55 protein-coding genes and 1 pseudogene (1 of these 56 running past the window's edge) are annotated in these 57,133 nt (G+C 59.3%); 34 read left to right on the top strand and 22 right to left on the bottom strand.

Annotation, left to right across the window (positions count from 1 at the left end):
- Positions 1-424: the 3' portion of a class I SAM-dependent methyltransferase gene (locus BP737_RS04795; protein WP_292408585.1), read on the top strand. Its footprint begins 413 nt before the window's first position; the window shows 424 of its 837 coding nt (coding positions 414-837); the start codon falls outside the window, past its left edge; its stop codon occupies positions 422-424.
- Positions 425-489: 65 nt separating this feature from the next.
- Complete coding sequence (locus tag BP737_RS04790) at positions 490-1,956, top strand: RNB domain-containing ribonuclease (protein WP_292408588.1); 1,467 nt, start codon at positions 490-492, stop codon at positions 1,954-1,956.
- Positions 1,957-2,032: 76 nt separating this feature from the next.
- Here BP737_RS04790 and BP737_RS04785 read toward each other — a convergent pair whose 3' ends face one another.
- Positions 2,033-2,848: a mechanosensitive ion channel family protein gene (locus BP737_RS04785; RefSeq protein ID WP_292408592.1), complete on the bottom strand. Its 816-nt coding sequence runs from the start codon at positions 2,846-2,848 to the stop codon at positions 2,033-2,035.
- 558 nt (positions 2,849-3,406) lie between these two features.
- On the opposite strand from BP737_RS04785, the gene BP737_RS04780 reads away from it, so the two are divergent.
- Together BP737_RS04780 and BP737_RS04775 are read left to right on the top strand one after the other, a co-directional pair.
- Positions 3,407-3,892 carry a hypothetical protein gene (locus tag BP737_RS04780; RefSeq protein ID WP_292408595.1) on the top strand — a complete coding sequence of 162 codons (486 nt, stop codon included), beginning with the start codon at positions 3,407-3,409 and terminating at the stop codon, positions 3,890-3,892.
- Positions 3,893-3,906: 14 nt separating this feature from the next.
- On the top strand, positions 3,907-5,577 hold the full coding sequence (locus BP737_RS04775) for a M28 family metallopeptidase (protein WP_292408598.1): 1,671 nt from the start codon (positions 3,907-3,909) through the stop codon (positions 5,575-5,577).
- A gap of 409 nt (positions 5,578-5,986) precedes the next feature.
- On the opposite strand, the gene BP737_RS04770 is transcribed toward BP737_RS04775, so the two are convergent.
- Both BP737_RS04770 and BP737_RS04765 read right to left on the bottom strand, forming a co-directional pair.
- Positions 5,987-6,679, bottom strand: coding sequence for a lactate utilization protein (locus BP737_RS04770; RefSeq protein ID WP_292408601.1), 693 nt, complete (start codon positions 6,677-6,679; stop codon positions 5,987-5,989).
- A gap of 110 nt (positions 6,680-6,789) precedes the next feature.
- Entirely contained in the window at positions 6,790-7,362 is a 573-nt protein-coding gene (locus tag BP737_RS04765) for a methylated-DNA--[protein]-cysteine S-methyltransferase (protein WP_292408604.1), read from the bottom strand.
- A 138-nt stretch (positions 7,363-7,500) separates the two neighbouring features.
- On the opposite strand from BP737_RS04765, the gene BP737_RS04760 reads away from it, so the two are divergent.
- Positions 7,501-8,178 carry a VTT domain-containing protein gene (locus BP737_RS04760; RefSeq protein ID WP_342685971.1) on the top strand — a complete coding sequence of 226 codons (678 nt, stop codon included), beginning with the start codon at positions 7,501-7,503 and terminating at the stop codon, positions 8,176-8,178.
- A 145-nt stretch (positions 8,179-8,323) separates the two neighbouring features.
- Here BP737_RS04760 and BP737_RS04755 read toward each other — a convergent pair whose 3' ends face one another.
- Both BP737_RS04755 and BP737_RS04750 read right to left on the bottom strand, forming a co-directional pair.
- Complete coding sequence (locus BP737_RS04755) at positions 8,324-8,638, bottom strand: hypothetical protein (protein ID WP_292408611.1); 315 nt, start codon at positions 8,636-8,638, stop codon at positions 8,324-8,326.
- A 117-nt stretch (positions 8,639-8,755) separates the two neighbouring features.
- Positions 8,756-10,261 (bottom strand): glutamine synthetase family protein, encoded by a 1,506-nt coding sequence (locus BP737_RS04750; RefSeq protein WP_342685970.1) that lies wholly within the window; start codon positions 10,259-10,261, stop codon positions 8,756-8,758.
- A gap of 517 nt (positions 10,262-10,778) precedes the next feature.
- Here BP737_RS04750 and BP737_RS04745 point away from each other — a divergent pair.
- Positions 10,779-11,222 carry a DUF61 family protein gene (locus BP737_RS04745; protein ID WP_292408617.1) on the top strand — a complete coding sequence of 148 codons (444 nt, stop codon included), beginning with the start codon at positions 10,779-10,781 and terminating at the stop codon, positions 11,220-11,222.
- Positions 11,223-11,243: 21 nt separating this feature from the next.
- Here the strand turns inward: BP737_RS04745 and BP737_RS04740 are convergent, their stop codons facing one another.
- Complete coding sequence (locus tag BP737_RS04740; RefSeq protein WP_292408619.1) at positions 11,244-11,837, bottom strand: hypothetical protein; 594 nt, start codon at positions 11,835-11,837, stop codon at positions 11,244-11,246.
- Positions 11,838-11,963: 126 nt separating this feature from the next.
- Between BP737_RS04740 and BP737_RS04735 the strand changes: the two genes are divergently transcribed.
- Positions 11,964-12,647: a M48 family metallopeptidase gene (locus tag BP737_RS04735; RefSeq protein ID WP_292408622.1), complete on the top strand. Its 684-nt coding sequence runs from the start codon at positions 11,964-11,966 to the stop codon at positions 12,645-12,647.
- A gap of 11 nt (positions 12,648-12,658) precedes the next feature.
- Here BP737_RS04735 and BP737_RS04730 read toward each other — a convergent pair whose 3' ends face one another.
- From BP737_RS04730 to BP737_RS04705, 6 genes are all read right to left on the bottom strand, one after another.
- Positions 12,659-14,143: a PAS domain-containing protein gene (locus BP737_RS04730; protein ID WP_292408625.1), complete on the bottom strand. Its 1,485-nt coding sequence runs from the start codon at positions 14,141-14,143 to the stop codon at positions 12,659-12,661.
- A 289-nt stretch (positions 14,144-14,432) separates the two neighbouring features.
- A complete protein-coding gene (locus BP737_RS04725; protein ID WP_342685969.1) occupies positions 14,433-15,113 on the bottom strand; it encodes a small multi-drug export protein in 681 nt (226 codons plus the stop codon).
- A 49-nt stretch (positions 15,114-15,162) separates the two neighbouring features.
- Positions 15,163-15,615, bottom strand: a complete 453-nt coding sequence (locus BP737_RS04720) for an FAD synthase (RefSeq protein ID WP_292408631.1) — start codon at positions 15,613-15,615, stop codon at positions 15,163-15,165.
- Positions 15,612-15,983, bottom strand: a complete 372-nt coding sequence (locus BP737_RS04715) for a Mov34/MPN/PAD-1 family protein (RefSeq protein ID WP_342685968.1) — start codon at positions 15,981-15,983, stop codon at positions 15,612-15,614. The genes BP737_RS04720 and BP737_RS04715 overlap by 4 nt, the downstream gene beginning before the upstream one ends.
- 95 nt (positions 15,984-16,078) lie before the next feature.
- Positions 16,079-16,867 carry a fasciclin domain-containing protein gene (locus BP737_RS04710; protein ID WP_342685967.1) on the bottom strand — a complete coding sequence of 263 codons (789 nt, stop codon included), beginning with the start codon at positions 16,865-16,867 and terminating at the stop codon, positions 16,079-16,081.
- Positions 16,868-17,055: 188 nt separating this feature from the next.
- Positions 17,056-18,480, bottom strand: coding sequence for a dihydropteroate synthase-like protein (locus tag BP737_RS04705; protein ID WP_292408637.1), 1,425 nt, complete (start codon positions 18,478-18,480; stop codon positions 17,056-17,058).
- Positions 18,481-18,523: 43 nt separating this feature from the next.
- Here BP737_RS04705 and BP737_RS04700 point away from each other — a divergent pair, with 43 nt between their 5' ends.
- The 10 genes from BP737_RS04700 to BP737_RS04655 all read left to right on the top strand — a co-directional run bounded on the left by BP737_RS04700 (position 18,524) and on the right by BP737_RS04655 (position 30,669).
- Complete coding sequence (locus BP737_RS04700) at positions 18,524-19,189, top strand: PHP domain-containing protein (RefSeq protein WP_292408640.1); 666 nt, start codon at positions 18,524-18,526, stop codon at positions 19,187-19,189.
- Positions 19,186-19,989 carry a tRNA pseudouridine(38-40) synthase TruA gene (gene truA, locus BP737_RS04695; protein WP_292408643.1) on the top strand — a complete coding sequence of 268 codons (804 nt, stop codon included), beginning with the start codon at positions 19,186-19,188 and terminating at the stop codon, positions 19,987-19,989. The genes BP737_RS04700 and truA overlap by 4 nt, the downstream gene beginning before the upstream one ends.
- 463 nt (positions 19,990-20,452) lie before the next feature.
- Positions 20,453-21,607 (top strand): glycosyltransferase family 2 protein, encoded by a 1,155-nt coding sequence (locus BP737_RS04690; protein ID WP_342685966.1) that lies wholly within the window; start codon positions 20,453-20,455, stop codon positions 21,605-21,607.
- Positions 21,608-21,638: 31 nt separating this feature from the next.
- Positions 21,639-22,718 (top strand): non-hydrolyzing UDP-N-acetylglucosamine 2-epimerase, encoded by a 1,080-nt coding sequence (wecB, locus tag BP737_RS04685; protein ID WP_292408649.1) that lies wholly within the window; start codon positions 21,639-21,641, stop codon positions 22,716-22,718.
- Positions 22,719-22,738: 20 nt separating this feature from the next.
- Entirely contained in the window at positions 22,739-24,115 is a 1,377-nt protein-coding gene (locus tag BP737_RS04680) for a nucleotide sugar dehydrogenase (protein ID WP_292408652.1), read from the top strand.
- 76 nt (positions 24,116-24,191) lie between these two features.
- Positions 24,192-25,400 carry a glycosyltransferase family 4 protein gene (locus BP737_RS04675; protein WP_292408654.1) on the top strand — a complete coding sequence of 403 codons (1,209 nt, stop codon included), beginning with the start codon at positions 24,192-24,194 and terminating at the stop codon, positions 25,398-25,400.
- A complete protein-coding gene (locus tag BP737_RS04670) occupies positions 25,385-26,575 on the top strand; it encodes a prenyltransferase/squalene oxidase repeat-containing protein (protein WP_292408657.1) in 1,191 nt (396 codons plus the stop codon). Before BP737_RS04675 ends, BP737_RS04670 begins: the two co-directional genes overlap by 16 nt.
- Positions 26,572-28,719: a bi-domain-containing oxidoreductase gene (locus BP737_RS04665; RefSeq protein WP_292408661.1), complete on the top strand. Its 2,148-nt coding sequence runs from the start codon at positions 26,572-26,574 to the stop codon at positions 28,717-28,719. Before BP737_RS04670 ends, BP737_RS04665 begins: the two co-directional genes overlap by 4 nt.
- A 407-nt stretch (positions 28,720-29,126) precedes the next feature.
- A complete protein-coding gene (locus tag BP737_RS04660; protein ID WP_292408664.1) occupies positions 29,127-29,897 on the top strand; it encodes a winged helix-turn-helix transcriptional regulator in 771 nt (256 codons plus the stop codon).
- 340 nt (positions 29,898-30,237) lie between these two features.
- Complete coding sequence (locus tag BP737_RS04655; protein ID WP_292408666.1) at positions 30,238-30,669, top strand: hypothetical protein; 432 nt, start codon at positions 30,238-30,240, stop codon at positions 30,667-30,669.
- Positions 30,670-30,843: 174 nt separating this feature from the next.
- On the opposite strand, the gene BP737_RS04650 is transcribed toward BP737_RS04655, so the two are convergent.
- Complete coding sequence (locus BP737_RS04650) at positions 30,844-31,536, bottom strand: hypothetical protein (protein WP_292408669.1); 693 nt, start codon at positions 31,534-31,536, stop codon at positions 30,844-30,846.
- A 466-nt stretch (positions 31,537-32,002) separates the two neighbouring features.
- On the opposite strand from BP737_RS04650, the gene BP737_RS04645 reads away from it, so the two are divergent.
- From BP737_RS04645 to BP737_RS04635, 4 genes are all read left to right on the top strand, one after another.
- Entirely contained in the window at positions 32,003-32,398 is a 396-nt protein-coding gene (locus BP737_RS04645; protein WP_292408672.1) for a hypothetical protein, read from the top strand.
- A gap of 524 nt (positions 32,399-32,922) precedes the next feature.
- The gene (locus BP737_RS14760; protein ID WP_394339343.1) at positions 32,923-33,495 is read left to right on the top strand and encodes a YIP1 family protein; all 573 of its coding nucleotides are present in this window, start codon (positions 32,923-32,925) and stop codon (positions 33,493-33,495) included.
- A 213-nt stretch (positions 33,496-33,708) separates the two neighbouring features.
- Entirely contained in the window at positions 33,709-34,176 is a 468-nt protein-coding gene (locus BP737_RS04640) for a hypothetical protein (RefSeq protein ID WP_342685965.1), read from the top strand.
- A complete protein-coding gene (locus tag BP737_RS04635; RefSeq protein ID WP_292408678.1) occupies positions 34,173-34,724 on the top strand; it encodes a cytochrome c biogenesis CcdA family protein in 552 nt (183 codons plus the stop codon). The genes BP737_RS04640 and BP737_RS04635 overlap by 4 nt, the downstream gene beginning before the upstream one ends.
- 676 nt (positions 34,725-35,400) lie before the next feature.
- On the opposite strand, the gene BP737_RS04630 is transcribed toward BP737_RS04635, so the two are convergent.
- On the bottom strand, positions 35,401-35,643 hold the full coding sequence (locus BP737_RS04630) for a hypothetical protein (protein ID WP_292408681.1): 243 nt from the start codon (positions 35,641-35,643) through the stop codon (positions 35,401-35,403).
- Positions 35,644-36,013: 370 nt separating this feature from the next.
- On the opposite strand from BP737_RS04630, the gene BP737_RS04625 reads away from it, so the two are divergent.
- The 3 genes from BP737_RS04625 to BP737_RS04615 are packed head-to-tail and all read left to right on the top strand — an operon-like array spanning position 36,014 to position 38,934.
- Positions 36,014-37,015: a hypothetical protein gene (locus tag BP737_RS04625; RefSeq protein WP_292408683.1), complete on the top strand. Its 1,002-nt coding sequence runs from the start codon at positions 36,014-36,016 to the stop codon at positions 37,013-37,015.
- 27 nt (positions 37,016-37,042) lie between these two features.
- Positions 37,043-37,726 carry a hypothetical protein gene (locus BP737_RS04620; protein WP_292408687.1) on the top strand — a complete coding sequence of 228 codons (684 nt, stop codon included), beginning with the start codon at positions 37,043-37,045 and terminating at the stop codon, positions 37,724-37,726.
- A gap of 11 nt (positions 37,727-37,737) precedes the next feature.
- Positions 37,738-38,934 carry an META domain-containing protein gene (locus BP737_RS04615; RefSeq protein ID WP_292408690.1) on the top strand — a complete coding sequence of 399 codons (1,197 nt, stop codon included), beginning with the start codon at positions 37,738-37,740 and terminating at the stop codon, positions 38,932-38,934.
- A gap of 198 nt (positions 38,935-39,132) precedes the next feature.
- Here the strand turns inward: BP737_RS04615 and BP737_RS04610 are convergent, their stop codons facing one another.
- Positions 39,133-39,693, bottom strand: a complete 561-nt coding sequence (locus BP737_RS04610; protein ID WP_292408692.1) for a transposase — start codon at positions 39,691-39,693, stop codon at positions 39,133-39,135.
- 494 nt (positions 39,694-40,187) lie between these two features.
- Between BP737_RS04610 and BP737_RS04605 the strand changes: the two genes are divergently transcribed.
- From BP737_RS04605 to dapF, 8 genes are all read left to right on the top strand, one after another.
- Complete coding sequence (locus BP737_RS04605; RefSeq protein WP_292408695.1) at positions 40,188-41,351, top strand: hypothetical protein; 1,164 nt, start codon at positions 40,188-40,190, stop codon at positions 41,349-41,351.
- Positions 41,352-41,385: 34 nt separating this feature from the next.
- Positions 41,386-41,934: a hypothetical protein gene (locus tag BP737_RS04600; protein ID WP_292408697.1), complete on the top strand. Its 549-nt coding sequence runs from the start codon at positions 41,386-41,388 to the stop codon at positions 41,932-41,934.
- On the top strand, positions 41,931-43,091 hold the full coding sequence (locus BP737_RS04595; protein ID WP_292408699.1) for a hypothetical protein: 1,161 nt from the start codon (positions 41,931-41,933) through the stop codon (positions 43,089-43,091). Before BP737_RS04600 ends, BP737_RS04595 begins: the two co-directional genes overlap by 4 nt.
- Positions 43,092-43,267: 176 nt before the next feature.
- On the top strand, positions 43,268-43,675 hold the full coding sequence (locus BP737_RS04590) for a hypothetical protein (protein ID WP_292408702.1): 408 nt from the start codon (positions 43,268-43,270) through the stop codon (positions 43,673-43,675).
- Positions 43,676-43,700: 25 nt separating this feature from the next.
- Positions 43,701-44,123: a hypothetical protein gene (locus BP737_RS04585; protein ID WP_292408705.1), complete on the top strand. Its 423-nt coding sequence runs from the start codon at positions 43,701-43,703 to the stop codon at positions 44,121-44,123.
- 179 nt (positions 44,124-44,302) lie between these two features.
- Positions 44,303-44,992 (top strand): hypothetical protein, encoded by a 690-nt coding sequence (locus BP737_RS04580; RefSeq protein ID WP_342685964.1) that lies wholly within the window; start codon positions 44,303-44,305, stop codon positions 44,990-44,992.
- Entirely contained in the window at positions 44,979-45,404 is a 426-nt protein-coding gene (locus BP737_RS04575) for a carboxypeptidase-like regulatory domain-containing protein (protein WP_292408710.1), read from the top strand. The genes BP737_RS04580 and BP737_RS04575 overlap by 14 nt, the downstream gene beginning before the upstream one ends.
- 280 nt (positions 45,405-45,684) lie before the next feature.
- Positions 45,685-46,503 carry a diaminopimelate epimerase gene (dapF, locus tag BP737_RS04570; RefSeq protein WP_292408712.1) on the top strand — a complete coding sequence of 273 codons (819 nt, stop codon included), beginning with the start codon at positions 45,685-45,687 and terminating at the stop codon, positions 46,501-46,503.
- Here dapF and radB read toward each other — a convergent pair.
- Both radB and larC read right to left on the bottom strand, forming a co-directional pair.
- Positions 46,490-47,167: a DNA repair and recombination protein RadB gene (gene radB, locus BP737_RS04565; protein ID WP_292408714.1), complete on the bottom strand. Its 678-nt coding sequence runs from the start codon at positions 47,165-47,167 to the stop codon at positions 46,490-46,492. The two genes, dapF and radB, sit on opposite strands and share 14 nt — an antisense overlap.
- Positions 47,164-48,357, bottom strand: a complete 1,194-nt coding sequence (gene larC, locus BP737_RS04560; protein WP_342685963.1) for a nickel pincer cofactor biosynthesis protein LarC — start codon at positions 48,355-48,357, stop codon at positions 47,164-47,166. The genes radB and larC overlap by 4 nt, the downstream gene beginning before the upstream one ends.
- Positions 48,358-48,403: 46 nt before the next feature.
- Between larC and BP737_RS04555 the strand changes: the two genes are divergently transcribed.
- The gene (locus BP737_RS04555) at positions 48,404-50,821 is read left to right on the top strand and encodes a CDC48 family AAA ATPase (RefSeq protein ID WP_292408720.1); all 2,418 of its coding nucleotides are present in this window, start codon (positions 48,404-48,406) and stop codon (positions 50,819-50,821) included.
- 435 nt (positions 50,822-51,256) lie between these two features.
- Here the strand turns inward: BP737_RS04555 and BP737_RS04550 are convergent, their stop codons facing one another.
- The 5 genes and pseudogenes from BP737_RS04550 to BP737_RS04535 form a co-directional block, all read right to left on the bottom strand.
- Positions 51,257-51,595, bottom strand: coding sequence for a hypothetical protein (locus BP737_RS04550; RefSeq protein ID WP_292408722.1), 339 nt, complete (start codon positions 51,593-51,595; stop codon positions 51,257-51,259).
- The gene (locus BP737_RS04545; RefSeq protein WP_342685962.1) at positions 51,585-52,601 is read right to left on the bottom strand and encodes a CDP-alcohol phosphatidyltransferase family protein; all 1,017 of its coding nucleotides are present in this window, start codon (positions 52,599-52,601) and stop codon (positions 51,585-51,587) included. The genes BP737_RS04550 and BP737_RS04545 overlap by 11 nt, the downstream gene beginning before the upstream one ends.
- A 46-nt stretch (positions 52,602-52,647) precedes the next feature.
- Positions 52,648-52,917: pseudogene (locus tag BP737_RS14755) on the bottom strand (NTP transferase domain-containing protein); the annotation flags it as partial.
- Complete coding sequence (locus tag BP737_RS04540) at positions 52,914-54,017, bottom strand: inositol-3-phosphate synthase (protein ID WP_292408724.1); 1,104 nt, start codon at positions 54,015-54,017, stop codon at positions 52,914-52,916. The pseudogene BP737_RS14755 and the gene BP737_RS04540, both read right to left, overlap by 4 nt.
- Before the next feature lie 314 nt (positions 54,018-54,331).
- Positions 54,332-55,813: a hypothetical protein gene (locus tag BP737_RS04535; RefSeq protein ID WP_292408726.1), complete on the bottom strand. Its 1,482-nt coding sequence runs from the start codon at positions 55,811-55,813 to the stop codon at positions 54,332-54,334.
- A gap of 529 nt (positions 55,814-56,342) precedes the next feature.
- On the opposite strand from BP737_RS04535, the gene BP737_RS04530 reads away from it, so the two are divergent.
- A complete protein-coding gene (locus BP737_RS04530; protein WP_292408728.1) occupies positions 56,343-56,576 on the top strand; it encodes a hypothetical protein in 234 nt (77 codons plus the stop codon).
- Positions 56,577-57,133: the final 557 nt, after the last annotated feature.

Here is a 57,133-nt window from a genome sequence, read left to right as displayed (position 1 = left end):
GCTCGGATTCTACGATCTCGCCGCCGCCCTGCGGAAACTCGACGCTGCGGCTCTCCGGGGGGTCTACCTCTTCTGGCACGCGGGCGAGTGGCGGAGCCCTGAAGAGATGGCGCTGTACCGGACGGTCTTCGGGGAGGCGGCGGCCCTGCGGAAGGGATATCCGGACTACATCTATCCCGTCAACATCCTTCACGACGCCGGGATCTACCCGAACGTCCGGATCTATCGCGCCGTCTGGGAGGCGGTCTACGACTCCGTTGACGAGGCCGCCCGGACCTGGATGGGGATGCACGATCCCGCTCCGGAAGCCCTCGCTCCCGTCCGGGAGTACTTCGCGCATGTGCTCTCCCGGAACGAATCCGGGAAGTACGTCGAAGCATCCGTAAGGCCGACCGCGGCGATCTGGTGGACGAAAGACCGGTGAGCGTCGGCAGCGGTCGTCCCGCACCCTGGCTCATATATATGCCCTGAAACAAAGGTATCAGTCAGATGCAGAACCAGCAGCCCGTCGACCTCGAGGCCATCGCGTGGTCGGCAATGGAACACTACGGTTTTATCCCGGCGTTCCCGCCTTCCGTCCTCCGGGAAGTCAACTCTCTCGCTGCCGACACCCTTCCGGCGATCTCCAGCGACCGCCGCGACCTCCGGTCGCTCCTCTGGTCGTCTATCGACAACTACGACTCACGGGACCTCGACCAGATAGAGGTCTGCGCGGGAGGTCCCGGCGGGGAGATCCGGGTCCGGGTCGCGATCGCCGATGTCGACGCCTACGTCCCGAAGGGGTCGCGGACGGATCGGCACGCCGCCCACAACGGGACCTCGGTCTATACCGGCGTTACGACCTTCCCGATGCTGCCCGACCGTCTCTCGGCGGGCATCACCTCGCTCCTGCCCGGCCGGGAGCACATGGCGGTCGTCATCGAGTATGCCGTTCTCCCGGACGGAAGCGTGAGGCCCGGCGAGATCTACCGGGCAATCGTCACGAACCGGGCGAAACTCGTCTACGAGGAGGTCGGCGACTGGCTGGAGGGGATCGGGCCCGTTCCCCGGGCGATCCGGGAGACACCGGGCCTCCGGGAGCAGGTCCTCTTCCAGGACGAGGCTGCCGTGCGTATGAAGAAGCGCCGCACGGAGCAGGGGGCGCTCGCCCTCGAGACGATTGAAGCCGAGCCGGTTGTGGCGGACGGTCGGGTCATGGGTCTCGTCGTCCAGCAGCAGAACCGCGCGCGGTGCCTGATCGAGGAGTTCATGATCGCGGCGAACGGCACCGTGACGGCGTTTCTGGGCGATGCCGGGCTCCCCATGATCCACCGGGTCGTCCGCACGCCGAAGAACTGGGAGGGGATCGTGAGGGAGGCGGCGGAGCGTGGTGCGGTCCTGCCCGCCGAACCGAACGCAGAAGCGCTCACGCGCTTCCTCATCCGGCAGAAGGCCGCCGACCCCGATCGCTTCCCCGACCTCTCGCTTACGGTGGTAAAACTCATGGGAGCGGGCGAATACGTGGCGTTCCGGCCGGGCGACATCCCCGTCGGCCACTTCGCCCTCGCCGTCACCGACTACACCCACGGCACCGCCCCGAACCGGCGCTACGTCGATCTCATCATCCAGCGACTGCTGAAATCAGTCATCGCCGGGGACGAATGCCCGTATACCTGCGAGGAACTCGACGACCTCGCCGTCCGGCTGACCGACCGGGACAAAGCGTCCCAGAAGGTCGAACGCTTCGCCCGGAAGGCGGCGGCCGCAGTCATGCTCCGGGACCGGATCGGCGATACGTTCGAGGCGTTCGTCACCGGCGCCTCGGAGAAGGGGACGTATGTCAGGCTGATCGACCCCCCGGCCGAAGGGAAGGTCGTTCTGGGTGACCAGGGGCTCCGGGTCGGACGGCGGGTCCGGGTCCGCCTGCTCGCGACCGACCCGTACAAGGGCTTCATCGACTTTGAGCGTATCGGGTGAGGAAGAGGAGAGTCTCTCCCCTTTCGACCCTTCGTCAAGGAGGGGGCCCTGACCAGACAATCACAGATGATGGAGATCATTCCGTCCCGTTCAGGTGGACGTCCATCTGCGGAAGGGGGATCTCAACGCCGGCCTCCTTGAACATCCCGACGATGTCGCGGGTCAGGTCCCCCTTCACCCGCCCGGCGTCGGGTGTCTTTGTCCACGCCCGGAGGGCGAGGTGTATTGACGATTCTCCCAGTTCCGTGACGACGACCGCGGGTCCCGGGGAGGAGAGCACCGCCTCATGGGCCGCCATCAGGTCGGTGGCGACCCTGATCGCCAGGTTGAGGTCGCTGTCGTAGGCGATCCTGACCTTGACCTCAACGCGGCGGGTGTCCATGCGGCTGGAATTGATCACCGGGCTCCCCCAGACAAGGGAGTTGGGGATGGTGATATAGGTGTTGTCGGCTTTCAGGAGCTCGGTCGCCATGATCCCGACCGCGGTGACCGTTCCGGAGATGCCGTTGACCTCGACGAACTCCCCCTTGTCGATGGGGCGGATGGCCGCCACCCAGACCCCGGCAGCGAGGTTGGTGATGGTATCCTGCAGGCCGAAGCCGAGGATGAGTCCGATCACTGCCGAGAGCCCGAGCACCACGGAAGAGACGTCCATTCCGAGCGTCGCGAGGACGACGAGGACGAGGACCACGTAGAGCAGGATCGCAAAGAAGCGGACGAGAAACTCGAGGACCAGACCGGGCAGGTTTGAGGCCCGGGAGAGTGCTTTCGTAAAGGCGGAAATGAGCACTCGCACCACAATCCACCCGATCACGGCGATGATCGCGGCGAGGACGACTTTTTCAAGCGTGATATCGGAGAGCGGAACGGTCGTGGTATTGAGAATATCCATAATCTCCATATACCAAAAAATGGCACGCACGATTAGATAATACGATACTACAACGTGGGGAAGAAACGTCGCCATCGGTGTGGCCGGATTGGCCGGGGGTCCGGCGGCAGGAGTTTAAGAAGACCGGAGGTCTTCGAGAAAGCGACCGGTCGTAGAGCGGGGGCTTGAGAAACTCGAAGAGTTTCGAGTGGGTGCGACGAAAAGGAGCTTAGGCACCGTCAGGTGCGCGGGGGTCTCTCCCTCCCGGTAAAGACGTTCTGGGGCGTCTTCACTGTTGTTGCCTGATTTTTTCAGTCGCAAGACGGTATGGGTTTATTGTATCGAGAAAGAGGCTCCCATCTCTTCGAGAGCCAAAAGAGGGCCACGATAGATTAATATAGATAAAAGACCATAGCCTGAACTGCGGATGCCTAAACCGGTGTCCGGCTGGGACTGGAGAACTTAACAGGAGTGCCTCCCGCCCCAACAACTTGCCCGAAGGTTATTATAGTAGCATGGGTCGTCAACCTAGATAACTGTTGCGGTGCTGCGCCTTCGGGGAGGAGAAATGTGAGAGAAATGAAAGGAAAAAACAGAAGCGTACTCGCTGTCTTAGCAGGACTTCTCCTTGTCGGGATGTTCCTGGTTCCTGCAGCGAGTGCCGGGAGCGAGCAGACCGACTCTCATGGAGTTAACTCTGAGGACATACGCGATGCGGGAACATTAATCGTTGATGAAACCGGTGGTATGTCCTGTTTCGCGAATGGCGAGTCACCCGATGTCATATATGTCAGTGGTCAAACATACAAGCTCATAGTCAACTGCGAGTATATTGAGACCGGCGATGTGTGGTTGCAGACCGCTAAATTCTTCTTGAAAGATGAAAGTGGGAGAGTACTCGCCAAGAAAGAAATCTATGACGCACCAGGCGGTGACGAGAGTTGGGACGGAACGCTCGAGTATACGTTCAGGCCAAGCGGCCCTGGTGACGTGTTCCACTTTGATATCTCTTGTAGCGGAGGATCCGAGTCAGCAAGCGATGTAATCGACATTAAATTTAAGTGACCGGAGATGCCTGGATGAAACAAAAACTTCCCCCTTTTTTGGGTATCTCTCATGAAAAAACATTAATCACCACAAAAAGGCTCTATTTTGTCTTCGCTCTATTTATCCTCCTCGTCCCCGCGACCTCCGCACTCACCGCGGACGCCGACGAGATCGAGACCGTCACCCGCGACCTCTGCAATCTCTCGCGGTTCACGGGGAGCGAGGAAGAAGCGGCCGGGTATATCGGTGAAAAGATGCGCGAGCGCGGACTTACGGTGACCGTCGAGTCCTTCGAGGTGCCGGTCGCGACGTATAAAGGAGGGGGAGGTTATGAAGTACAATCGGTGCTCATCGGCTCCAACGTGATCGGGGTGAAGGAAGGGAAGAGCAACCAGACCGTGATCATCTCCGCTCACTACGACACCGCCGCCCCTGAACTCCCCGGTGAGGTGTATCCGGGCGCCGACGACAACGCCGCCGGCGTCGCCTCGATGCTGGAAATTGCCCGCCTCCTAAAGGACGAGGATCCGGACCGGACCATCTACTTCATCGCCTTCTCCGGCGAGGATGTGGGGCTGTTCGGGAGTAAACGGTGGCTGGACGCGCACGAAGACCGCCACGACGAGATCATCGCCGCCGTCAACCTCGACTGCGTGGCATACGGCGATTCTCTCAGAGCGCGCGCCCTTCCCCAGCACCGATGGCTCTACGAGTGGCTCCCCGAGAGCGAGAGCATCACATATGAGCGCGACTTCGGCGATATGAGTTCGGTGGGAGACGAGGTCAATTTTCAGGAACGGCACCTCCCGGCGCTCCGGATGGTCGACTGGGGAAACCATGACATAATCTGGGATACACCGGAAGACCGTCCTGAAAGGCTCAACTACACCCTCGCCGCCGAGTGCGCCGGGGCGGTGGCCGGTGCAATCTCTTGGGTGGAAGACACCGGCGACCTGACGCCTCCTGAATATGCGGCCCGGGTGGAGAACGGGACCGTCTATTACGACTCCCCGGAAGACCTCACCTATGAGGTGATCGTCGACGGCCAGAACCTCGGCCCCTGCCCGTCGGGTTCGGTTTCCCTGCCCCAGGGCATCCACACCACAGAGGTGAATGGCTATGACCGCCTTGAAAACCCTCTCTGGGGACCGGTACGGTATGTCCCGGGCGCCCACGAAGTGCAGATCGTCGGCTATGACCCGGCAGGCAACCGGCAGAAGATACATCTCACCGCAGAGGGAAGAGATCTCGACTTCCCGGTTGCGGCAAAGAACAATGTCGGGATCGCAATCTGGGGAAAACGCTCGCAGGAGGATATTGAGACCATGGGCCTGAAAAAAAGGGTTGGCTGCATTCATTCTCTCGTCTACCTGATCGAGAGGCCCGAAGGGGTTGCCGCAGTCGCCGGTTTCGTCGACGGGATCAGGGTCGCAAATCTCTCTTCAGAGAACTCTTTCCACCTCACGCCGGGCAACCACACCTACGGGATCGTGGCATACGGAGAGGACGGCGAAGTCGTCGGGAGCGATGAGACGACTTTTATTATCAGAAGCGTACTGGGAGAATCATTCGAGTTTCCTCCGAATAACAACCCCTTCTATGAACCCGGGCCAAAGGGGATATCGTCGGAGTTATTCGTCGGCGGCGGTGCGCTCGTCCTTGCCCTCGCCCTTATTGTGGTGTACAGGAAGAGACGGGGCTGATATCTTTTTGAAACAATGCCCGGGCCAAGCTTGTCCCCCGGATCGGCCTTTTTCTCGGGCAAGTCTTCATACAGTGGACCGTGGTGACTATCGCCATTGGGGGTGGGGCTGACGGGGAGGGGGGGACCCCCTCCCCTGTCTCAATCTCATAAGACTATCCTGCAACCCCCACCCCGCCCGGCCTCCGGCCTCCTCTCCCGCCCCTTGAAGCGGGGGCAGTCATGGTGAGACCCGGTGGAAAACCGTGCCCCGGAGTAACCCTGATTGTGGCCATCCGAAACAAACAGGTGGGGTTTCAACAAAGCCCGGAAATCAGGAAGAATAGGGAATACGGTTTCCCTCTTCCGAAAAAGGGATAAACCGGGCATACGCCTGCCGCAAAGGCGCCGCCCGCGGGGGGCGGCCGGATTCAATACCCGAGCCGGTCCCGGATCAGGACCAGGGTTGCCCTCCCGTCGGTATCTTCGTGATCGAGGACCACCTGCTTGCCGATGTAACTTCCCATGCCGTAGGCGCGCTGTGCACGCTGCTCTTCGAGGGGCAGGGCGTATTCCCGGCACCGCCGGAGCGCTTCTTCGAACGTCGGCACGATCTTGTTCACCCCGGAGACGAGGATGAGGTGAGCCGCCGCATGGGGCCACGCTCCCGTCCGGCTTCCGGTCTTGTCGCACCCGACGATCTCGCCCGACGCGGCGATAGCCTGCACCCCGGAGAGGAAATAATCGGCGGCTACGCTTTTTCGGCGGAGCGCGTGCCGCTTCTCTTCGTCGTTCTCGGCGGTGATGACCGCGTGATAGTCCCGCCATCCCTTCGGGTTCTCCTTGAGCGCCTGGTCGAACCCGATCTCGATCAGGGTCGTCGAGTAGCCGTTCATGACCTCGGCCCCTTCTGGCAGCAGGTCGACGACGGCCCGGAGGGCATCCTCAGCCGTCTCCGCGACGATCACCCGGATATTCCGCTCCTCGACCGCCGAAATTGTCTTTTTAAGCGTCGCGTCGTCCGGTATCCGGCTCCACCGTCCGGCATCAACTCCAGCATCCTTCAACAGGTTGCCCGCGCTGTACTCCGTATTTTTTGCCGTCTGCCGGGAAACATTTTCCATTCGATCACCTGGTGCGTAGATGGATGCGATCTCACATATACCTATACCTCCGGGGCGGGTCACAGAGGAGAGGTAACCAGCCTCTTATCAGGGACCCGCAGGGGGCAGTTTTAGTACCACATCCGGTCCATGATCGCCCGTCCGTCCCGGAACCTGACCCCCTCCATCTCGAGCAGCCTTTGTTTCATAGCAAGCCCGCCCTGAAACCCGCCAGGCCGCCCGTCCGTTCGCAGGGCGCGGTGGCAGGGGATGACGAGGGGAAACGGGTTCCCGGCAAGCGCGTTGCCGACCGCCCGGGCAGCGCCGGGGTTCCCGAGGTGTCGGGCGATGCGCCCGTAGGTACTGACGTAACCCCGGGGTATGCCGTATTCGGCAAGGAGCACGCGCCGCTGGAAGGGCGGACACCGATCAAGGTCGAGGAGATCGATATCGAACCGCACATCGTTTCCCCTAAGGAAAGACTGTATCCCGGCGATCAACGCCCTGATGCCGTTATCCCGGGGCTCCTTGCCGGAAGGCAGGTCCGCGTTCGGCACCGCATCGGCCCGGGGGTCGCCGGGGAGGAGGATTCTCTGCACTTTCGACCCGGAAAGAGACAGGATGAGGCGGACCGGGCCGAACCGTGTCGCGATCTCAATGACCGCCGGCATCGCATCGGGCCGATCACCAATGGATCGATCCATGATCAGAGTGTACCGCGGTTTCTATCTCACTTGCGGTCGGAAGGTCGATCGGTCCGGGAATGAACCTCTTCTCGATATTGTGGGTGGCCCGGACGATCCTGACTGCTCTGAAATCGCCGCGACCGGAATAGGGTCCCGTTGACACAGCAAATATATGGTACCGGCACAAACAGAGGGTGGATGCTTGAACAGATAGGGAATCTCATCGATATTATCATACACTTCGATACCTTCCTGCCTCTTATTATAGAGGAGTACGGGGTATACGTGTACCTCTTTCTCTTCCTCATAGTATTCTTCGAGACGGGGGTTGTCGTCACCCCCTACCTTCCGGGTGACTCGCTTCTCTTCCTCGTGGGTACAATTGCCGCACAGGGGGACCTCAGCATCCTGCTCTCCCTCGCTCTGCTGATGCTGGCGGCGATTGCAGGAGATACGTTGAATTACTCGATAGGAAGACTGTTCGGCACCCGGGTTCTCTCAAGAGGCATCCCTTTCGTCAAACAACATCATATTGAGAAGACGGAGTTGTTCTTCGAAAAGTATGGAGGAAAAGCCATAATTATCGCCAGATTCGTTCCGTTTGTCCGGACTCTGGCGCCGTTCCTGGCAGGGACAGGAAAGATGCACTACCCCAGGTTTCTTGCGTTTAACGTAGTGGGCGGAGTATTGTGGGTTTTGAGTTTCGTTCTCGCGGGGTTTTTCTTCGGGAATATTCCTATCATCTCCGAAAACATCAACATCGTCATATTCGTCATCATCGGCGTCTCTCTGATCGGGGTGGCCTCCATGATCTTCGATGTCAGAAAACTGTAATACCCGTTTCGGAAGAACTTGTTTTTTTTGCGTCGCGGCCCGCGAAATCCGGGGTTTTAGCGACCGGTGCCGGGGAGGATGCGTCAGTCCTCCCCCCGCCCGCTCAAAAAAAGCCTTTTTCCCTCTTCGCTATCTTACGAAGAGGTCAGGAGGCCGGTGCGGCCTCCGCGACCGTCTCCTCCGCTCCAACCTCCTCGCTGTCCCAGACAAGGGGGCTCTTCATCTCAGTCATGATCACCCGTGAGCCGGAGGGGACCCTGATAGCGTCGCTGATATCCTCGGGGGCCCGCGCCCAGACAATCTGATGCTTGACGTCCCCGTCGGGGAGCAGCACCACGATGCTGTAGGTGTTCATATCCTCCTTTGGGGTATCCTCCCCTTCGCCGGGGGTGATGCGGTAGCACGTAAAGGTTACCGGCCCCGATCCTTCCGCAATCCTTTCTTCTGCTTCGCCTTTCATATGGATTCCTCCTCCCGGGAGCCAACTCTTCTGGGTCTTCTCCTAATAATAACTTGCCCCCCGGCTGATATGCCGTCAAAAAAAAGAGAATTTTCAAAGAGCCGATTGCCCCGGCCCTCACGCCACGTGAATATACCGCCCGACCAGTTCCCGGATCGCTTCGTTGTCGCCGTAGAGTTTCTCGCTCAACCCCCGGTCATTGAAGGCCTTCAGAGAGGCGATCCGGCTGTCGATCATGCCTGCCGGGAAAACCCCGTTTTCCTCGAAGATCGTCCGTTTTGCCTCAAGCGCTTCGGCGGACTCAACACAGGAAGCGGGGAGCTGCCGGAACTCAGCGAGACGCTCCTTAAACTCGGGCCGGAAGATGTTCCCGCTGACGTAGAGCCGCTCAGCCATCTCAAGCGCGCCAGGCATCTCGATACCGCGGAGAGCCGCCGCGATGAGGCCGGCAACGAGCAGGTAGGGATCGGCCGAACCGTCGCCGACCCGGTACTCAACCGTCTGCTTCGACGGCCGTTCCTCGCGGCGTCCGGTCTCGCCGGGGTTGGCGTCGCGGGCCATATCGTCCGCGCCGATCCATCCGAGGGGCACGCGGACCACGACCGAGCGGTTGCGGTCGCCCCAGCAGATCGTCGTCGGCGCCTCCTGGTGGGGGACAAGGCGGAGGTAGGACGTCGGGATGGTGTTCCCGAACGCCGTCAGGGCGTCGGCGGCATCAAGGATGCCGGCGATCATCTTCCGGGCGAACGGGCTTAACCTGCCGTCCTCGACCATCAGGTTTTGGCCGTCCTTCTCGACGAGCATGTGGAAATGCATGCCGCTCCCGGCCTTACCTACGGTGATCTTCGGGGCGAAGCTGATCTCGACGCCGTACTGGTTGCCGAGCATCCGCAAAATCCACTTGGCGAGGATCAACTGCTCGACCGCCTGCTCCGCCGGCATCGGCGAGAATTCGATCTCATGCTGTTCGTAGTAGGTGTCCTCGTTGTAGAAGCATCCGACCTCCGAGTGGCCGTACTTGATCTTGCCGCCGGCACGGGCGACGAGACGCATCGCCTCGTCCCGCAGGCCCGAGAACTTGACAAAGGGCTCCGCCGAGTGGTAACCCTTCTGGTCGCGGCCGGGATACAGGTCGTCCCGCGAACAGATGACGTAATACTCAAGTTCTCCGAGGGTCTTGAAGGTGCACCCGGTGCGGCGGGTAAACTCCTCGTCGGCCTTGCGGAGCACGTACTCGGGCGCACTCTTCAGGGGCTTTCCGTCGCTGTCGTAGAACGAGCAGAGGAACTCAAGTGTCGGCGCTTCTGCAAAGGGGTTCACAAAAGCCGTGCGGTAGCGGGGGATCACGTAGAGGTCACTGCTCCCGGCCTCAATAAATGAAAAGAGGTTGCTGCCGTCGACCCGTTCCCCGTCGGAGAGGATGGCGTCAAGGTGCTCCTTAGAGGAGATGACGAAGTTGAGGGTCTTGAGCTTGCCATCCTCGGCGACGTAGCGGAAGTTGACCATCTTTATTCCGTTTTCCTCGCAGAACCGGAGGATATCCTCTTTGGTAAACTCTACCGGGTCTTTCTTGAGAAAACGGATCAGATCGCGTGGGTTCATCTGGAGTTCAGAATCTCTCATATTTTCATAACGTTGGCTCCGCCCGTATAAATGCGTGTTCTCCTTTCCGCATCCGGCTCAACGGGTGAACTCTTGTTCCAGACGACAAAGGGAGGTTCATTCAGCATTCTCCCGAAATTCTGCCACGTCAGCCCGCACCGGGAGCCCAGGTTGAGCGTTCCTCTGTGGCATACCCAAACCCCGGGCGACACCGTCGACCGGGTATGAGCCGGACCGTGCTCCTCGCAGTCGGACAACTCCTGACCCCGGGGCACATGGTCCGACTCACAGGTGTGGTTGTCCGCGGTCAGGGTGAAATTTGTGGGTAGGTATTTGGATGAAAGTGTTCCGTTCAGGGTGTATCGAAGGTTCGGAGATCTTTTTGGGACGACCTCATGCTTTGCAGGTCGGATGTTGTCTGCCGGAGCCCGGTATCATTGACTTCTGCGAGCAGTCGACAACCCACCCCTGAAGGGGGGCAGATATATATTGTATCGCATAGACCGGTCTATTGTACCCGAACCCCGGGACGATCACCATGGGAGCAGACATGCCGAACCGACCCTCAGCAAGCGACGAATCGACCCTTCTCAAATGGATGCGGCTGGAGATCGGCAGGATCAACGACGGTGTCGTTGCGGAACGAAAACGCCTCTCCCGGCTCCTGCAGGAGGAACACCCCGCGTCCGTCACGAAAGGGGGGACCCGGTACGACTTTGACCGTGAGGTCTTGCTCCGGCTGGAGCAGGGCCTTCCGGGGGACTTGCAGAGGCGATTACGGCTTCCGATCATCTTTTACTTCGACTCCACGGTCCCGGATAGTTTCTTCCTCGCGGACGAAGTTGCGGTGCAGGTCTTGCAGTGTCTCCAGGAGATCAGCCCCCTCCGGAGGATGCAGGGCGGAAGGCTCTGGATGGCGAAACCGCTCGTATACGCCGTCATGAACCGGTATCCGACGGCCGTGCAGATCATGATGCGTTAGACGACGGGCGGGGCCGGACGTTCAGCGGCCGGCCGGCTCTCCCGGATGACTCTTTCTCCCGAGGGTCCGCCGGACCCGTTCAAGCGCGGGGCGGGAGACCTCATCCATCTGTCGGTCGAAGTAGTCCACCCATTCTGCGACGACCGCGAGTTCTTTCTGCTGCCGGTCGAGCCGTTCCTGCAGACGGCCGGCGACCTCCCGAAATCGGTCGTTCTCCTCCTTCCGGAGGTCACGTTCCCGTTCGAGGTCTTCAGTCAGGCGCAGGATCCGACGTTCCTGCCGGGCCAGCGTATCCCGCATCACCCTGAGATCGATCACCACCTCGGGCGAAAGAGAGGTACCGGTTCGGTCGACCTCGCCCGCGGGCTCCTCCGGTGCGGCCGGCTTCCCGCCGGAGCGGATCTCCTCTGCGACTTCATCGCGAGTGAGGCCAGATCCGGAGAGTTCCACGAGATCCCGGACAGTTTTGACCGCTTTCTGCGGGAAGAGTTTGACCGGGCCGATGGTCCGATAGGTAAAGAGACTGTCGTAGGTCTGGACGAGTGTCCGGGCATCCTGCTCGGAGACCCCGGCGAGGCGCGCAATATCGCCGATCTTGAGTTCTTTCTCGCTCATGATTGTCACCCTTGCACCCGATCGAGCGCTCGAACGGGAGCCCTGCAATAACTCTTTGTCGCTATCAAGTAAAGATGCGCTTCGGATCGCGTGGGTTTTTCTCACTGCCGTCCCAGTACTGATCCCATGAATCGGGGAGAGAGGGGAAGCGCCCCGGCCGTCGCAACCATCGTCCGGAAGGCCGTGCGGGCCGCACGGCTCCAGGTGCGGCCCGACGGGACCCTGCGGGTGGTCGCACCGCCGTCATTCGACGTCACGGAATTCCTGCAGAAGAACGCGGCCTGGATCGAAGAACGACGCAAAGAACTTGACAGTCTCGCCGCCGAAGGGCACGGAAAGGAGGACCTGCTCCTCCTGCGCGGACGGTTCTACCGCCCGGTCCCGGGCGCCCGGTTCGCGGTCGACGATGCTTCCGGCAGCGTCACCTGCCCGCCGGCCCCCGGCCTCCGGAGATGCCTTGCCCGGATGCTGCGGGAGGATGTCGGGGACCGCCTGAAGGCCTACCCGGACCTTACCGGGCAGGGGCCGGGGCGTATTGCGATAAAGGCCCAAAAGACCCGGTGGGGGAGTTGCTCGTCGCTCGGGAACCTCAACGTCAACCTCCGGGCCATAGCCCTTCCCGACCCCTTGCGGGAATACATCATCGTCCACGAGGCGGCCCACCTCCGCGAGCGGAACCACTCGAAGCGGTTCTGGCTTCTCGTCGGCGACCATTACCCCGACTATCGGGCGGCGGAGGCCGAACTGCGGCGCTACTGGGTCATCCTCGAACGAAACAGAGTCTGGAATTCGCTCGGGAACAGGAATTGAGCGGGACGGCATCAGGAATATTTTCGCCAGAACAGGGAGAGTTTTCTCGACTCCGCCCACCGATCATCGAGCTGGTCGATGATCCCGTTGATCCGCTGTATCTGCTGCCGGATCTTCTCCGTCGCGTCGGCATCGTTGATCAACTCGGCATGCCCCATGATCGCCTGGAGCGGGTTCCGGATATGATCGGCAAGCAGGGCGAACTGCTCCATGTTCCGCTCGACCTGACTGTAGGCCTTCGCCTTCAGGTCTTCAACCTCCCTCTGGGCGGTGATGTCCCGGGAGACGGTTATGACCTTCGCGACCTCCCCGCCCTCGAAGATCGGGATTCGCATCTCCCGGAGGAACACGGTTCGGTCACCGAGTTTGAGAGAGCGCTCCGATGTCAGCGGCCGCCCGGTCCGCACGACCCGCTCGTACTGCTGCCGCGCAGAGGGAGGAAGGAACGGCAGGACCATGAAGAGGTTCTTTCCGACGACGTCCGTTGCGAGGCCGAGTTCCTCGCACCAGGCGATGAAAGCGTCGTTTGCGAGAAGGAGGGTGAGCCCGGTATCGACGACGATGACGGTATCGGTGATGGCGTCAAGGACGATCTGGTAAAGGTCCTCCGACTCCCGAAAAAGGTACTCGGATTGCTTCCGATCGAGCGCGCTTGCGATGATATTGACTCCCGCAGCGAGGAGCACGACATCCTCGTCTGCGAACCGGGCGTTGTCGGTGTTCCGATCAAATCCGACGAAGCCGACGACCGCCCCGCTCATGCGGAGGGGAAGCATCAGCGTCGCGGTAGCGCCGTGCCGCTTCAGGAAATCGCGCTCCTCCCTGCGCAGCCGCCCATCTCCGGACGTTCCATCCACATAGACCGTCCGGTCCTCAAGGATCTGCGCGATCCACCAGGGTAGGTCACGCGTAAGGAACTTCTGAAACTCCCCCCGATGGGGTTTTTGCTCCGGCATGCACCATTCATGCGTCGTACCAATGAGTGTCCGGGAGTCGTTGAAAAGCGAGAGGTAGCCCCGCGAAGCACCGCACGCACGCCCGAGGCTCTCAAGCGAGGCGTCAATAGCCGGATCGATCTCGGTCGGGTCCATAAAGCGTGCAGGCATCGCCGCGACGGCTCCTTCAAGGTTGTGGCGATGTCCGGATGCATCCTCCACCTTCCCCTGCACGGAACCTTCAACACAGGAGACGAGAAACCAGAGATCGGCGGTCTCGGGGTCACAGACCGTGCTGACCGCCATCCGGGCATAAAAGATCGTTGAATCCCTCCGCCGGGCAGCGACCGTCCCGTTCCAACGCCCGGTGGAGAGAACACAGCCGATACAGTCCAGCCCCCCGTCCCGGGAGAGCCAGAGGAGGCCCACGGGTTGTCCGACGATCTCCCGCAGATCGTACCTCCACATCGCAAGCAACGAAGCGTTGGCGAAGATTATACGCCCTTCACGGTCGGCAATGCAGATCCCGGAGAGCGAGGTCTCGATGACCTGCCTCAGCATCGCAGCAGTTACACCCGGGGTGGCGGGCTGAACCCCCCCGACGAACGAATCGTCTCCTCTCCGACAGTCCTGAACGCCATTACGTTGCATAAGCTCGTCGAAAGACGAACGATCCGAGGTATGCGGAGCCATTTTCTGATCGTCCCGGGGCAGCAAAACAGAGCTATCCCTGCAGTTCCGGAGAAACCCGAACCGGTTAGGTTGATCAATCCCCGGTGTCAGATATATAATTTTTGTTTTCACTCGCGTCGACGAGAAGACTGCAGAGGGTCATCTATCCCGTGCGATATCAGGTGTCAACCTCTCGTCCCCGGGAATAACTCCGGTACATCAGGAGGAGCGCGATGCCGATCGAAAGGAAGATAGCGAGAGATATCCAGAGCCCGGCTCTTGTCGGAAAGAGATTGAGAACACAGTCGATACCGAGAGCGATGGTAAAACTGCCGATGAGGCCGCCGACGGTGATGCAGGAGAGAACCTCCGTCTTCGTCATGCCGAGCATCCTCCCGACGATGGAGCCGACGATGCTCCCCGACCCGTCGAAGGGGAGGCTCACAAAAGCAATGAGGCCGACGAAATAGAGCCGCTCAAGCCATGGCCGCCGGTCAAGGAACGTCCGACCTGCCTCCATAAACCGCCGGACCCAGGGGCCGAAGTAGGGGAGGCGCAGGATCAGGGGAAAGTTCCAGGCCATGAAGAGCCCGCCGGCGAAGTCCAGAAACGCCAGGGAAAATGCGGCAAGCCACCAGGGGACCCCGAAAAGGATGCAGGCCGGGATGATCGTCTCCCGGCCGAGCGGCGGAACGACATAGGCGACCAGCATCCCGACGAGGAAAAGCCACTGCTCCGCCGGCAGGAAAAACCACACTACGGCAAGAAATGCCCCGCAGAGCAGAAAAGGGACCGAGACCTTCAGCCAGCTCGGCCGGGCATCGATCTCGTCATCGCCCCATGCATCAATCCGCCGCATGAACCGCCGTCACCTGCGGGAGAGTCCCCGCGTTTCCGATGACCCGGGATCACTCCCCCTCGCGAGCAGGGTCGGCGGGAGGGAAGGGGGCCCGGGTCCTGAAGATATGCTCGACGATCTTCGATGAACTGGCAAGCGAACCGGGGTACCCGGATATCCGGACAACCTCCGCGTCAAGCTCACGGTCCCGGAGCCTCTTTTGGAGGTCCTCCTCGTCGAAGTGCTGATTAAACCCGAGCGTGATGATGTCGGGCCGGATCTCGGCGATAGGCCTGAACATGTCATGCAGGTCCCCGAGGAGCGCATGGTCGACCGGTTTTAATGCCCGGACCATCCGGACCCGTTGATCTTCCGGGAGGATCGGCCGTGGCTTATGCTTCACGTTCGCGTCCCGCGCCACGATCACGAAGAGTTCATCGCCGAGCCTCCGTGATTCTTCGAGGTAATAGAGGTGTCCGGGATGCAGGATATCGAACGTCCCCGTTGCAACCACGCGGATCATTCGACCACCTCGAGGGTTGTCACGCTGCCGTCCGCCCGATAACACCGCCAGTCTCTTTTGCCGTAGGGATACCCGACGATGATATGATACCGGCCCACCGTGGGAAAGAACCTGAGATCTGCGGGCGACGGCGAGAGGACGCCGTTCGGATGACTATGGGCGCTGCCGGCCTGGTGGACGTCCAGCGGGAGCATATCGACGAAGAATGAGGCGCTCTCTTCCCCGACGGTAGTACCCGGCACCAGGTCAAGGTCCCGGATAATGCCGTCCCGCTCCCGCAACACGGCAATGAACTCGTTCGGATGATGTTCCCGCCCGAGTTCGAAGAGTATCCCAAGTAGATCCCTGCTGATCCCGTGTATAGCCATTCTCCAGAATAGTTGGGGAGAAGGGAACATAAGCCCTCGCGTCGGCATAGAATTCTCTGCACCGACGCGTCGGGACCCGGGAAAACAGGGGATCGTTAAGGAGTGACCGGTTCCTCCGGCGTGGCTGCCGGGGTCGCATTTTCCGGCGGCACGAGAACCGTATCGATAATGTGGACGATGCCGTTCGCTGCCGTGATGTTGGACGCGACAACGGTGGCATTCCCTAGCGTGAGGGTGCCGCCAGCCGTCCCGACGGTGAGATTGTCGCCGGAGAGCGTCTCAAGAACGGTCTCGTTTCCGACGGCGGAGGCGAACGCAGTCAGATCTTCTGTGGTGTGGTTTCCTCTCACAATGTGGTGCAGGATCAGCGCGTCCAGCACCTCGGTGTCGTTAGAGAGCACGGTCTTCGCAAGTCTGGCTTTTTCGACGGAGCCTGCAAAGGCGGTCAGGTTCCCTTCCCCGGCAACCAGATCGGTCAGCGTCGTGTTCGCCGGCTCCTCCCCCGGGGTTACGTTCCCACCTGGATCGACCATCATCCCCTCAGGAACGACGATGACGACGCCCTGCATGGGCGTCCGCTGCGTCGAAGCGTTGAACGTACAGCCGTACGGATAGGTCCCTGTATCGGCGAACGTGTGGTTGAACGTCGCATTCTGCTCGATCGGCCCGGAGTCAAAGAGCCCTCCCGCGCTGGTGACGCTATGGCTTACGATGTCATGGTTCGTCCAGGTTATTTTCGCGTTGCCTTCGACCGTGAGCGAGGGAGGATAATACAATCCTCCCGGGATATCAACGTCGGCGTCTGCCGCCGCCAGGACCGGCAGGGCGGCGATGCCGACGATCAGCGCCGTTGCGAACCCGAATAGAACAAGAGTTCGTCTCATATTGTCTCACCCACGTTTACGAACCCTGGCCGGGGGTCCTGATGACACCCGCCTCGAACAGTTCGGCACTGCTCACCGCTGCCGCGGGCAGATTGAATGGACTCTTGAATATATAAATATTATTATATAATGCGGTTCGGAACTCCGGACTGGAGCCGGCACCCGCTGCTATGAATATGCGCGGCCGCTCAGAACGGCCCGTCCTGTTCGAAACTTCTCCCGAACCGGATGGCAAGCTCCGCCTTGAAGAGTTCTTTTCCGAGGTAGGCGGCGTGGTCGAGCCGGGAGATACTTCCGTTCTGGAGGAGCGTATGGAAGACGTCTTCCCAGCACCTGCCCCGCACGGCGCGACCCCGGTGTACCGCAACGATACAGTCTCCCTCGATGCCGATGCGGATGCACCCGAGCGGGTCGTAGACGATCTCGTCCGGGGCGGGGCGGGCATCCGTGATGTTGTCGTACTCCAGCGGAGGTTCCCGCCGCCGGCGCTTCTCTTTCAGGACCAGGAGGTCGAGCCCCAGGTCTTTGGGATACGGGCGGCCGGTCATGAGGGACATCATCTCCGTCGCCCGCCGCATCTCCGCCACCGATCCCCTGGTTTTATCGCTGTGCTCGCTTGTGAAGACGATAGCGGCGCCGACCTCGTACGCCATCCCCGCGAGCAGGGCGTTCGCCCCGGGGGAATCGGCGTCCAGCAGTTCCACGACGTTTCCCGCCCCGAAAAAGAGCGGACGCGGGGCCTCCGGGAACCGGGAGAGGGAGTCGACGAGCCCGGACCCCGCCGGCTGGAGAAGGGGGTCGGCGATCAGCCGGGAGATCCCGGCTTTTGCTGCGGCCGCCAGGTTCTCTAAAAGCGTCCGTTCGCGCGGCACCACGACCGCGGCCGCCCCGGCATCCGCGACCGCCGCCGCGACAAGGGGGATGTTCCCCTCGTGCAGGGAGAGCACCAGGTCCGCCCGGAAGAGCGACGCTGCGATGAGGAGCGGGTCCTGCGTATCGACCGCAAGGGGACCTTCTACCCCCGTAAGGGCCGAAAAACAGCGCGCAACGTCGTCGGGGGTGGCGTCGAACCCGAACCCGAGGTCCACGATATCGGCGCCGTCGGCGAAGAATTGCCGGACGTCAGCGAGGATATCATCCCGCTTGTGCGCGTCCATGATCTCCGCAAGCACCTTCATCCGCGAACCGCCGCCAATCTTCAGGCCCCGGATGATGAAATCGGCGTCCGCCTCCGCCTCCCGGAGCGCAACCCGTCGGCAGGCCTCCTCACGGCGCGTTTCCGTAAGGAAGTCATCGGCCGGGACGGTCTTCGAGAGCCGGACGCTGTCGAGCACTGAAAGAACCAGCGGGAGATCGGCCGCGTGCCGCGGGCCCCGGTAGATGGGGACGCCGGTCTCGCGTTCGACCTCGGCAAAGGATGCGGTGCACATCCCCGGGACGATTGCCATATCGTAGGTGCCGCCGGTAAGCAGCCTCCTGAGGTCGCCCGGCGCGAGGAACGACGCGATATGACCGATGACCGCCACATCAATCTCGTAGCGGTCGCTGAATCGCTCGGCCGCCGCCTTCACGATTGCGATCGTTTCCGATCCGGTCGGGAGAAGAATGCGCATACACTTCACTTATTATTCAGCGGATGACAAATATTCTGATCTTATGTTGCGTTGTGATCTGCATGTCCACACCAGGTTCTCCAAAGACGGAGAGAGCAGTGTGGAGGAGATCCTCCGGCGGGCGGAGGCGGTCGGTCTCGACGCCATTGCGATCACCGATCATGATACCGTGGAGGGGGCCCGCCATGCCCTGCAGTGCAAGACCTCCGTGACCGTGATCCCGGGCATCGAGATCTCGACGAAACAGGGCCATCTCCTCGCCCTCGGGGTCGCGGAACCCCTGCCGCCAGGGCTCGACTTCTTCGAGACCGTCGCCCTGGCCCGGGACCGGGGCGCTCTCCTGATCCTCCCGCATCCCTACCACCGCTGGCGCCACGGCGTCGGGAGGAGGCTTGCGGCCAGTATCGGAGCGGTTGACGCGGTAGAGGTCTTCAACAGCCGCTATATAACGGGATCGGCGAACCGGAAGGCCGCAGTCGCTGCACGGAAGTTCGGGAAGCCCGGCGTTGCCGGGAGCGACGCCCACAATGCCCGGTACGTCGGGTTCGGGGTCACGTACGTCACGGCCGAGCCGGATGTGGCCTCCATCCTCTCTGCGATCCGGGAAGGGCGGACGATGGCGGGAGGGAGGATGACCCCGCTCCGCACCTACACCCGTCAGTCCATCAAGGGCGCTCTTCGCAGGATACGACGAACGGTACATCGATGAACCTGGCGTTTCGCTACTCCTACTTCGGGGATTGCTTTTTCGGCTCGCAGATGCAGCCGGGGCTCCGTACCGTGGAGGGCGAGTTCGTTGCGGCATGCAGGCGCCTCGAACTCTTCGACGACTGGCGGGAGGCACACTTCGTCACCGCCGGCCGCACCGATCGCGGGGTGCACGCCCGGAGTCAGGTCTGCTCCTTCACGACCGATAAACCGGATCGGGCGGTCGCGGTACTGAACCGGGTGCTCCCGGAGGACATCTGGTGCACGGGATGGACCGGGGTGCCGGACGGGTTCCACCCGCGATACAGCGCCGTAGCAAGAACCTACCGCTACTACTTCTTCCCCGCTCCGGGCGACACCGCGGCCATGCATGAAGCGGCCCGGGAGTTCGTCGGCCGACGCAACTTTTCGTCGTTTGCACGCGTCGGCGACCGGAATCCGGAGCGAACGATCGTCACGGCAGAGGTCTATGAGGACGGGCCCTTCGTCGTCTTCGAGGTGACAGGAGAGAGTTTCCTCTGGAATATGGTTCGGTGTATGGCGACGGCGCTGGAACGGGTGGGGAAGGGCGAAGCGAATGCCGGAGAGATTGCCCGGCTCCTCGAGGAACCGGCGGGACGGGGGCTCCCTGCAGCTCCACCCGGGGGATTAGTCCTCTGGGAGGTCGACTGCGGAGTCTCCTTTACACCGCTCCCGGTTGATGAAAAGAGTCGCCGATATCTCGCCGACCGTTATCGTCGCGCCATGATCATGGCGGAGGTGTCCGCACGCCTTACACCCGAAGAGAGACTGCCGGAATGACCGCTGTCTGCCGGCCTTTCGAGCTGCGGTGTATCCGACGCCCGAACATTCCCGATACGGTGCGGCGATGCGGGGATGATCGGGGAAGCGACCGTGCTCGATGTCGGCGTTTTGAAAGAATCCGACAGCAGGCAACGGATCTTCCAAAGACGGTGCGGCAGGAGAATTCATGTTCCCTCCCCGTTATTCGAGACAGCCGCAATTAAACGTTCCGGATGGCAATACCGGGATAACCGGAACCCGGCTTGAATCGCACCGGGGAGACGGCCCGCCCACGACGGTTACGGGAAATCCCTCTCTCTCGCCTGGACAGGAAGACTTAATTAGTCGGCACGGTTTTAGTGGCACTGTTGTAAATGACATATCATTTATTTTAATAAATTGTTAATGATTACTATTTAATAATAACCTATTAATATATGCCAGAACAGTCCCGTTCCAGTACGTCAAGAGGGGAAAGTGGATGTACGACAAGGATCCGGTTCTGGCGAGGCCACCCGTTCATTCGGAGGGGTGGTTTGCCGAAGAGACAACTGTGCCGTTGCCACAGTACATAGATGCAGAGACGGGCGGATGGATCGAACAACGGGCTCCCCGGATCGTCGGACAGGAGAGCCCGATAGATATTCCTGCGTTTCGCTGTGAGATCCAGGAGCAGGTCAATCCTCTGCGGACACCGACAGCCCCGGGGCACCGACGGATAGTGAGCGAATCCGCGGATGCGACAACGGCCGCATCCCGCCGGTCGGACAGGATGAAGATTCTCGCGGCGATCCCCTGCTTCAACGAGGAGGTTGCTATCGGTTCGATTGTCCTGATGGCCCGCCGATATGCCGACGAGGTTCTCGTAGTAGACGATGGATGCACGGACAACACCGTGAAGGTTGCCCGGGATGCCGGAGCGACCGTCGTTTCGCACGGCGCCCGGAAGGGGAAAGGACGGGGAATTAAGAGTTCTCTGCAGTATGCGGTCGAGCACGACTATGACTGCCTGGTCTTCATGGACGGAGACGGTCAGCACAACCCCGGGGAGATACCGCTCCTGACCGGGCCGATCCTCGCCGATACCGCCGATCTCGTCATAGGGTTTCGGACCTTCGATCAGATGCCCTTCTACCGGCGATTCGGGCGGGCCGTGCTTGATATCGCCACCACTACCGGTAGTTCGATTACCGACTCGCAGTGCGGTTTTCGGGCCCTGAACAGAAAGACCATGGAGTCGATGCTCGGTATGCTGCGGAAGGATGATTTCTCAACCGAATCGGAGATGCTTCGGATTGCACAGGAAAAGCACCTGCGTCTCGGAGAGACGCCGATCAACTGCAAATATGGCGATTTTGACACGTCCACAAAAAATCCCGTATCTCATGGAGTAGAGGTGCTCGGATCGTTATTCTGGCTCATCGTGGAGAAAAAACCTCTTTTGAATATCGGCCTCCCCGGACTTGTTGCGGTGATCGCAGGCGTATTTCTCCTGTTTCAGTTCTTCCAGGGTTTCAATGAGACCGGCCTTATCCCGATCGGCCAGGGCATGCTCGCATCGCTTCTCCTGATTCCGGGAACCGTCGCACTTGTGCTTGGCCTAGCACTCTCCCTTATCGCACGGATGCGGGAGTGAGGGGGATGGATACCATGCAGAGGAGAAACGCATGATCGGTATAATACTCGGTACACGGCCGGAGATCATCAAGATGTCCCCCGTCATCAGGGAATGCGAGCGCAGAAATCTGGATTACTTTATCCTTCATTCGGGACAGCATTACTCCTACGAGATGGACCGGGTTTTTTTTGAGGAACTCGACCTGCCGGACCCGGAATACAGCCTCGATGTGGGTTCAGGGACCCATGCCGGTCAGACGGCGAAGATCATGACCGGTGTCGAAGACGTTCTGATGAAGGAGTCTCCCGACATCGTCCTCGTCCAGGGGGACACGAACACCGTCATGGCCGGGGCACTCACGGCATCGAAACTGCATGTGCAGGTGGGCCACATCGAGGCGGGCCTCCGCAGCTTCAACCGATGGATGCCGGAAGAGATCAACCGGGTGCTCACCGATCATATCTCGGACCACCTCTTTGCTCCGACGGAAACCGCCCGGAAAAACCTTCTCGCAGAAGGCATTGAAGACCCGAAGATCTGTATGACCGGCAACACCGTCGTCGATGCGGTGTACCAGAACCTCGACATATCGAAGAGGAAGGTCAACGTCTTAAAAGACCTCGACCTCGAGCCCCGGGAGTACTTCCTCGTCACCGCCCATCGGCAGGAGAACGTAGACAACCGGGCACGGCTCAAGGGAATCCTGAAAGGGCTTGAGGGGGTGCAGAAGGAGTTTGCCCTGCCCGTCGTCTTTCCGGTCCACCCGAGGACCGAAAAACGGATCCAGGAACTGGGCATCGGCGTCGACGGATTAAATCTTACCAAGCCCTTTGGCTTCCTGGAATTCCTGCAGTTGGAATCGCAGGCGAAACTCGTGCTGACCGATTCCGGCGGGGTCCAGGAAGAGACCTGCATTCTCGGCGTTCCGTGTGCTACGATGCGATACGACACGGAGCGGCCCGAAACGCTGGCCGTCGGATCGAACATTCTGGTCGGTACCGAATCGAGGAGGATCCTCGAAGGGGTCCGCTCCGCAACAACCTGGAAATCCGGCTGGAAAAACCCTTACGGCGATGGAATCGCCGGAAAAATGATCGTGATGGTCTGCGCTGCCGCACGGTCCCGATAACACCTATGAGGAGAATACGCATGAGGATCTGTATACTGGGATTAGGATACATTGGACTACCGACCGCGTTGCTGTTTGCCGCTCACGGAGCGGACGTTGTCGGCGTCGATGTCAAACAGAACTTGGTCGATTGTCTGAACCAGGGGACCCTCCCGTTCAGTGAACCGGGAATCGAGGACCTCTACCGCGATGCCCGTGAGCGATTTGTTGCAAAGACAGAACCCGAAGCCGCGGACGTCTTTCTGATAGCCGTGCCGACGCCTCTGGACGCGGCAACGAAGGTTTCCAACCTCTCGTATGTCAAGAACGCGGCCGATATGATCGCCCCCCGTCTCGCCGGGGGGAACCTGGTCATTCTCGAATCGACCGTCCCGCCCGGAACGAGTGAACGGGTCGTCATCCCCAGGCTTGAGAAGAGCGGTGTCGTTGTCGGGGATTTTCAGTACGCCCATTGCCCCGAGCGGGCAATCCCCGGACGGACCCTGCAGGAGATGACGACCAACACGCGCATCATCGGCGGGTACGACCGGGACTCCGCCGAAAGGGCGGCTTCGATCTACCGGACATTCGTCACCGGGCAGATTTACCGGACCGACACGCGAACGGCGGAGTTTGTCAAATTGATGGAGAACACCAGCCGCGACGTGAGCATTGCGCTCGCAAACGAATTTGCCCAGCTCGCCGAGGAGTGCGGGATCAATGTCTGGAAGGCTATCACTCTCGCAAACAAGCATCCCCGGGTTTCTATCCTCAATCCCGGACCGGGCGTTGGGGGACACTGTATCGCCATCGACCCCTGGTTCCTGACCGAGAACTCCACACGGTGCAAGATGGTCTCCACGGCGCGGGAGATCAACGATTCCATGCCGAATTACGTACTCCACGCCGTTCGTAGCCTGCTTGCCGGAGTCAGAAACCCGACGATCAGCATCTTCGGCGTTGCCTACAAGGGCAATATCGGCGATACGCGGGAGAGCCCGGCACTCAAGCTGATCCAGCTCGCTGAGAACGAAGGGTATGCCGTCAGGTGCCACGACCCCCACGTCGGGGAGTTTCCGTACCCCCTCATGAACGCAAAGGATGCAACGGTCGGGAGCGACTGTCTCGTCGTCCTCGCCGATCACAACTGTTTCTGCACGGTTGAACCGGCCGATCTCCAGATGAGAACGAAGTTCGTCGTAGATACCCGAAACATCCTCGACCATGAGAAGTGGACCAAACAGGGCTTTATCGTCAGGGTTCTGGGTGACGGGTCGCCGGTACAGCCGGTGCCGTCGGACGGGATTGCGCCCCCGGCGGGTCTGTATCCTGCAGGAGTGGTGCAGCAGCCGATTGTGTCCCCATCACCGCCGTCAATCACCGTATTCTCCCCGGACGGGCGGGAGGGCTACCCCTAACCCCCCGTACATGGTTTTGTGAAGTCGGGATCTACAAGCAATCTTCGACGACCGTATGGAGACAACGAGGAGTTTCATGAAACAGGTATGCATCGTATCGCAGCACTTTCCACCGGAAAAATCAGGAAACGCATCACGCATCTACGACACCGCCACACATCTTGCGAAGCTGGGGATCGGCGTGACGGTGCTTGCACCCCATCCCACGTTTCCCACCGGTTCATTTCCCCGAAGATGGAGACGATCCGACGTGCGGGAGGTCGAGGGCGTCCGCGTTGTACGGCTCTGGACCTGGCAGCCGGCATCCGGGGACCCGGGGTTTACCAGCAGGATGGCCTATTACCTTCTCTTTCCGCTTCACGCCGCACTCTGGCTTCTATTCACCGGAAACCGGTTCGACGCGATCATCACGTCGGCACCGCCTCTTTTCACCGGAATCCCGGGATACGTCCTGAAGCGGACCTCACGGGCCGCGTGGATCCTCGATATCCGCGACCTCTGGATCGATGCATCGATAAGCCTCGGCTTCCTCCGGGAGGGGAGCCTTTACGAGAGGATGAGCAGGAGGTTCGAGCAGATGTGTCTTTTGCAGGCGGATCTCGTCGGGGTCACGACCGAAGAGCTCGGGCGGAGGATCGCATCGCGCTACCGGGTCACGGCTCCGATGGAGTTGATGCCGAACGGCGTCAATACCGACTTCTTCCGCCCCATGGACGGCGGAAAGAAGAGGCAGATCATCTACGCCGGCAACGTCGGGCACGCCCAGGACCTCGATAAGGTGGCCCTCGCCGTCAAGTCGATGAACGGCACCTATAACCTGAAGTTCCTCATCGTCGGCGACGGCGACACGCGGGGGAGTCTTGAACGGCTGGTGAAGGCCGAGGGCCTGACCGACTCGGTCGTCTTTACGGGCACCCTCCCGCGCGAGAAGATCCCGCAACTCCTCTCCGAGTCGCTCGTGGGGGTGGCACCCCTAAAGAGGCTCGATAACCTCGAGTATGCCGTTCCCACCAAGGCCTACGAGTATATGGCATGCGGCATACCCTTCGTCGGCTGCGGGAACGGCGAGATCGCCCGTCTCGCGAAGGCGTCGGGCGCCGGGGTCATCGCCGACAATACGCCGGAGGCGATTGCCGCTGCCCTCTCCTCGCTCCTCTCGGACCCGGCGAAGATGGAAGAGATGGGCCGTCGGGGCCGGGAGTACGTCGCAGAGCACTGCGACCGGAGATCGGTCGCTCTGAAACTGAAGAAGCATATCGAGAGGATGATATGGACGGGCGCCTGACGCCGCTTCTCTCCCGGGTTACCGGGAGGGTCCGGGAACTTGCGGTCGTCCGCGACGAGACCGCATACATCCGTGACCCGGTCTTCGGCATCGTCCGCAACCGGGTCCACGCCGAGGTCGCAAAGGCGATGCTCCGTTCGGGAGGCGACCCGTTCGTGGCCCCGCTCCTGAATTACGTCACGGCCTGCCAGAACCCGGACGGGTCCTGGAACGAAGTTCACGTCAATTACAACGAACCTTCGGCCCTGATCACCGCGTTCATCGGCGACGCGCTCCTGGAGGCGGCGGACCGGTGTCCGCACGAAGAAGCGGTCGTTAAGGCCCGGGACTATGTCCTCGCCGCCGAGAGGCGCCCCGGGTACTTCTTGAAATCTTCGGGCTACACCGCCGACCACCTGAACGTCGACGCTTCGTGCGGGGCGTTTCTTGCCCGATACGCCGAGCGGTACGGTGATGAAGAAGCCCGCGCGGCGGCACTGCGGGCGGCGGAAAACGTGCTCCGCCACCAGCATAGCGACGGCGTCTACCCCTATGCGGTCGATAAGGGAACCTACCCCTACGTCTTCGACCTTCCCTGCGTGCACTACCAGGGCGTGACCATCTATTATCTCGCAAAGATAAACGACGGCCTCCCGGACGACCGGATCGGCGAGAGCATCGAGAAAGGGGCCCGGTGGCTCGCGAGCGTCCAGCGTTCCGACGGGCGGTTCGACTGGTCGAAGAGCGGGCTTTCGTTTGCATACTACCTCTCCGGAGCGTACGCGTTCGCCCATGCCTCGTTCGTCTACGCATCCCGGGCGGACGGCCGCTACCGGGATAACGCGAGCCTCTGCCTCGACCGGCTCGAGGCGGATGTGCAGGGGCTCGCTCCCCGGTGGGAACCGGGCGCCTGGTCCGATCTCCTGCCTTCCGTCGTCACGGCGGCCAGGACGGCGTCGCTCGGAGGCTACCCGCTACGGCACCGGGCGTTCCGGTTCGGCTACGGGGTCTACCGGCAGGTTGCCCGCAGGCGGTATGCCGGAACCGCTGAGACGCGGTCGTTTGAGGCGCTCTGCCGATTGCTCGGTATCCGGACGTCGACCGTGGAACCGTCGAAGAACTTTCCCGACCTCTTCATGACGTCGGAGATGCTTGATTGCCTCACTCAATCGGAAAAATGGAGTAACCATTCATGAAACAGGTAGCACTCGACCTGCAGTCAGGGTCTATCGAAGTGGAGAACGTTCCCGTTCCCACCGCAACGCGGGGGGTCATCGTTCGAAACGCCTACTCCCTCATCAGCGCCGGCACCGAATCGTCGCTGATCAACCTCGCACAGCAGTCGCTCGTCGGCAAGGCGAAAGCGCGTCCCGAGGACGTGAAGAAAGTCATCCAGAAGATCGGTACGGACGGCCCCCTCTCGGCCTACCAGCAGGCGATGGGCCGCCTTGCAAAGCCGGAGCCGCTCGGCTACAGTTGTGCCGGGACGGTGGTGACAACCGGGTCCGACGATTTCGAGGTGGGCGACCGGGTCGCCTGCGCCGGCGCCGGGTACGCGGTGCACGCCGAGTACGTCGCGGTCCCGAAAAACCTCTGCGTCAGGGTCCCTGACGGCGTCGGTTTTCGGGAAGCGGCGTTCACGACCGTCGGGTCGATCGCAATGCACGGCGTCCGGAACGCCCGGGTCACGGTGGGGGAGAACGTCGCGGTGATCGGTTTAGGGCTGATCGGTCTGCTTGCCGTCCAGATCCTCAAAGCCGCGGGGTGCCGGGTGATCGGGATCGATATCGACCGGGAGAAACTCTCTCTTGCCGCGGACCTCGGTGCCGACGTCGTCTCGAATTACGACGGCCTCGCCGAGCGGATGAAGGCATTCTCGCCGTTCGGAGCGGATGCGGTCATCATCACCGCGGCAACCCGGTCGAGCGCCCCCATCGAGACGGCCGGCCGCCTGGTCAGGGACAAAGGCAGGGTCGTGGTCGTCGGGAACGTGGGGATGAACGTGCCGCGCGATATCTTCTACGAGAAAGAGGCGGAGGTCGTCGTCTCCCGGTCCTACGGTCCGGGCCGCTACGACCGGAACTATGAGGAGAGAGGCGTGGATTATCCAATCTACGTCCGTTGGACGGAGCGGAGGAACATGGAGGCGTTTTTAGAACTGGTGCGGCAGAAGCGGATCGACCTCGACCGCCTGATCACCCACACTTTCAGTCTCGACGACGCACCGGAAGCCTACAGCCTCATCAACTCCGGAAAGGAGCGGTTCATCGGGGTCCTCCTGCAGTACAGCCCGAACGGTACGGGCATCTCCGGGACCGTCACGCCCCTCCCGAAGTCCGATCTCCGGAGGCGGAAGGTGCCGGCCGGGGCAAAGACGCTCGGGTGTATCGGCGCCGGGGTCCACGCCCAGAGCGCCCTCTATCCCCACCTGCCGGGACTCCCGGTCCATCTCGCGGGGCTTGCGACCGCGACGGGCCTCTCGGCGCACTCGGTGGCGAAGAAGTACGGGTTTTCCTACTGCACCACCGACTACCGGAAGATCCTCGACGACCCTGCAATCGATGCTGTGCTGATCGCAACCCGGAACGACCTGCACGCCCCCATGGCAATCGATGCACTGCGTGCCGGAAAAGACGTCTTCGTCGAGAAACCGCTCGCCGCCGATATCGACGGGCTCCGGGGGGTCGTCGAGGCCTGGAGAAGGTCCGAACAACGACTGACGGTCGGATTCAATCGGCGTCATTCCCCACTTGCGCGGCGGATGAAGGAGTTCTTCGGGAACCGGGCCTCCCCCATGGTCCTGCACTACCGCGTCAACGCCGGGCAGATCCCGCCCGGGCACTGGGTGCACGACGACGAGCAGGGGGGCGGTATGCTGATCTCGGAGTGCTGCCACTTCATCGATTTCATGCAGTATATGACGGGGGCACGGCCGGTCCAGGTCTATGCCCGGGCAATCGAGCCGACCGGGACCCTCCAGAAGTACGACAACTTCCAGGCGACTCTCGCGTTTGCGGACGGGTCGCTCGGCACCGTCACCTACACGACGCTCGGGGACCGCTCCTACCCGAAGGAGACGGTCGAGGTCTTCTGCGACAACGCCGTAGGGAGGATCACCGATTTTCGCGACCTCGAACTCCGGCGGGACGGGAAGGCGTCGCGGGAGAGGCGGTGGCTTGCCCAGGAGAAGGGGTTCGCCGAGGAACTCCTGGCGTTTGTGAGGGGCGAAGAGCCGGATTTCGTCGGCAGCGTCGCGACAACGCTTGCGACGTTTCTCGCGTGGGAGTCGATCGATTCCGGGAAGCCGCAGGAGATCGACCTCGGCCCGGTCGGGATCTGACCCGGGCGGGAAGGCGATCTTCTTTTTGCTCAAATTCCTGCCCTCCGGCCGTCGATGCATCCAGCCTCGGTGTGCCCGGGATGGTTGCGCCCAACGGGACTGTCCACTCGTCCGTGGCGACCGGCCGGAGGCGGGGAGGTCCTCGATCCTGTCGCCGGTGAGTCCTCTCCGGTCAGGAAGTCTGTTTGCACTCCTGGGGCGTGGTGATGCGTCCGGTTGAAGGGATCGGAGGGGGCCGACCATCTCAGCCCGAAGCATTGGTGGCACCCGTCATCTCGAGACCGGCAACCCCGCGTCCGGAACTCCATCGAATCTGGCGAGGACAGTGTCGGAATTTAATTCCAGACGATAAACACGGTTTAACGAAGAGAACAACGTTTTTATTGTCAGAGAACAGATGGGGTGTCATGCCACCATGGCCGTCGACCGTCAGGATTGCGCTGGCCGTCTTCTGCCTGGTGCTGCTGCCGTCCGCCGGAAGCGCCGTCTCCGTCCAGCCCGGGATGTATCCTGAACAGTTCCTCTCGGACCCGACTCCCCTGTATATCTGGAACGTTCCCCTAAAGGTTATTATTCTCGGCATCGTCTCTGGAGTCGACACGACGGCGTTTTTTATGCTGATGCAGGCCATATTGTCGCTGCCCCTATGGCTGCGTCTCGGGCACAAGAAAATTTTAAAAGCGAATGTCCTGGAGAATGAAGCCCGCCGGAAGATCTATGTCTGTATCCGGGAAAACTCCGGGGTCCATCTCCATACTCTCTCCAGCAGACTGGAACTGAATATCGGAACTCTCAGGTACCATCTAGGGGTGCTATGTGAGATGAAGATGGTCATCCCCGAGCATGGCTGCGGGTTTACGCGCTACCGTGTCAACAAAAATGTTCCCGGACAAGCGTACCCGGACCTCGAAAAAAAGGTGAACGGTTACCTGTGCGGCCCCGCGAAAAAACGATTGCTAACTCTCATCTTGCAGAACCCGGGGATAAACAGAAAAGAAATTGCTTCCCGGCTCGAGTTGTCGGGCTCGGGTGTAGCCTGGCACATGAAAACGTTGATCCTGGAAGGCATCGTCAGATGTGATAGAAGAGGAAAACATGTAGAGTACTCTCTTTCTTCGGATGCAAAGGAATATCTGCGGACATCCGACTTATCCGGGGATACTTCGGCGGGTCCGTAGCATCCGGGCGCGTGCCCCGGCCCGAAGACTTCTTCCCTCGGGAGCCTCAAGGCCGGAGCCGTCCCGCGGTCGGGATGCTGCCGGAGACCCCTCTCCGGCGGTCACAACGAATCGTCGGGTGTATTTCTCTCTGGATCTCACGGCTACGCCCTGAATGGGGCGCGCGAAACGCTTCTCTGCCAGCCCCCGGAGTCGCGCGGGCCCGGACCGTAATACAGAGGGATATCCCCATCCTCCCAATTCAACGTTTCGCGGCAATCGTTCTCGCGCCAAACAACGTGTCCGGAAATGTGACAGAAAATTTAAGGGGATATCCCGCGTAGGGCTCCGTGATGCGAGTATGGTGAACTTCGGTCGTATCATTGGGCTTTTGGCTGTCCTGGTCTTCATCGTACCGGTGGCCTCGGCCGCCGGTCTCGAAAGCGAAAACAAGGAACCGCTGTCGGAATTCGTCCAGACAGATGGGTCTGCCCCCCGTGCATTCTTTACGATCACACAGGGCGAGACGGACTATCATGGGTATTCCATTCCGTCCGGTGCATCCTCGTTTTCCGTCGACCTGAACTGGTTTTCAGATGAGTATTCCCTGGAATTGGGGGTCTTCAGGCCGGACGGGAGCCAGTACGGTTATTACTGCGACAGCGACGGCGACGATAACCTGAAGGTGCGGATCTGTCTTACCATAAGCGATCCTGCACCCGGGCCCTGGACATTCACCGTACATGGTAAGAGCGTTGAGGGAGCCCAGGTGTACGCGTTTAACGCAGAATAACCGGGAGCGAGCATCCTGTTGCCCGCGATAGGGTGGTGTCAGCGGCGCCGCGTATGCCGCTTTCCTTCAATTCTACCGCCCGTAAAGGTCCTGTTTTGTCGCTATCTGGAGAAGAACTTCCTCACGGGGAGATTCCCGGAAATAAACCCGATGCAGGGTGCGACAGCGCCAGCATTACGCGTAGACGACGCTGTCGGCCAGGGCAATATCCCGTTCGGTGAAGGCGATGAGACGATCGGGTATTTCTCTCGCGGTCGTATTTTCTTCCGGCTGCACGGCCCCGGGGACGATCTCGATCGCGTACCGGCGGGCGCCGTCGGGGAACGTCGCTTCCTTAAGGGGGCGGAACGAGCCGTTCGAGAGGACGCGGAGGCCGCCCTGAGTTTCGTCATATCTCCTTTCCCCCTCGTTCCTGAACGTTTGAAGCGCTATAGTGCATTTCTCCCGGGTGAGGTCGGCATAGTCAATCCCGGTCACTTCGCGGCAGATGGCGAGGGGATGCGCCCCTTCCAGGGGAAGATCGAGTTTCTGGTCTTTGTAGAGCACGTCGCCGCTCGGGTAGGCGTATGCTTCGTAAACGTGCTGCTCTCCGTCCACGCTCCCGGCATAGTAAAGCTGGGTGCACCGCACCGTCCCATCCTTGTCGACGAACTGGTTCAACTGAAGAAGTACCGCCGATTCGTTGGAGAACACCTGTTCGTGTACCAGTGTGTCCCAGAGGTTTGTCAGGTCGGGCCGGCTCCCGGGGGGATAGGAGGCGGTGCTGATCTTTCCTTTGACGACCTCGGGCGTTTCGGGCGTGTAGAAGTAGTGCACGAGGACGAGGCAGATGAGGAGCGCCCAGACGGCAATTGTAATTTTTTTCATTGCATCTCCGCGGACCGGGACGGCATCGTTTCAACCGGTTTTCGTATCGATTGAGGGTACGGTCGTTATGGATGATAGGTTTTGCGTCGTTCGTCGGCGGGTCCGTTCAACCGCTTCCGACCGGTAGATCCCCACAAATGCCCCGTCCCGGTCCTGAGATACGCCGTTATGAACCTGGTTCTCTCCTCTGCTCCCATCCCCGGGGAAGTGATCTCTCCGGTCATTTTCGAGGATACCGCGAGTATGTGTCCGGAAATGTGACAGAAAAAATAAATAAACCGGCGCCCATGTCTTTGTGTGGGCGCCTCGATGATGCGTCTGCAAAAGTTCGTGGGGTCCCTCCATCCCCGGTTGCCGCCCCGGATGAAGAACCCCGCAAGCCCGGAGGCTGATGAGATGTACGCATTCCAGGTACTTAACATGTGTGCCTCTCCTGCCTCCGGTAAACCAGAAGGGGTTGAAACACATGAAAAGAAAAACTGGAATGCAGGCATTCTCCCTGCTCCTGGCACTGCTGCTGGTGAGCGTGGTGCTGGTGCCAGCGGTGGCAAGTGAAGAAGAACAAATCAAGACTAATCTCTTGTTTCAAAATCAGGAAGCCGAGAAGAACATTTATACTATGTTGGGAGTAGAGCACCCTTCTAGAGATGATGGGCCTCAATGGCAAAAATATAATGAAGCAAGGGCTCAAGTGGATGAGTTGCTTATCAGATCAGAATCAAAAGAGAGCGTCGGAGAAATAATTGGGTATCTTGAAGGAAAAAAGAAAGAGTTGTTCTCTATTATGGAACGGATGGGGGCATTTACGGTATCCTCGACAATCAAGATGGGGTATCCAAAAGCAGGATGGATCCGATTGTAGTTGGTTCACAGACAGAATACTTTGAGACTAGTTGCAAAGCCTGCTCAGTAGGCAATCAAAGTGGTAATTATTCTATTAACTATGAATTAAGTAAGATTCCTCTCTCAGATCTGAAGTCAGAGGAATTTGCTATACGAGCCATCTACGAAGCCCAAATTACGAGGACAGATGATTGGATTTGGAGGGGTAACCCATTACTCCCGACCAAAGCAACTCTTTACACCCAAGGAACATTCACTTATGACTATGGTAACGGCATTCTGGGCATATCAGATAATACGTACACTTCCCAAGACCCGGGATTTGACCGTTGCGAATTCGGACATTCAACACGAGATAACGGGTATACAGGGTACATCGATTCGCACGCCATCTGGAGTGTATTCGCGTTGAGTCCGCCTAAACATTCGGTTGATGCCTGGATCAGTTGTAATAAATATGGATCAACCGATGGAGATTCTAATACCTCAGACTGGGTATCTGTAGGATTTGCCTGTGGATCACTTCCATAATCAGGGAAGACCATGTCGACAAGAATACTACTAAGAACTGCTTCTACCAGTCCCCCAGGGTTTTTCCAGCGACTTAACGAAAAGTCACTGCGGGACGATCTTCAATTCTTTTTTGCGTTAGTTGTCGTCACATCGATCATATATATATTATTACCCCTCATTATGGGGTTTTACCCTGAAAATGAATTCAAGATTGGATTGCACCAGATTTGGGTTCTAGCGCTAGGCATCTTTATCTGTTTAATACAGGGCATAATATGCGGGACAGTCGCACTCTTGGGAATTAGCCTCGTTGAGCATTTTTTCCTGCTTTTTGTCGATGTACACCTGGGATTTGAAAAAACGATGAAATCGGTGATTTATGCCCTGTCACCCTGCATCCTGTTTTCCTGGGTGATCTTGATTTTAAGGGTCCCGTTTGTAAGTTTATTGCTTCTCTTCTGTTTCAGTCTAGTAACCTATTTCGGCGTATTGATATTTCATGGAATATCTAAGGATCGAGCCTTATTCGTCACTCTTATGACAAGTGCGATTCTCGCAATTCTTTTCCATAGGTGGATCTTCGATCTCAGGTTGTTACTATGATCTTTCATTTTAGCAGGGCCGCTTCGGAGCGAAGTGTTCGAAATGTAGGAGGTAATTGGTTGGCATTCTTTCTGAGTCTTGCAATGAGATCCATGAATATCTCTTCTAAAACCGGGATACAATAAAACTATTGGCTCTGCCCGCTGAGTTGGGTATTCCTTGGGAGAATATACCTTGAAAGATCGATGTGGAAGAGGGGGCGTCCGTGTTGGCGTGGTAGCAGCATGCATCGTTCTGCTCTTAACCGGATTAATTTCCTGTACGTGCGCGGCTCCTGTTGTCATTGAGTATTACTACTTGGAAGGTTTTCCCGACTGTGACCATTTTAAGCCTTTGGTGTCGGAGTTTGAGCATGATCTCGGTGATTCCATCTCACTTACGTACACTGATGTCGGTACACCCGAGGGCCTAGACCGCTTGCAGCAACATGGATTTCACGAAGTCCCTGCTGTGGTTGTGGATGGCACCATTAAGATTCCTAAAGAGGAGATCACTGAAGAGAATCTCAGGGCGGCGATAGAGCAGTCCCTTGCCGGTGCTGAGGTGCAGGAGGGCCTACCGCCAATTAACTGGAATATACCACTTGCCTATTCTCTGGGTCTCTTTTCCGGCTTTTCACCCTGCCTGATGGCGATACTCGGGTTCATACTGGTGTATGTCACCGGGTCCGGAAGGGTTTGAGAAGCAGTCTCCTGAATGCGCTGATATTCGGCCTGGGGCTGGTTGCCGCTTACATCGTCATGGGATGCTGTGTCCTGCTGGCGGGTTTCTCGCTTGGCAGGTTTAGCCCATATCTTACCGCCGTAGCGGGGTTGATCACGATTGTTGCCGGGGTGAACCTGCTTGGGCTGATAAGGCTCCCGATCTCTGCAGACAACTACGTTCGGGTATCTGTAAGGAAGTATTCGAGCACTTTGATCGGATTGTTTATTTTGGGCATGCTATTCTCAATCGTCAAGGCGCCGTGTGCCGCCCCGATGGTCCTCATTCTGCTGAGCAGAATCCTGATCGACGGCGCCGTGCAGGATCTCTGGCTCCTGCTGGTCTTCGGGGCCGGAGTGCTCACGCCGTTTCTCGGCGTCACCCAGAAGAGCAACCAGACTCCAAATCCGATTAGAATAAGCCCACTAACGGTTCGAATTGCGTTCCGGTGTTACCGTATCCTGCTCGACGAACCGTATCCCCCGAGGAGCCCGACGGGAGGAATAGGGATAAATAGGGTGGGTTAACTCCCCGGAGATCGTTGAAAGGGAAATCCCGTCTTTTGCTTACCGGATGCCGTCGGTATATAATATGTGTAAAGAAATGAGACAGAATATTTTATCGAAAACTTCCTCTAGGTCTTATCGGACTCCTGGCCGTCTTTGCTCTCCTCATACCGGTGGTTTCAGCAGGCAGTATCGGAAGTGGAAACAATGGGATCGCGTTAGATCTCCCGCAGGCAGGTGAGTCTGCAATCCGTGCATTCTACACGATAACGCAAGGAGAGACCGATTCTCACAGTTACAGCGTAGCAGCCGATCCATCCGCACTGCAGGTCTATCCGAACCGGTTTACTCCCGACTCCTCTTTGAAAACTGAATATCTCCAGGCCCGATGGGAACCTGTACGGTTCTTACCATGAACGGTTCTTATCTGGATGAGCAGATTCGTTTTGAGGTACCCGACCCCGCATTTGAATCCTGGAACCTTAAGGTGTATGGGGGGAGTGTAACAGGAACTCGACTGTACATATAAAATTTCTTCTAAAACCAAACCTTTTTATTGTAACTGTTTTCATGCAATTCCATGGTTCCAGGGTCACGGATTGTCAGGATCGCTCTGGTTGCCTTCTGCCTCCTGCTGCTGCCGTCTGTCGGATGTGCCACGGCCATTCAGCCTGTACAAGGGCCATATCCGGAGCAGCTACCTTCCGATCCGACTCCGTTGTACATCTGGAACGTGCCCCTGAAGATCCTCCTCCTCGAATACGTATGCGTATCCGCCCCGGTGCTCTTCAACCTGGTACAGCTGCTTTTTTCGCTGCCCGTGTGGCTTCATCTCGGCCATAAAAGAATTTTGATCCGGAATGTCCTGGATAACTTTGTGCATCCCGCCGAATGCCGGATCGATTCCGGTATTGCTGTCTCCGGGGTAGCGGACGTGCATCAACTCCGGACGTCCGATTCTCTCCTTAGCGCATTCCGGAGCATACTTTCCGGGATCGAAAGCAGTGTTTTTTCTGTGAGAAATGGGTTATCTCCGGTGCCTTTCTTCCCCACGGGGAGATCAGTCTCTTCATTTTCGGGAATATCCGCCGGACGTGTAAAGAAAACGGACAGAATTTATATATAAATCGGCGTCCATGTCATGGTGTGGGCGCGAGGATGCGTCCGCAAAAGTTCGCGGGGCCCCCCATCCCGGCTTGACGACTGGATGATAGAGCCCCGCAAGCCCGAAGGCTAATGAGATGTACGCATTCCAGGTACTTAACATGTGTGCCTCTCCTGCCTCCGGGAAGGAATCGGGGAGAACAATCATGAATGAGTTACGCAGGATTGAAAGAATATCGATCCTTCTGGGAGTACTGCTTTGTGTAGCACTCATATCGACAGCGAGCGCAGAAGAGATGACTCTTGAGCGTTCGTTCATGCAGGATGAGGCGGCGCTTGAACATTATGCACATTTATCGCCTGCTCATCAGGCGATAGTGCTCAAAGCGTTGGAGGAGACATACTCTGAGAGCGAATTTGAGGAGACCGCCGCAGAACTGAAGAAGATCTGGGGTGGAACGTCAGCGCTGGAAGAGAGAGAAAAGCAGGAACTGCTGGCATCGGTAATCGCCAGTGTGTTTACCTACTACTGTCTGGATGCCCCTAATGGGATAAGCCCCATGTGGACCGGTTATTATCCCGGTTATCATGAGAATGGTGTTCATAATGCCTTGGCTGAGATTGCAGGGCAGAAAAGAGGTTGGGACAGTACGAAGACAAGGTTATTGAATATGCACTCAGCGGACCCTGATACTTGGGGTGTTCCGCAGACAGTCGAACATTATCTAGACGGGGCCCCGTTCTTCAGCAACGCACCGGATAAATGCAAGTACTATGCGAATGAGGCAAGAAGCCAACTGAGGTCAAACATCAACAGTGAATCCGGTTGGCGGTGCCTGTCCTGGTCGATGCATTATATGAGTGATATGTCCATGCCGTGGCATACCCAGGGTGCAGTCGATCCAGTACAGCTGGCGACGCATGCGCTTTATGAGGGATACGTGCAGGATAAGTTCACCGATCCTGAGTATGGGTTTAAAGCGGCTCTTGTATCGGCTCCCAATACCGGAGGTGTAATTTCCGATCCCGCTTCGAGTGCACGAGGCCTGGCACTTTACTCTTCATTGATGTATCCTGCCCTCCAAGCGTCGATAGCTACTAATCCCTTGGGATGGGGCGAAGAACCATTTGTCAAGTCAGCAACTCAAGATCTCTTGAAAATGGGTCTTATTTATAACATGGATCTTGTCGATTATGCGACTAATTAACTAAAAAATCTTTTTTTTGGTGAGAAGATGGATGTAAACCAGAAGCAAAACTGGAGAACTATACTTATCCTGCTCGTAGTAATCTGCCTCTTCGTCGTGGTGATCTTCCTGCTCCTGCTCCTTCCCGCGTTCGTCGAAACCCTCCTGCCGAACAACTCCTACGTGATCGAGATCACCGGTCTCTCCGGTCTTGCCGTGAACGGCACCGCCACGGTCATGATCCCGGTTCCGGCGAACGCGGAGGGCGAGCCGGCGCTGTCTGAGGGAGTGCTCGCCGGCGAACGCCAGCCTGTCGGGTGGCAGGCGGCGATCCGGGAAACGCCGTATGGAAAGATGCTCGTGTTCACGACGGTGGATGGTTACGCGTCGGATATCTCTATACCGTTCGGCGAAGCCGAGACGGAAAAAGAGCCGCGGCTGCTCGTGCCGGTCCTCTCAACCCCGGGGAACGCGAGTGTCGCCGAGTTCACCCGGGCTTCGAGCGGAACCTACACCACGGTCGTCTTTCTCGACGGCTTCGTCCCGTCGCCGGAGGATGCGGCCCCGATCTCGTTCAGCCTCGAGTACCAGGGCGGCGGGGGCATGAAACATCTGATCAAGGGGGATATCTGGACGACGACGGTGGATACGACCGTTCCGAGCACAACGTCGGGATTTGTTCCGGTGCCGGCCGACTACTATGTCACTGCCGGGGGTATCATGCTATTATGATGGCCGATCTCATGCGGAGAATCCCACGGCGGATCGTGAGCGTCGCCCTCACGGGACTGCTCGTATTCGTCATCTGTCTGGGGATTCTCGTTTCCATGCATTCTGCAGGGGCCCGGGACGATACTCAATTGCCGTTGAATGACGACCGATCCCCGCTGTTTGGACGCTGGTATCTTACATCCTATTGGACGGAGGAAGGAGGGGCTCCCGTTATCGAGGGAACAGATGTTATCATCGCGTTCGCCGGTGACGGGTGGGTCAGTGGTTCCTCCGGGTGCAACCTCTTCATCGGAGAGCACGACCTTGCCGACGACGTGCTCACGATCCGCAAGATCGAATCGACAAATATGACCTCGACTCCAGAGGTGCTCAATCAGGAGAAAGCGTTCTTGGCACTGCTCCTGAAAACGGAGGCCTACGAGATAGACGGAGACCGTCTCCGGTTGTTCGACGCATCGGGAATGGAGCTCCTCTCTTTCGCAAGCCAGCCGCAATCGCTCTCGGGAAGAGCGTGGTCTCTCTGGTATTCATGGAACGATACGGAAGAATCCGTTCGAAACCATGGTTCCGACCTGATCACCCTACAGATCTCCTTACAGTTTCCGGACGAGGCTCAGTTCCGGGGAACCATCGCGGACAGCGATTACTGCGGAACGTATGAATCCGACGAGGATCGTATCCAGTTCGAGTCGGTGGAGAAATGCTCCAAGGCACCGGGCGAGAAAACCGACCTGTACGAATGGTATTACTCGCTCCTGAACCGGGCGCGCGGGTATCGGATAACCGAGACTCAACTTGATATCATGGACGAGAAAGGTCACTCGTTCCTCTCGTTTACTCGGATGCCGCTTTCGCTGATCTCAGCCGACTGGTACCCGCAACAGTACCGGGCGGCGGACGGGTCCGCCCTCCTGTCGCCAGAGGAGACGTTCGAAATGGTATACTTTACTCCGGATGGCAACGTCTTTGGAACCATCCGCGGAATCCAGTTCGCCGCGCAGTATGACACAGACAACTCATCGATATCGTTCGGTCCCGTATCCCTGCTTATCTCGGAAAGCGACGATCCCGGAGAGGCGAGAGAATCCCGGGAGACAATCGAGTCGATCTTCAGAGAAACGAGAACATATCGGGTCCAGAACGGCACGTTGGAATTCTCTTCCGGCGATGGAGAAGTTCTGATGGTAATGGCAGAGGGGTCCATATAGATGTGAATACCGTTGCCGATATTGTGCAGATCTCAGATGAAGAATTTGTGGTGCTCGGTATGTCTGTGAAGACCTGAAGCCTACGTATACAAGAGATGGTATACGAAGGGCACGAAATACAATCGGGGCCTTATGGATTACATTACGAGGTGAATTTCTGGAAGCGAATGGAAGGTAGTTCCTCAGATGATCCCTTTTTTAGGCAGGATGAGAAAAGGTCACCGGAACCAGCGAGGAATACTCGATCACCAATGTCAGTTTGCACCCGAGGTAATAGCCGTTGGTTGTGGAGTAGCCCCATTTGTAGTCTTTGTCTTCGAGGTCTTTCTTCCGGACCCTCTTTTTGAAGATGTTCAGGTCAAGCGTGATGGCCGAACCGTCGATGATGAACGTTCTGGCGGTTCGGCGATTCGGTTTTCTGCACAGAATGCGGAGCAGTGCATTGACCCGGGCAACAAACCGCGCTTCGTCGATTCGGCTGAGGAACCGATACACCTCGTCGGCTGAGGGGACTCGATCGATGCGCGCAAATCGTCGGAGGGCAGCACGGTTCCGGAGTTCCTCGACCACATAGGTGACCTCCACAGAGAAGAAGATCGCAATGAGCAGGAGCCGGAGGATCGAGCCGGTATTCGCGACCGGAGTGATACCCTGTTCGGCCATCTCCTGCCTGGCCCGACGGGAGGTTGTTACGGCAAGAACCGAATCGAGGAGCAACCATTTTGAGTCATCAGGATCAACGATGAGTGGGGACTTCATGTTTTCGCCAACAATGAATTCCCCTTCGAGTACGATCACTTTTACGGTTTGAATCCCACCAAATCAGAAAACGAGTCATAAACGGAATGTACTTCTGTTAGGGGAGAGTTTTTCAACAAGCAAATCGGGAATTCAGCGCCATACGAGGAAGAGCGCGCGCTAGGTTTTGGAGGGGGCTAAAGCAGTGTTCTTTCTGTGGGAAATGGGTTATCTCCGGTGCCTTTCTTCCCCACGGGGAGATCGGTCTCTTCATTTTCGGGAATATCCCCCGGACATGTAAAGAAAATGGACAGAATTTATATATAAATCGGCGTCCATGTCATGGTGTAGGCGCGAGGATGCGTCTGCAAAAGTTCGTGGGGTCCCTCCATCCCTGCTTGACGGCTGGATGATAGAACCCCGCATGCCCCGAAGGCTAATGAGATGTATGCATTCCAGGTACTTAACATGTGTGCCTCTCCTGCCTCCGGGGACTGAAAACGGAGTTGAAACACATGAAAAGAAAAACTGGAATGCAGACATTCTCCCTGCTCCTGGCACTGCTGCTGGTGAGCGTGGGGATTGTGCCGGCAGTAGCAGCAACCTCTGAGGTTCCGGTTGAGCAACCGATCCCTATAGTTGCGGCAAACGGGCAGACATCATCCGGTCTACATTTTGTGATCAATGAAGATGTGAAAGAAACAACGTCTCATTGGGCACTGTTTGCCGCCGATGAGCAGGGACAGAGAAATGCTCTGAATGATTTAGAGATGACTCAAATCTCCGATGAGAAAAAACAGATACTATCCGAAGGGCTCAGGAAGATCTGGGCAAAGTATCCTGTGGCTACGATTCAACGTGACGGTCGAACGGAGGTGGCTTTTGTCTCTCCTGGTGAACATACTTTGACCGAAGAGGAAAAGTCCATCCTTGCTCAGGCCGATGAAGCGCTCGCCGAGTACCTGAACGATAAGTTTTCAGCCGAAAATGGCATCCAGTGGTGGGCGGCTCCCTGTCATCAGGATGTCATAGAGACCTCCTGCCTGAAGTGGGGTGTTTCATCCACGTATGCCACATATGCTCACGATGCGGCAGATGATCCTGACTCCTGGCCTTCGGTCTTGCCCCCGACCGGGTTTGAATGGTTGGATACCTTCATTCAGATGGTGTGTCACTCTTATGATCATTACTACGACCCTGTGCTTGGAACGGGTTACGCTCCAGAACAATGCGAGAACTATGCAAACACTGCCAGAAATTACTACGATCAATCGTCGATGTACAATGCATACACAAACCTGGGATATTCAAGTCATTTCCTGACTGATGTAGGAAATCCGCTCCATACCGGTATGGAGATTGAACAGGCTCTGAATCCATGGGTCCACGCTGAGTATGAAGACTATGTTGGAGAGAACTGGGATCAAGGCAGTGGAGAGGGGTACAACTTCTGGTCGGTCATCCAGGACAACTGGTATTATTACACCATAACTGATCCATCAAGTTCGACGCAGTCACTTGCTGAGTATGCGAAGAACCACGATGATGAACTCTACTATCTGGTGTATAATCACCGGGGCACGTTCAGAACTGACCCGGATGTCAGATCGATTACCGAGGATTGTCTCCTCGATACGGCGAAGTATACGCTCGGCCTGGTGAAATACGTGAGAGATTGAAGAGGCCCACCCTCCTCTTTTATAGGATTTAACCATGGAACCACTGGCATCGTCTGTTATCGTCTTTGTCCTGCTCATCGTGCTTCTCCCGGCTGTCTTCGCCGGTCTCCTCTCCCTCACGTTCTACTACATTCTCGCGAAGACGCAGCCGGTTGTCGGCAAATTCGCTCCGATTTTGAGCGGGTTGCTTCTGGCCGTTCTGGTGCCGGTTCTCTCTTTCGTACCGCCGATTCGGCCGATTTTACCGGTGTTGGACCTGGTGATCATACTGATGGGTGTCTTGACGCCGTTCATGCTCCTCCAAAATCGCCTTCCCGATCGGCACCGTTTCGTAATCCTTTTCTCCGGGTCCGCGATCACGGCGGCCATGCTTCTGGTCTACGGGTTTGCAACGGCGTTCGGGGATGGGGCCCCCTCACCGGTCTCCCGATTCCTGATGTCTCTGCCCCTGCCCGAGATTGGCCTTCCCATCATGAGCCTGATTACGGTCTACCTGGAGGCCGTGCTCATATCCTCAGTCATATTCGGTGCCGTGCTCGCAGTCGTAACCGCATTCCGGGAGCGGGAGGTGCAGAGCGGATGACCGGTTCCGGGTCCTGGCGCAGGCATGAAATCCATCGCCTGCAGAGGCCGGGTGTCCTGGCGGCCGGGCTCTGCCTTCTGCTGGTTTTTACAGCAGGGTGCCTTGTGCCGGAGTACGGGGTGGGCCGCGACATCTTGGTCTTCAAGGTCGACGCCGGGGGGACGGAGCAGTGGCAGACGGTCATCGATACCGGGGGCGACGATAGCGCAACGAGCATCGTCCAGACCGCCGACGGCGGGTATATCGTCGGCGGAGAGGTCCTGCCCTGGCGCGGGGACCAATCCTATGGCATCTTCAAACTCGACGGCGACGGCTCGGTCGTCTGGAACGCCACCGGTAGGGGGTCCCCGGTCTCCTCCGTCGCCAAGACGACCGGGGGCACCATCGTAGCGGCGGGCGAGTCCGGGGTCCGGCTCCTCGATCCGGCGGGGAAGGTCCTGGAGAGCGATGTCGGGGCTGACAGCACCCTGCAATCGGTTGTCGGGACCGCGGACGGTGGATTTGTCGCCGCCGGGACCGACGGCGAAGACCTCCTTGTGCTTAAACGGGATCGAAACCTGACGGAGGAGTGGCGCAAGACCTACGGGACCGATCGGGACGTCGTAAAAACCATCATCCAGACATCCGACGGCGGGTACCTGGTGGGCGGCATGACCTCCCTCCCGAACCGGAACGGCTCCTACGTGTGGCTGCTCCGGCTGAATTCCTCAGGCGATCTGATCCGGAATGCGACGCTCGGGAGCCTGCCGCAGTACAACACCGTCGCCTTCATGGGCGAAGTGCCGGGGGGCGGGTACACCGTCATCTACACCAACGTGACGCTGGAGGAGGTCGTCTTCGACCGGGAGGGGAACGTGCTTGAGGAGCGGACGCTCAACGCATCGGCACCGATCCTTAAAACGGCCGATGGAGGGTATGTATCCGGCACGGTTACGTATCGTTCCTCATCCCGATTCCTGATCCTCCCCGACCAGGTCGGTGTTCCTCACATCATGAAACTCAATGCCGATGGACTTCCGGAATGGGATACCGAACTGAATACCACATTCGAACTGACGGCTAGTGCCGTCTCGGTCATCCAGACCGCCGATGGGGGATATGCTCTCCTGGTGAACCGGCATGACTACCCGGAGGTGCCGCGGACGGAGCCTGCATGAGCGTAACATGGTTATTGGCTACCGCAACTGAGCATATCGGGTGGTGCAGTTGAAGATCGATCGGAGAAGGATGAGCCGGAAGTGGTAGTGGTCGGGGAGGGTTGATCTGCACCATCGGTATGAAAATGGGTTGATCCCCATTCAGACGGAATTGGTGAAAACGTAAAGGAAATCACATGGAATCGAAAATCAACAGACGTTTGCTCGTTGTCGGGGTTCTGGCGTTCATCGGCGTCGTCCTCCTCGTCACGACGGTTGTAGTTGCGTATACCGCCCTTGTTGCCCTGATCACGGGGATCGACGGTCCCCCGCAGGCGCTTGTCGTCCAGAAGGTTCCGGAGCCTCTGGAGAATGTGTCTGTCATCCACCTGACCGATCGGGATCTAAAGCAGCACCCGGTGCTTGACTCCGCGATTCGGGACGCCAACAGGAACCCCGACGTGTGGATATCCGGTGTAGCCCCGATGACGGGGATCGAATATCTCGTCCTTATTGAGTCATTTGGTATCGATGCAAGGGAGGAGGACCGGCCATACCTCGAGTACGACGGTGCGTATTATCTCACTCGCGTTCTGCTCCACTAAGACCGGGCCGGGAGGTGTAACCGAAATGGAAGAAGATGCTAAAATGAAATTCGGGGACCGGCTCAAAACGGCGGGGATCATCGTCGCCTGCGGTCTCGCGGGCATCGTCGCCGTTGTGCTCGGCTTCATGCTCGCCGACGCCTTCATCCTTCACGCAATGGAGAATTCGGGCGGGCAGCCGATGCTCTACGTCATGGAGAGGGCGGAGCCGGGGGAGAGCGTGGCCGTCTCTCTGACCGAGCAGGACTTCGAACGGCATCCCGCGCTCGACGCAGTGATCCGGGGAGAAGAACGGAACCCTTCGGCATGGGAGTGGGGCGATCGGAACCAGCGCGTCATCGGGGGTGCAAAGGTCTCGTACGCGGAGAGCAGGGCTCTTCACGACACCTACGACTTTCTCATGGAGTACGAAGGCGCCTACTACGTGGTGCTGACGACGTGGCCGTGAAAGATGTTTCCCCACCCACGATTGCAGATTACCGGCTGGATGGGCGACGTGGAGATGACCGTGGCGGAAATCATTTATGGAAGGAGGGAGACATCCCCCTACGGGCGCCGAAACCGGCGGATACGACGTTCCGCCTTCCCCGGACGGCCCACCGCAGGAAAGAACCTGAGGATAACAGAATGAACGGGAACATCGGGGCATGGGGAGTTCTCCTGCTCCTCTCGATGCTGCTCGCAGTCGTCCCGGCGGCAGGTACAGCGGTCGATCACATCGTCGTCCCCGACCTGAAGGTGAACCAATCGATCGAGACGATTGCCGTCTCCGGGGGACTGACACTCCAGCCGGAGCTGGAGGCCACCGCGGAGGGAACCTTCGGGATACCGTTCGGTTCGGTCGTCGTCCACGCGGCCGACGGGAAGACGCTGGTCTTCGATAGAAACGGCAACCACCTGCTCTCCATCGACGACGAACTTTCCGCAAAAGTTCCCACCCCCGGCGGCGTTGAAAAACCCTGCACCTGGGTGCACGAGCTCCCGAACGATTCCCTGGCTCATTACCGCGACAACACGATCTTCGTCCTCGATACTGCCGGGAACCTCATCCTCACCATCATCAACGAAAATCCGGCGCCTGAGACCGACCCGATCACCGTCGACATCACCGCCCCGAAGGATGGCGATGAGGTCTGGATCGATGTCGTACCGCCTCACGTCACCGTCGCCGGGGAGGTCCACGCTCCTGCCGGTGTGCGAAACGTGTTCGTCCTGAGCGGAAAAAAGGAGGTCTGGTCCGGGAACCGGTCGACGTTCTCCTGCTCCGTACCGGTCTCCGCCGGGGGGGAACACGATCACCGTCGTGGCATGGGATAACCTCAGGAATCGGGCAGAAAAGACCGTGAACGTGACCGTCAGTATCGGCATCCCGCCGCCGCCGTCGATCATCGTATCGGGCGAGGTGACGGACCCCGACGGCAACCCGATTCCCGGCGCGTCGGTGCGGTTCGAGTCGGTGCTTACACTCGACGACGAACCCCTTGCGGTGACGGCCACCACGGGAGCGGACGGCGGCTACCGGGCGGAAGGCGCACCCGGGTACCGGCAGACCGTCACGGTCGAGAAGGAGGGGTATTCCCCCCTCCGGCGCGACGTCGTCTTCGAGAACCTGACGAACGAACTCGACCTGGAAATGAAGCCGTTGCCGCGGACCGTTCCGGGATGCGGTCTCCCGGCCGCCGTCCTTGCTCTCTTGGGGGCGCTCCTCCTCGGCCGGAAGCGGCGGTGAGAGGGTTCGGGACGGCTCGCCTCTGATCAAGAAATCTCCTGCCGGAAGCGCCCATGCTGAAAAATACCTCCTGTGAACCTGGACGATCGGCCTGCTCGTCGCCGTTCACCTTCTTGCCTTTGACCTCACCTGTTGCCTCCGGTCCATGGAATGCACAGCACGATCCTGTACTCGGCCGGGTTCTGCCGTCCATCGCCCATATCACGCCATACCGGATGGTCCCGGCACCACGGTTTATCACCCGCCGCTCCCAATACCTACAATAGAGAGGCTACTATCCATGGAGATCGCATTCACCAAACTGCAGGGAAACGGCAACGACTTCATCCTGATCGACGAGCACGAGACCGAGGTCATCCCCGAAGAGATGAAGGGGTCGTTTGCGGCGCTCTACTGCGACCGCAGGTTCGGCATCGGCGCCGACGGCGTCCTCTTCCTCCAGGCGTCCGATAAAGCCGATATCCGGATGCGGCTCTTCCAGCCCGACGAGAGCGAGGCTTCTATGTGCGGGAACGGCATCCGATGCCTCGCGAAATACGCCTGCGACGCCGGCTATGTGAAAGAGTCCTGCTCGGTCGAGACCGGGGCGGGGATTGTCCCGGTGACGATGAGGTTCGCGGACGATGAGTTCACCGCGACGATCACCATGCCGACGCCCGCGTTCGAACGGAGCGCCGTCCCCGCCGTCGGCGACGGTGAATTCCGGGAAGAGATCCTGGGCTTCACCGTCTATGCCGTGAACACCGGCGTCCCGCACGCCGTCGTCTTCGTGAAAGAGGTCGCCGCCGTCGATGTCGCCGCCGTCGGCCAGGCCATCAGGAACCATCCCACCTTCCCGGAAGGTGCGAACGTTAACTTCGTCGAGGATGCCGGCAACGGTATGCTCAGAATCCGGACGTTCGAGCGCGGCGTCGAGGGCGAGACCGCGAGCTGCGGCACCGGCGCCACCGCGTCGGCGGCGGTCGCCCGCCATCTCGGCAAAACCGGGGAGACGGTCCGGGTGGAGACAAAAGGCGGTCCGCTCGTCATCCGCTTCGGGGAGACCGTCACGATGGAAGGCCCCGCCGAGACGGTCTTTACGGGCGTTATACCTTTCTGATCCCGTCCCCGGTGATCACGAAATCGAACGAGAGCCCTTCCGGTCGGGACCGGTGCTTCCGGAGCACGGCCCGCCGGACACTGTCCCTCTTTTCGAGCCGGATTATGGCCTTCGAGAGGTGTTCGAGCGCCGTCCCCCCGAGGCCGGAGATCCGGTCCCGTTCCACGTCCATGAAGATCTGATTGGTGATCAGGACCGGGATGTCGTACTTCTTCGCAAGCCCGAGGAGTTTTATCATGTGGTGCGAGAGTTTCCGGAGCGCCTCCCGGCCGAGGTCGAGTTCGGTCCGGTAGAGGGCGGTGGCCGAGTCCATCACGATGAGGTCGACGGGGGCGCCGGCCCTCTTTTTAAGCAGCCCTTCCGCATCGGCGATCATCGCCCCCTGCTGAGCGAAGTCCAGCGGTTCGAAGAGGTAGAGCCGGTCCGCGTACGCCCCGGCGCTCTCCCCGGCTATCTGCGTAAACCGTTCCACCGAGAACCCTTCGGTATCGATGTAGACGACCGAGTTTCCGGCCCGGAGCGAGGCCACCGCCGCCATCAGGCAGAAGGTGCTCTTGCCGCTCGCAGGCTCCCCGTAGACCTGGGTGACCGTCCGCCGCTCGAGCCCGCCCCCGAGCAGGTCGTCAAGGGCCCCGTTCCCCGTGCCGACCCGGTCCGGCTTCATGGTTCGAGCACGCCTCGCTCGCTGAAGAGGCGGCGCGCAGTCGCCTCGACGGTGCCGGCGACCTCCCGGAACGGGACTCCGAGGTCCCGTGCGCACGCCGCCGCCTGTTCGTACTCCGCCTTTAAGGAGGTGATCTTTCCCCCCGACCAGCCGCACTTCACGTCAATCGTCCATTCCCGGCCGCGGAGGGTCACCGTGACGGGTTCGACCGTCCGTTCGGCGACGGCCCGGTGGACCATCGGCAGGCACCGTATTCCGAGCGTCCCGAGCTCCGCGGCCATCACCCCCACAAGGCGGTTGGTCGCGTCCGGGTGGCAGACGACGCGGACGAGGTGGCCGCTCCGTCCCTTCTTCATCATCGCGGGGACGGCGCTTGCGTCCCGTGCCCCCTCCTCCATCAGACGGCCGAGGGTATAGGCAAGGGCTTCCCCGGTGACGTCGTCTACGTTCGTCTCGAGGATATCGACCCGGTCGCCGGTGCCGGGCTCACCCGTCGAAACGAGCATCGAGCGGAGGACATTGGGTCTTCCCGGCGGGTTCCTGCTCCCGGCCCCGTAGCCGACCGCACGGATGCCCACCGGACCGAGGTCCTCCGGTCGAACCGTCGAGAACTCGGCGAGGAGGGCGGCGCCCGTCGGGGTGCAGAGTTCCCGCTCCTCCTCGCCGGAAACGGTCGATAGATCCGATCCGGCAAAGACCGCCACGGTTGCCGGGGCGGGGATGGGGAAGGTTCCGTGTGAACCGACCGCAAACCCCCGGCCGAGGGCGACCGGGAGAACGGCGACGTTGTCGACGCCGAGGGAGTGCAGGGCGGTGCAGGCCCCCACCACGTCGGCGATGGCGTCGTCCGCACCCACCTCGTGGAAGTGCGCTCCCTCTCCGTGAATGCTCTCCTCGGCCCGGTGTATCCGGAGAAAGACCCGCCGGGCCATATCCCGTGCCGGGGCGGGAGCGTCGCTCCCGGCAACCCGGTCGAGCACCTCGTCAAGAGTGCGATGATCGACCGGTGCATGCGCTCTCACCAGGACCGCACGGATCCCTGAACGGTCTACCCGCTCTATTGTCGGTTCACCGACGACGGAGCGCATGGCTGCCCGAACAAGCCCTTCATCGGCTCCCAGATCGAGGAGAGAGCCGATGATCATGTCGCCCGCGGCTCCGTTGAACGGGTCGAAGAGAAGTGTGTTCATGCATCTCCAGTACTTATAAATCCCCGAAATATAAGAACTAGAGGTAATGCCAGAGATATACTTGAAAGTAGATAGCGCTTATCCGGAGGATCAGGGGGCGGGCAAGGCACGGCTTGACCCTGATACCATGCTGCAGCTTCGGCTCAGTCCCGGAGACCTCGTCGCCATCGAGGGGAAGCGTCGCACCGTGGCCAAGGTCTGGCGTGCCATGGTGAACGACTGGCACCAGGGTAAGGTGCGAATCGATAATTTCACCCGGCTCAACACCGGGGCCAGCATCGGGGACCGGGTGAAGATAAAGACGCTGGACGAGGAGGTCGAGGCGAAACGGGTGGTGCTCGCGCCTCCCGAAGACCTCCCCAAGCAACTCCCCATCAACTACAGCAGTGTCGTCAACAAACTGATCGATTTTCCCATCGTGAAGAACGATTCCGTGCCGATCCAGGCGGGGCTCCCGTTCATGCAGCCCCAGCTCGTTGCATTCAAGGCAGTGGTGGTCGAGCCGGAGAATGCCGTGATCATCACCAAGAACACGAAGATCGAGTTCTCCGAGAAACCGGCCGCCGGGTTCGAGGGCGTCAAAAGGATCAGTTACGAGGACATCGGCGGCCTGAAGGGCGAACTGCAGCGTGTCCGCGAGACGATCGAACTGCCCATGCGGCATCCCGAGATCTTCCGGAAACTCGGTATCGAGCCCCCGAAGGGGGTTCTCCTCTACGGCCCGCCGGGAACGGGTAAGACCCTCATTGCAAAGGCGGTCGCGAGCGAGAGCGGAGCACACTTCATATCGATCGCGGGACCGGAGGTAATCTCGAAGTATTACGGCGAGAGCGAGCAGCGGCTCCGGGAGGTCTTCGAGGACGCCCGGCAGCATGCACCCGCCATCATCTTCATCGACGAACTCGACTCCATCGCCCCCCGGCGCGAGGAGGTGACCGGAGAGGTCGAGCGGCGCGTGGTGGCCCAGCTCCTCACGATGATGGACGGGCTCGAGGAGCGGGGGCAGGTCGTGGTGATCGGGGCCACGAACCGGCTCGACGCCATCGACCCCGCCCTCCGTCGTCCCGGACGGTTCGATCGGGAGATCGAGATCGGGGTCCCGTCGGAGGACGACCGGGTCCAGGTTCTCCACATTCACACCCGCGGCATGCCGCTTGCGGATAACGTCGACATCAACCTCATCGCCCAGCAGACCCACGGGTTTGTCGGAGCGGATCTCGCCGCCCTCGCCCGGGAGGCGGCGATCAAGGCGCTGCGGCGCTATCTCCCCGAGATCGACCTGGAGGCCGAGGAGATCCCGCCGGAGATCCTCGAGAAGATGGAGGTCCAGGGCAAGGACTTCCGCGACGCCCTCCGCGACGTAGGCCCGAGCGCCATGCGGGAGATCCTCCTTGAGGTGCCCCACACCACCTGGGAAGACATAGGCGGCCTTGATGAGGCAAAACAGGACATCCGCGAGGCGGTGGAGTATCCGCTCACCCGTCGGGAGCGGTTCGAGGACCTGGGTATCGAGCCCCCGAAAGGAGTTCTCCTCTACGGCCCTCCGGGAACCGGAAAGACGCTCATTGCAAAGGCGGTCGCAAGCGAGAGCGGAGCGAACTTTGTGCCGGTCAAGGGCCCTCAGCTCCTCTCGAAGTGGGTCGGGGAGAGCGAGCGGGCGGTCCGTGAGGTCTTCAAGAAGGCCCGGCAGGTGGCGCCGTCCATCATCTTCTTCGACGAACTGGACGCTCTTGCCACCGCCCGCGGCGGCGGCACCGAGTCGCACGTGATCGAGAGTGTCTTAAACCAGATCCTCACCGAGATCGACGGCCTTGAAGAACTCCGGGGCGTGGTGGTGATGGGCGCGACGAACCGGCCGGACATGGTCGATCCGGCGCTGCTGCGGGCCGGGAGGTTCGACCGGCTCGTCTACATCGGCGAGCCCGGCCGGGAAGACCGGGAGAAGATCCTCGCGATCCACACCCGTTACATGCCGATCGAGGGCTCGGCAATCGAAAACCTGGTGGAGATGACGGAGGGGCTTTCGGAGAACGGGATCGAAGACCTGATTCTCGCCATCGGGGCCAACCGCCGGGTGGGCGTCGAGGACGTGAGGGCCAAACGCACCGCGATGGAGGCGAGCGAGGGTGAGGAACTCCGGCGCTCCCTCCGGCGGAGAAAGATCGTCGACCTCCTCGCCCAGCAGGGCGTGACCCTCGACGATCCCGTACGAGACCGGCTTATCCGGCAGATAGCGGTCGATACCGAGGGGTTCGTCGGCTCGGACCTCGAAGCGCTCGCCCGGGAGGCGGCCATGCTTGCCATGCGGGAAGACGCCGCCCTCGTGAACCAGTCGCACTTCGAGAAGGCACGGGAGAAGGTACACGCGACGATGAACGAGCGGCTGCGGCAGTACTACGGGAAGGTGCAGCAGCATTTCAAGGGCGGGCTGCCGAAGGAGATCCAGCCGCTGGAATACCAGTAAGCGGAATACCGGGGCTATTCTCCGAAGACCTCTTTTTTACAGTTATTCGCCCCACCCGGGGTGCCCCTGCCGGCCCCTGTATGTTGAGGGGATCTGCACGAAGAACAGCGCTCGCGCCGTCGGCTGCTGCAAACGCCTGGGCGGGTGAGACAGCCCGTGATTGAACGTGCTGCCAGTGTGCAGGAGTCACCGGGGATTCTTATGACTTCCTCAACCGAAGGCAACCTATCCGCTGTCGCCCTCTCCGATACGCTCCCGCACCCGCGCATCGAGCGCCGCATCCTCGAACGTGAGATCGGCAACGATCCGCTGCATCTTACCCGAAAGCCTCCACATGTAGCGCCGTCTCGTCTCCTCACGGGTGTTCCGGGAAGAGGAGCAGGAAGATCCGTGGAGAAGAAAGAGATAGAATCCGCCCCCGGGTCGCCCCCCGACTCATGACGGGTGATTGAGCGATGAGACATCCGCGACGATCCGCTGCATCGAACCCATAGCGGTGCAGCAGCTTCGCGGGGACGGCAGCACTCCTCCGGGCATGCGCCTGCTTGAATGCGTCGTAGTCGGCACTCCATCCGAGAAGACCCTGCCGTCCGGAAGCGTCCGCTCGATGTCGTGGCCGAGCGCTGCAATTCGCAGGGCGTCGTCGGCATCGGGGCATAAGAAGAGCAGCCACCGGAGCGTGTCTTTTGCATGCGCCGGATCTTCGGGCAGGTGCGACCCCCTGACCGCCGCCCGGATGCATGCGAAGGCAGAGTCGCGTCTTCTATCCGGCACGATGCAGCACCACCACCCTGCGGATGTTCTCGGCGTTCATCAGCAACGCGAGGACGGCAAGGACGACAAGGGGTTGTGCCGCCAGGGCGCCGATGAGGATGATGAAGATCCGCACGTCGCGTCCAATCCGCAGGAACCTGCGCCTGCCGGCCGATGCATTCCCCTGCATCAGGCCGTCGTAGCGATCGGCGGTGTAACTGTTCAGGAACGTTCCGATCAGCGCCAGAAACCCCACGGAAAGGGCTGCAAGGGGCTCGCCGGCAGCAAAGACCGTATAGGTGAGACCGAAGATGATGAAACCGTCCGCATACCGGTCGAGGACCGAGTCGAACCAGCCCCCGAACGCCGTGCCCCCATAGGTCAGGCGAGCCACTTCGCCGTCACACCCGTCGATTATCGAGGAGAACTCTGCAAGGATGCCGCCTGCAACAAGGGCGGCATACCCCCCCGCCATGAAGAACGCCGCGGCAAGGAGGGCGAGAGCAAACGTGAATATCGAGATCTGGTTAGGGGTGATTCCGGTGGCGACCAGGCGCTTTGAGATTCTGGTCGAGATCGGCCGGTTCAGGTGTCGAGAAACCGGGCCGTCATTCGGTTTCTTCAGGCGATCCAGCATCTCCCGCTCTGCCTTGAGGTAAGCATCGGCATCATCGACATCGATCCAGAAATCTCCGTTGATGCCGAACGTCTTTGCCCTGCCCATCCCGGCAAGCACTCGAATCCCCCCGGAGAGCGAAGAGTCCCCTCGCCTGATGCTCTCCTCGAGGGCGTCGAAGAGGGCGTGCGAGCAGAGGAAGATCCCGGTATCGTACGCGGTATACCGCAAAAGACCCTTGCCGATATCGATGATTCGGCCGTCGTTCGCCAGCACCCTGGTCACGTCGCCCGGATCGACGAGACGATTGGATTCGGGGTGCGGATCGACCGCCAGCACGACTTCGCCGTCGGCGACCGGCCTCTGTTGCAGACCTTGAAGGATCGATTCGCTGAAGAGATGATCCCCCATCAGGAGAAAAAATCGGCCGGGGGGAATTTTTTTTTGCTTTCAGCACCGAGAGCCCGTTTCCGGCCTCCCATTCGCCGTTGAAGATGTGATGGATCGTTACGTCTCTCCTCGCGGCGAGGGTGTCGAGAAACTCACGGACCCTGTCGCCCTGGTATCCGGTGACGACGTAAAAGTCCGTCGCGCCTGCGCCCCGTGCGGTCATGATCACCCGCTCGATAAGCGGAAGGCCGAGGAGGGGTATGAGGGGTTTGGGGCTGCCCCTCTCCGCGATCCTGCTGCCGGCACCGGCGGCGATGATCAGGCACGCAGGCGTCACGACTCTCGTGCTCCACGGATAAACTCCTCGGTCCGCTGATACGCTTCGTCGTCCGGCACCTGGAGCGGCGGATGCTTCATGAAATACGCCGACGGCGAATAGAGAACGCCCCCGATGCCCCGGTCGAGCGCGAGTTTGCAGCACCGTATGGCATCGATGGCCACTCCCGCAGAGTTCGGGGAGTCTTCCACCGAAAGTCGCATCTCAAGATGCATGGGCACATCACCGAAGAGTTTTCCCTCCATCCGAAGGAAACAGACCTTGTTGTCTTTCTGCCAGCAGACGTAATCGCTCGGCCCGATGTGGATATCGTCCTCGTCGAGCCGTTTGGCCAGCACGGATTGCACCGCCTCGGTCTTCGATTCGCGCTTCGATTCCAGTCGGTTCCGGTTCAGCATGTTGAGAAAATCGGTATTTCCTCCAGTATTGAGCTGATATGTTCTTTCAAGCCGAACGCCCCGTTTCCGGAAGAGATCGGCGAGTACCCGGTGCACGATGGTCGCACCGATCTGGGCCTTGATATCGTCTCCGATGATCGGGATGCCTTTTGCTCCGAACCTCTCTGCCCATGCCGGGTTGCTTGCGATGAAAACCGGCATATTGTTGACGAAACCGATACCTGCCTCCAGGGCGCAGTCGGCATAGAACTTCACGGCCTCTTCGGAGCCGACCGGGAGGTAATTTACCAGGATTTCGGCTCCCGAATCTTCAAGGTCCCGGACAATCTCCTCTTTCGTGGCCTCGGTCTCGTCGGCGATGACAAACCTGCACGCTTCCTTGTAACCCCGCATATGGTCGGAGAAACCGTCAAGGACCTTCCCCATCTTCACGGGTACGTTCTTGCGGAGGACGGCATCGCAGAAGGTTGTCGTACAGTTCGGGGGAGCGAATATCGCCTCCGACAGATCTCTTCCAACCTTGCGCCTGTCGATGTCGAAGGCAGCGACGACATCGATATCGGTCGGGCGATAGCCCCCGACTTCCCAATGCATCAGCCCGACGGCATCGCCACTCTGCTTTCCTTTATAGTACTCGATGCCCTGGATGAGTGAACTCGCGCAGTTCCCGACGCCGACGATTGCAATCCTGATCTTCCTCACATGTGATACCCCCACATTTTCCGTATAATATATTTTCCGTACAATATATACCCGTAAATATCAACCTTATGCCTATAGTAAATACAGAGTCCCGCAGGCAAGACTACTCTACCCGGCAGACGCGGCGGCCGGATTTCGTTGTTACAGGGTTTACGTCCGGAGACGAGGGCACCGGGCAGGGCAGCTCCACCCGCATACCTGCAGATGCCAGGGCGAAGGGGGATGATATGGAACGGTGAGACCGCACTGCGCCGGCGATGCAAACCGGCCGGAAGCACCGGAAAAACGGTAGTGGGAAGTACGGCTTCCCGGGGTTAGATCATCAATGGGCCTTTCGTCACCGAATACTCGTAATGCTGGTGGCGCTGGCCGGAACCCCTGCCGAAGTAGTGCCACTTCGGGAAGTTGAAATCCGCGGTGATCGAACGGGGCATCAGGAGAACTGTCTTGAGAAATGCCTCGAGATCGGGAACGTTATAGATGTTCATCTCATGGCCCGCCGTATCCATCCAGTCGATCACCTCTTTTAACCGCTCCCTCTCCCACCGGACCGAGAAACGCGTGATTCCCCAGGAGCAGAACCTATCGAGCTCGTCTGCGACCGTCCCGGGGTCGAGGGGAATCAGATGGGTGAGATGATCGACGGGGCACTGGAAGATTGCCGACGGGTGCGCCCGGTGCAGGACTGCAAACCCGTCCTCCCCGAGCAGATCGGCGTTTCCGTTGAACCAGAGGCGGGCATCCTCAAAAGCATGGATCTTAACGAGGTCGAGCGCCTGGTCTACCAGCGCCCCGTCTTCTTTGAAGTCGAGCTTGACCGATTTGCCGTGAGCGCGGATTGGTTCGAGCACGTCGCGCAGGTAAACGAGTTCTTCCTCTTCGTCGAGGGGCGTTTCGGCGAATGAGTCGTGTCTGAGAATGATATCGTCGCCGTCGGGGTCCATCCTGACATCGAGTTCCGCCCACCGGACGTTGGAAGCCAGAAACTGGCGCAGGTTATACTCGTCGTTGACACCGTGCCAGACGAACTGGATATGGCGGGGAAGCGCACGTTCCGGGATCAGGTCGGTCAGGTCGTAGCGTCTCCCACTCACCGACCCTGCAGGCAGCACTCTCCTCGCGGATTCGAAGATCGTGTCCGCATGGAGGAGCAGGATCTCCTGCCCCGGGTCCCGGCGTGCGATCGCATCCAGGTTGTCGGGCTCATTGTCGACGACGGCGAAGACATGATACCCGATATTCCGGAAGAAGTCGACACCCGCCGCCTTGCAGTTTGTGACCTGCTGCTCCCAGCCGTACGGGTTCATGTGGAGAAGATCGCTTCTGAACCGGGTTTTGTACTCCCTGCCGAGAGCATTAAGCGAGCAGAGTGTGTCGTCTCTGATATCCTCAGGGCGCCCGGTATTGAGACCTACAAAGGTGTCTGGCTGAAGCTGGAACCAGCGAATAACCTCCATAACCCCGGTGAACGGCTGGTGTGATCCCAGGATTGCATCCGACGACCAGCGGTTGGCACGATACCAGGCAAGGATGGAATCATGATGTTTTTTCGGGATCTGCAGCATTTCAAGGAGTGTTTCGATCTGGTTTTCGTGGACCGTGATGCCGTCCAGCGTGAGCGACGAGAAAAAATCCGTCGCGTGGTGAGTGTCGTAGGACTTGAGGACTTGCAGGATCATGAAGCGCATATCGAGGATGGTTCCGTCGATATCGAAGAGGATCATAAGGTTTTCGTGAGGATGCCTGCGCCGTGTCTGCTCGTAATGCAAGGCAAGTTTCTTCATCCAATTTGTCATGGCTCTTCTCCGGGCGGGCTTTTATCCGGCCTGCCCGTCAATCCTTTGTATGCAGCGGAGACGTTGTCAGGCCTCCGATGGCCGGGAAAAACCGAAATGTCGGTTTTTCCCAGAATCGCTCCATCTTATCCAGTATAGATCCGGATAATATCTATTATCTCTCTAATTATATTATTTAAATATATATAGATGACAGTATAAATGTGCTGCCGCAACGTTGTTTTCCCGATTCAAAATCTGGCAGAGCCCCCGCTTAAAAAAAGGATGGCCCTGGAAGGACATGGCATTCCCGTGTCAGGGCTCCCGGCCGGGTCTGGAAGCAGGCTGTATCTCCCGACCGGAGAGCATTTCATAACGAAAAGGTTTCGCAGACGGACGCATCACACCTGGGGGTCGGCTCGGCAGGTTCGACCGGCTCGTCCACATCGGAGAGCCGGACCCGGACAGCCGGGGAAAGAGATCGTCGACCTCCTCACCCGGCAGGACCTGACCCTTGACGACCCCTCACGGGACCGGCTCATCAAGAAGGTTGGCGACCGATATCGAGGGGTTCGTCGGCTCGGACCTCGAAGCGCTCTGCCGGGAGGCGGCCATGCTCGTCATGCGGGAAGATGCCGTCTTCGTGAACCAGTCGCACTTCGAGAAGGCACGGGAGAAGGTGCACGCGACGATGAACGAGCGGCTGCGGCAGTGTTACGGGAAGGTGCAGCAGCACTTCAAGGACAGGCTCCCGAAGGACGTCCAGCCGCTGGAATACCAATAAAAAACTTTCCGAGGGATATCCCCCCGGAAAACCTTTTTTTTTCACGGCGATCCGTTCTCATTCGGAACAGCTATCCCTGTCCCACAGGATTTAAGGGAGTTTATGAGAATAACGGTGCCTACACTGTCGGCCGTTAGGAACATCATGTGAATGAGGATGATTTATGGTGGGGCGCGTTCTGCCGACGTGCAGGGTTGCCCACGGTGGATTTATAGATTCCCTAGGAGGGGGTGAAGTCGATATGCATATGCAAGAGACTGTCCAAGTTGGTCGAGTCCAATATTCAGTGCCTACGTGAGGCACGACTTCAAAGCGCCGTTCACGTTCGCGGCGAAGAATTTTCAATCCACGTGCCTACGTGAGGCACGACTAAATATGGAGTCCGCTGCACGATCAACGACACATTTTCAATCCACGTGCCTACGTGAGGCACGACGGCAGTTTACCAGGTATCGCCTCCCGTGGTTTATTTCAATCCACGTGCCTACGTGAGGCACGACTACGTTCTCTCTCTCTCTCTCTCTGGCAAAATCGATTATTTCAATCCACGTGCCTAC

Source organism: Methanoculleus sp. UBA291 (assembly GCF_002499755.1).
In the GTDB taxonomy this organism is placed as follows: domain Archaea; phylum Halobacteriota; class Methanomicrobia; order Methanomicrobiales; family Methanoculleaceae; genus Methanoculleus; species Methanoculleus palmolei.
Note: the sequence above shows the minus strand (reverse complement) of the source record. Positions and strands in the feature narration are given on the sequence as shown.

Bases quoted from the DNA above. Each gene is read 5' to 3' on its own strand.
- BP737_RS04555 (WP_292408720.1), top strand. From the start codon at position 48,404: ATGCCAGAGATATACTTGAAAGTAGATAGCGCTTATCCGGAGGATCAG.
- BP737_RS04740 (WP_292408619.1), bottom strand. From the start codon at position 11,837: ATGAGCGAGAAAGAACTCAAGATCGGCGATATTGCGCGCCTCGCCGGG.
- BP737_RS04645 (WP_292408672.1), top strand. From the start codon at position 32,003: ATGAAAAGAAAAACTGGAATGCAGGCATTCTCCCTGCTCCTGGCACTG.
- BP737_RS04680 (WP_292408652.1), top strand. From the start codon at position 22,739: ATGAGGATCTGTATACTGGGATTAGGATACATTGGACTACCGACCGCG.
- BP737_RS04590 (WP_292408702.1), top strand. From the start codon at position 43,268: ATGGAATCGAAAATCAACAGACGTTTGCTCGTTGTCGGGGTTCTGGCG.
- BP737_RS04765 (WP_292408604.1), bottom strand. From the start codon at position 7,362: ATGGATCGATCCATTGGTGATCGGCCCGATGCGATGCCGGCGGTCATT.
- BP737_RS04605 (WP_292408695.1), top strand. From the start codon at position 40,188: ATGAAAAGAAAAACTGGAATGCAGACATTCTCCCTGCTCCTGGCACTG.
- BP737_RS04615 (WP_292408690.1), top strand. From the start codon at position 37,738: ATGCGGAGAATCCCACGGCGGATCGTGAGCGTCGCCCTCACGGGACTG.
- BP737_RS04700 (WP_292408640.1), top strand. From the start codon at position 18,524: ATGTTGCGTTGTGATCTGCATGTCCACACCAGGTTCTCCAAAGACGGA.
- BP737_RS04650 (WP_292408669.1), bottom strand. From the start codon at position 31,536: ATGAAAAAAATTACAATTGCCGTCTGGGCGCTCCTCATCTGCCTCGTC.
- BP737_RS04620 (WP_292408687.1), top strand. From the start codon at position 37,043: ATGGATGTAAACCAGAAGCAAAACTGGAGAACTATACTTATCCTGCTC.
- BP737_RS04790 (WP_292408588.1), top strand. From the start codon at position 490: ATGCAGAACCAGCAGCCCGTCGACCTCGAGGCCATCGCGTGGTCGGCA.
- wecB (WP_292408649.1), top strand. From the start codon at position 21,639: ATGATCGGTATAATACTCGGTACACGGCCGGAGATCATCAAGATGTCC.
- BP737_RS04630 (WP_292408681.1), bottom strand. From the start codon at position 35,643: ATGCACGTCCGCTACCCCGGAGACAGCAATACCGGAATCGATCCGGCA.
- radB (WP_292408714.1), bottom strand. From the start codon at position 47,167: ATGAAGCCGGACCGGGTCGGCACGGGGAACGGGGCCCTTGACGACCTG.
- BP737_RS04745 (WP_292408617.1), top strand. From the start codon at position 10,779: ATGGGAGCAGACATGCCGAACCGACCCTCAGCAAGCGACGAATCGACC.
- BP737_RS04780 (WP_292408595.1), top strand. From the start codon at position 3,407: ATGAAAGGAAAAAACAGAAGCGTACTCGCTGTCTTAGCAGGACTTCTC.
- BP737_RS04580 (WP_342685964.1), top strand. From the start codon at position 44,303: ATGAACGGGAACATCGGGGCATGGGGAGTTCTCCTGCTCCTCTCGATG.
- dapF (WP_292408712.1), top strand. From the start codon at position 45,685: ATGGAGATCGCATTCACCAAACTGCAGGGAAACGGCAACGACTTCATC.
- larC (WP_342685963.1), bottom strand. From the start codon at position 48,357: ATGAACACACTTCTCTTCGACCCGTTCAACGGAGCCGCGGGCGACATG.
- truA (WP_292408643.1), top strand. From the start codon at position 19,186: ATGAACCTGGCGTTTCGCTACTCCTACTTCGGGGATTGCTTTTTCGGC.
- BP737_RS04725 (WP_342685969.1), bottom strand. From the start codon at position 15,113: ATGCGGCGGATTGATGCATGGGGCGATGACGAGATCGATGCCCGGCCG.
- BP737_RS04750 (WP_342685970.1), bottom strand. From the start codon at position 10,261: ATGAGAGATTCTGAACTCCAGATGAACCCACGCGATCTGATCCGTTTT.
- BP737_RS04585 (WP_292408705.1), top strand. From the start codon at position 43,701: ATGGAAGAAGATGCTAAAATGAAATTCGGGGACCGGCTCAAAACGGCG.
- BP737_RS04655 (WP_292408666.1), top strand. From the start codon at position 30,238: ATGGTGAACTTCGGTCGTATCATTGGGCTTTTGGCTGTCCTGGTCTTC.
- BP737_RS04710 (WP_342685967.1), bottom strand. From the start codon at position 16,867: ATGAGACGAACTCTTGTTCTATTCGGGTTCGCAACGGCGCTGATCGTC.
- BP737_RS04735 (WP_292408622.1), top strand. From the start codon at position 11,964: ATGAATCGGGGAGAGAGGGGAAGCGCCCCGGCCGTCGCAACCATCGTC.
- BP737_RS04785 (WP_292408592.1), bottom strand. From the start codon at position 2,848: ATGGATATTCTCAATACCACGACCGTTCCGCTCTCCGATATCACGCTT.
- BP737_RS04625 (WP_292408683.1), top strand. From the start codon at position 36,014: ATGAATGAGTTACGCAGGATTGAAAGAATATCGATCCTTCTGGGAGTA.
- BP737_RS04675 (WP_292408654.1), top strand. From the start codon at position 24,192: ATGAAACAGGTATGCATCGTATCGCAGCACTTTCCACCGGAAAAATCA.
- BP737_RS04600 (WP_292408697.1), top strand. From the start codon at position 41,386: ATGGAACCACTGGCATCGTCTGTTATCGTCTTTGTCCTGCTCATCGTG.
- BP737_RS04720 (WP_292408631.1), bottom strand. From the start codon at position 15,615: ATGATCCGCGTGGTTGCAACGGGGACGTTCGATATCCTGCATCCCGGA.
- BP737_RS04545 (WP_342685962.1), bottom strand. From the start codon at position 52,601: ATGGGGGATCATCTCTTCAGCGAATCGATCCTTCAAGGTCTGCAACAG.
- BP737_RS04535 (WP_292408726.1), bottom strand. From the start codon at position 55,813: ATGACAAATTGGATGAAGAAACTTGCCTTGCATTACGAGCAGACACGG.
- BP737_RS04595 (WP_292408699.1), top strand. From the start codon at position 41,931: ATGACCGGTTCCGGGTCCTGGCGCAGGCATGAAATCCATCGCCTGCAG.
- BP737_RS04715 (WP_342685968.1), bottom strand. From the start codon at position 15,983: ATGGCTATACACGGGATCAGCAGGGATCTACTTGGGATACTCTTCGAA.
- BP737_RS04610 (WP_292408692.1), bottom strand. From the start codon at position 39,693: ATGAAGTCCCCACTCATCGTTGATCCTGATGACTCAAAATGGTTGCTC.
- BP737_RS04730 (WP_292408625.1), bottom strand. From the start codon at position 14,143: ATGCTGAGGCAGGTCATCGAGACCTCGCTCTCCGGGATCTGCATTGCC.
- BP737_RS04670 (WP_292408657.1), top strand. From the start codon at position 25,385: ATGGACGGGCGCCTGACGCCGCTTCTCTCCCGGGTTACCGGGAGGGTC.
- BP737_RS04660 (WP_292408664.1), top strand. From the start codon at position 29,127: ATGCCACCATGGCCGTCGACCGTCAGGATTGCGCTGGCCGTCTTCTGC.
- BP737_RS04705 (WP_292408637.1), bottom strand. From the start codon at position 18,480: ATGCGCATTCTTCTCCCGACCGGATCGGAAACGATCGCAATCGTGAAG.
- BP737_RS04690 (WP_342685966.1), top strand. From the start codon at position 20,453: ATGTACGACAAGGATCCGGTTCTGGCGAGGCCACCCGTTCATTCGGAG.
- BP737_RS04775 (WP_292408598.1), top strand. From the start codon at position 3,907: ATGAAACAAAAACTTCCCCCTTTTTTGGGTATCTCTCATGAAAAAACA.
- BP737_RS04770 (WP_292408601.1), bottom strand. From the start codon at position 6,679: ATGGAAAATGTTTCCCGGCAGACGGCAAAAAATACGGAGTACAGCGCG.
- BP737_RS04755 (WP_292408611.1), bottom strand. From the start codon at position 8,638: ATGAAAGGCGAAGCAGAAGAAAGGATTGCGGAAGGATCGGGGCCGGTA.
- BP737_RS14760 (WP_394339343.1), top strand. From the start codon at position 32,923: ATGTCGACAAGAATACTACTAAGAACTGCTTCTACCAGTCCCCCAGGG.
- BP737_RS04665 (WP_292408661.1), top strand. From the start codon at position 26,572: ATGAAACAGGTAGCACTCGACCTGCAGTCAGGGTCTATCGAAGTGGAG.